The sequence below is a fragment of the Pengzhenrongella frigida genome (assembly GCF_004168625.1).
Classification (GTDB): Bacteria; Actinomycetota; Actinomycetes; order Actinomycetales; family Cellulomonadaceae; genus Pengzhenrongella; species Pengzhenrongella frigida.
Window position 1 is genome coordinate 1 of record NZ_SDWW01000010.1, and the last position, 57,671, is coordinate 57,671.

General features: G+C 69.4%; 45 protein-coding genes and 1 pseudogene (1 of these 46 running past the window's edge). 15 read left to right on the forward strand and 31 right to left on the reverse strand.

What is annotated here, in order from left to right:
- Positions 1–395: 395 nt before the first annotated feature.
- The 19 genes from EUA98_RS05695 to EUA98_RS05785 form a co-directional block, all read right to left on the reverse strand.
- A complete protein-coding gene (locus EUA98_RS05695) occupies positions 396–3,602 on the reverse strand; it encodes a LysM peptidoglycan-binding domain-containing protein (protein WP_130101716.1) in 3,207 nt (1,068 codons plus the stop codon).
- A complete protein-coding gene (locus EUA98_RS05700) occupies positions 3,599–4,048 on the reverse strand; it encodes a TadE/TadG family type IV pilus assembly protein (protein WP_130101717.1) in 450 nt (149 codons plus the stop codon). The genes EUA98_RS05695 and EUA98_RS05700 overlap by 4 nt, the downstream gene beginning before the upstream one ends.
- 5 nt (positions 4,049–4,053) lie before the next feature.
- Entirely contained in the window at positions 4,054–4,509 is a 456-nt protein-coding gene (locus EUA98_RS05705; protein WP_130101718.1) for a TadE/TadG family type IV pilus assembly protein, read from the reverse strand.
- Positions 4,506–4,850: a TadE family protein gene (locus EUA98_RS05710; protein WP_242511300.1), complete on the reverse strand. Its 345-nt coding sequence runs from the start codon at positions 4,848–4,850 to the stop codon at positions 4,506–4,508. Before EUA98_RS05710 ends, EUA98_RS05705 begins: the two co-directional genes overlap by 4 nt.
- A gap of 89 nt (positions 4,851–4,939) precedes the next feature.
- Positions 4,940–5,143: a hypothetical protein gene (locus tag EUA98_RS05715; RefSeq protein ID WP_130101719.1), complete on the reverse strand. Its 204-nt coding sequence runs from the start codon at positions 5,141–5,143 to the stop codon at positions 4,940–4,942.
- 35 nt (positions 5,144–5,178) lie between these two features.
- Positions 5,179–6,081 (reverse strand): hypothetical protein, encoded by a 903-nt coding sequence (locus EUA98_RS05720; protein ID WP_130101720.1) that lies wholly within the window; start codon positions 6,079–6,081, stop codon positions 5,179–5,181.
- Positions 6,078–6,947: a type II secretion system F family protein gene (locus tag EUA98_RS05725; RefSeq protein WP_130101721.1), complete on the reverse strand. Its 870-nt coding sequence runs from the start codon at positions 6,945–6,947 to the stop codon at positions 6,078–6,080. Before EUA98_RS05725 ends, EUA98_RS05720 begins: the two co-directional genes overlap by 4 nt.
- Complete coding sequence (locus EUA98_RS05730; protein ID WP_130101722.1) at positions 6,944–8,563, reverse strand: TadA family conjugal transfer-associated ATPase; 1,620 nt, start codon at positions 8,561–8,563, stop codon at positions 6,944–6,946. The genes EUA98_RS05725 and EUA98_RS05730 overlap by 4 nt, the downstream gene beginning before the upstream one ends.
- Positions 8,560–9,384, reverse strand: coding sequence for a P-loop NTPase family protein (locus EUA98_RS05735; RefSeq protein ID WP_130101723.1), 825 nt, complete (start codon positions 9,382–9,384; stop codon positions 8,560–8,562). Before EUA98_RS05735 ends, EUA98_RS05730 begins: the two co-directional genes overlap by 4 nt.
- Before the next feature lie 4 nt (positions 9,385–9,388).
- Positions 9,389–10,012 (reverse strand): SAF domain-containing protein, encoded by a 624-nt coding sequence (locus EUA98_RS05740; RefSeq protein WP_242511301.1) that lies wholly within the window; start codon positions 10,010–10,012, stop codon positions 9,389–9,391.
- Between the two features lie 115 nt (positions 10,013–10,127).
- Positions 10,128–11,009: a hypothetical protein gene (locus EUA98_RS05745; protein ID WP_130101725.1), complete on the reverse strand. Its 882-nt coding sequence runs from the start codon at positions 11,007–11,009 to the stop codon at positions 10,128–10,130.
- Positions 10,997–11,425, reverse strand: a complete 429-nt coding sequence (locus EUA98_RS05750) for a hypothetical protein (protein ID WP_130101726.1) — start codon at positions 11,423–11,425, stop codon at positions 10,997–10,999. Before EUA98_RS05750 ends, EUA98_RS05745 begins: the two co-directional genes overlap by 13 nt.
- Before the next feature lie 443 nt (positions 11,426–11,868).
- Complete coding sequence (locus EUA98_RS05755; RefSeq protein ID WP_130101727.1) at positions 11,869–12,291, reverse strand: helix-turn-helix domain-containing protein; 423 nt, start codon at positions 12,289–12,291, stop codon at positions 11,869–11,871.
- A 267-nt stretch (positions 12,292–12,558) separates the two neighbouring features.
- Positions 12,559–14,886 carry a DUF262 domain-containing protein gene (locus EUA98_RS05760; RefSeq protein ID WP_130101728.1) on the reverse strand — a complete coding sequence of 776 codons (2,328 nt, stop codon included), beginning with the start codon at positions 14,884–14,886 and terminating at the stop codon, positions 12,559–12,561.
- Positions 14,883–16,700, reverse strand: coding sequence for a DUF262 domain-containing protein (locus EUA98_RS05765; RefSeq protein ID WP_130101729.1), 1,818 nt, complete (start codon positions 16,698–16,700; stop codon positions 14,883–14,885). Before EUA98_RS05765 ends, EUA98_RS05760 begins: the two co-directional genes overlap by 4 nt.
- 591 nt (positions 16,701–17,291) lie before the next feature.
- Positions 17,292–18,785 carry an AAA family ATPase gene (locus EUA98_RS05770; RefSeq protein ID WP_130101730.1) on the reverse strand — a complete coding sequence of 498 codons (1,494 nt, stop codon included), beginning with the start codon at positions 18,783–18,785 and terminating at the stop codon, positions 17,292–17,294.
- 382 nt (positions 18,786–19,167) lie between these two features.
- Complete coding sequence (locus EUA98_RS05775; RefSeq protein WP_130101731.1) at positions 19,168–19,971, reverse strand: hypothetical protein; 804 nt, start codon at positions 19,969–19,971, stop codon at positions 19,168–19,170.
- Between the two features lie 212 nt (positions 19,972–20,183).
- Positions 20,184–21,095 (reverse strand): nucleotidyl transferase AbiEii/AbiGii toxin family protein, encoded by a 912-nt coding sequence (locus EUA98_RS05780; protein WP_130101732.1) that lies wholly within the window; start codon positions 21,093–21,095, stop codon positions 20,184–20,186.
- Positions 21,092–22,243: a type IV toxin-antitoxin system AbiEi family antitoxin domain-containing protein gene (locus EUA98_RS05785; RefSeq protein WP_165372725.1), complete on the reverse strand. Its 1,152-nt coding sequence runs from the start codon at positions 22,241–22,243 to the stop codon at positions 21,092–21,094. Before EUA98_RS05785 ends, EUA98_RS05780 begins: the two co-directional genes overlap by 4 nt.
- 212 nt (positions 22,244–22,455) lie before the next feature.
- Between EUA98_RS05785 and EUA98_RS05790 the strand changes: the two are divergent.
- Positions 22,456–22,851 (forward strand): annotated as a pseudogene (locus EUA98_RS05790) (ATP-binding protein); the annotation flags it as partial.
- 792 nt (positions 22,852–23,643) lie between these two features.
- On the opposite strand, the gene EUA98_RS05795 reads toward EUA98_RS05790, so the two are convergent.
- The 3 genes from EUA98_RS05795 to EUA98_RS05805 form a co-directional block, all read right to left on the reverse strand.
- Positions 23,644–24,210, reverse strand: coding sequence for a dihydrofolate reductase family protein (locus EUA98_RS05795; protein ID WP_130101734.1), 567 nt, complete (start codon positions 24,208–24,210; stop codon positions 23,644–23,646).
- 127 nt (positions 24,211–24,337) lie between these two features.
- Positions 24,338–24,760 (reverse strand): hypothetical protein, encoded by a 423-nt coding sequence (locus EUA98_RS05800; protein WP_130101735.1) that lies wholly within the window; start codon positions 24,758–24,760, stop codon positions 24,338–24,340.
- A gap of 492 nt (positions 24,761–25,252) precedes the next feature.
- Positions 25,253–27,184 carry an EAL domain-containing protein gene (locus EUA98_RS05805; protein WP_165372726.1) on the reverse strand — a complete coding sequence of 644 codons (1,932 nt, stop codon included), beginning with the start codon at positions 27,182–27,184 and terminating at the stop codon, positions 25,253–25,255.
- A 616-nt stretch (positions 27,185–27,800) separates the two neighbouring features.
- Here EUA98_RS05805 and EUA98_RS05810 point away from each other — a divergent pair.
- The 4 genes from EUA98_RS05810 (at position 27,801) to EUA98_RS05825 (ending at position 31,861) form a co-directional block, all read left to right on the forward strand.
- Positions 27,801–28,796 (forward strand): NADP-dependent oxidoreductase, encoded by a 996-nt coding sequence (locus tag EUA98_RS05810; RefSeq protein ID WP_130101737.1) that lies wholly within the window; start codon positions 27,801–27,803, stop codon positions 28,794–28,796.
- A gap of 45 nt (positions 28,797–28,841) precedes the next feature.
- Positions 28,842–29,705, forward strand: a complete 864-nt coding sequence (locus EUA98_RS05815; RefSeq protein WP_130101738.1) for an alpha/beta fold hydrolase — start codon at positions 28,842–28,844, stop codon at positions 29,703–29,705.
- A 113-nt stretch (positions 29,706–29,818) separates the two neighbouring features.
- Positions 29,819–30,421 (forward strand): TetR/AcrR family transcriptional regulator, encoded by a 603-nt coding sequence (locus tag EUA98_RS05820; RefSeq protein ID WP_130101739.1) that lies wholly within the window; start codon positions 29,819–29,821, stop codon positions 30,419–30,421.
- Positions 30,422–30,493: 72 nt separating this feature from the next.
- Complete coding sequence (locus EUA98_RS05825) at positions 30,494–31,861, forward strand: pyridine nucleotide-disulfide oxidoreductase (RefSeq protein WP_130101740.1); 1,368 nt, start codon at positions 30,494–30,496, stop codon at positions 31,859–31,861.
- 158 nt (positions 31,862–32,019) lie between these two features.
- On the opposite strand, the gene EUA98_RS05830 is transcribed toward EUA98_RS05825, so the two are convergent.
- Both EUA98_RS05830 and EUA98_RS05835 read right to left on the reverse strand, forming a co-directional pair.
- Positions 32,020–32,538 (reverse strand): pyridoxamine 5'-phosphate oxidase family protein, encoded by a 519-nt coding sequence (locus tag EUA98_RS05830; RefSeq protein WP_130101741.1) that lies wholly within the window; start codon positions 32,536–32,538, stop codon positions 32,020–32,022.
- Positions 32,539–32,617: 79 nt separating this feature from the next.
- Complete coding sequence (locus EUA98_RS05835) at positions 32,618–33,826, reverse strand: GGDEF domain-containing protein (RefSeq protein WP_130101742.1); 1,209 nt, start codon at positions 33,824–33,826, stop codon at positions 32,618–32,620.
- A gap of 304 nt (positions 33,827–34,130) precedes the next feature.
- Between EUA98_RS05835 and EUA98_RS05840 the strand changes: the two genes are divergently transcribed.
- Positions 34,131–34,916, forward strand: coding sequence for an alpha/beta fold hydrolase (locus EUA98_RS05840; protein ID WP_130101743.1), 786 nt, complete (start codon positions 34,131–34,133; stop codon positions 34,914–34,916).
- Here the strand turns inward: EUA98_RS05840 and EUA98_RS05845 are convergent.
- On the reverse strand, positions 34,906–35,607 hold the full coding sequence (locus tag EUA98_RS05845) for a maleylpyruvate isomerase family mycothiol-dependent enzyme (protein ID WP_130101744.1): 702 nt from the start codon (positions 35,605–35,607) through the stop codon (positions 34,906–34,908). The genes EUA98_RS05840 and EUA98_RS05845 overlap by 11 nt on opposite strands.
- Positions 35,608–35,681: 74 nt before the next feature.
- On the opposite strand from EUA98_RS05845, the gene EUA98_RS05850 reads away from it, so the two are divergent.
- A complete protein-coding gene (locus tag EUA98_RS05850; protein WP_130101745.1) occupies positions 35,682–36,137 on the forward strand; it encodes a hypothetical protein in 456 nt (151 codons plus the stop codon).
- 6 nt (positions 36,138–36,143) lie between these two features.
- Here EUA98_RS05850 and EUA98_RS20220 read toward each other — a convergent pair whose 3' ends face one another.
- Together EUA98_RS20220 and EUA98_RS05860 are read right to left on the reverse strand one after the other, a co-directional pair.
- A complete protein-coding gene (locus EUA98_RS20220) occupies positions 36,144–37,529 on the reverse strand; it encodes a GntP family permease (RefSeq protein ID WP_130101746.1) in 1,386 nt (461 codons plus the stop codon).
- Between the two features lie 627 nt (positions 37,530–38,156).
- Positions 38,157–38,642, reverse strand: coding sequence for a superinfection immunity protein (locus EUA98_RS05860; protein WP_130101781.1), 486 nt, complete (start codon positions 38,640–38,642; stop codon positions 38,157–38,159).
- Positions 38,643–38,790: 148 nt separating this feature from the next.
- Between EUA98_RS05860 and EUA98_RS05865 the strand changes: the two genes are divergently transcribed.
- The 7 genes from EUA98_RS05865 to EUA98_RS05895 all read left to right on the forward strand — a co-directional run bounded on the left by EUA98_RS05865 (position 38,791) and on the right by EUA98_RS05895 (position 51,474).
- Positions 38,791–39,708, forward strand: a complete 918-nt coding sequence (locus EUA98_RS05865) for an HNH endonuclease (protein WP_242511302.1) — start codon at positions 38,791–38,793, stop codon at positions 39,706–39,708.
- A 213-nt stretch (positions 39,709–39,921) separates the two neighbouring features.
- Entirely contained in the window at positions 39,922–40,347 is a 426-nt protein-coding gene (locus tag EUA98_RS05870) for an ester cyclase (RefSeq protein ID WP_130101747.1), read from the forward strand.
- A gap of 201 nt (positions 40,348–40,548) precedes the next feature.
- Positions 40,549–41,115 (forward strand): hypothetical protein, encoded by a 567-nt coding sequence (locus EUA98_RS05875; protein ID WP_130101748.1) that lies wholly within the window; start codon positions 40,549–40,551, stop codon positions 41,113–41,115.
- A gap of 172 nt (positions 41,116–41,287) precedes the next feature.
- Positions 41,288–49,018, forward strand: coding sequence for an Ig-like domain repeat protein (locus EUA98_RS05880; RefSeq protein ID WP_130101749.1), 7,731 nt, complete (start codon positions 41,288–41,290; stop codon positions 49,016–49,018).
- A gap of 100 nt (positions 49,019–49,118) precedes the next feature.
- Positions 49,119–50,261 (forward strand): FAD-binding protein, encoded by a 1,143-nt coding sequence (locus tag EUA98_RS20040; RefSeq protein ID WP_207218985.1) that lies wholly within the window; start codon positions 49,119–49,121, stop codon positions 50,259–50,261.
- Between the two features lie 11 nt (positions 50,262–50,272).
- Positions 50,273–51,055 carry a hypothetical protein gene (locus tag EUA98_RS05890; RefSeq protein WP_130101750.1) on the forward strand — a complete coding sequence of 261 codons (783 nt, stop codon included), beginning with the start codon at positions 50,273–50,275 and terminating at the stop codon, positions 51,053–51,055.
- 62 nt (positions 51,056–51,117) lie between these two features.
- Positions 51,118–51,474, forward strand: coding sequence for an ArsR/SmtB family transcription factor (locus EUA98_RS05895; protein ID WP_165372727.1), 357 nt, complete (start codon positions 51,118–51,120; stop codon positions 51,472–51,474).
- 20 nt (positions 51,475–51,494) lie between these two features.
- Here the strand turns inward: EUA98_RS05895 and EUA98_RS05900 are convergent, their stop codons facing one another.
- On the reverse strand, positions 51,495–52,727 hold the full coding sequence (locus EUA98_RS05900) for an ROK family transcriptional regulator (protein ID WP_165372728.1): 1,233 nt from the start codon (positions 52,725–52,727) through the stop codon (positions 51,495–51,497).
- A gap of 55 nt (positions 52,728–52,782) precedes the next feature.
- On the opposite strand from EUA98_RS05900, the gene EUA98_RS05905 reads away from it, so the two are divergent.
- Entirely contained in the window at positions 52,783–53,652 is an 870-nt protein-coding gene (locus EUA98_RS05905; protein ID WP_165372729.1) for a LacI family DNA-binding transcriptional regulator, read from the forward strand.
- Between the two features lie 11 nt (positions 53,653–53,663).
- Here the strand turns inward: EUA98_RS05905 and EUA98_RS05910 are convergent, their stop codons facing one another.
- The 3 genes in view from EUA98_RS05910 to EUA98_RS05920 are tightly spaced (each overlapping or abutting the next) and all read right to left on the reverse strand, a layout consistent with a single transcriptional unit that may run on beyond the window.
- A complete protein-coding gene (locus EUA98_RS05910) occupies positions 53,664–55,868 on the reverse strand; it encodes an alpha-galactosidase (RefSeq protein WP_350339482.1) in 2,205 nt (734 codons plus the stop codon).
- Entirely contained in the window at positions 55,865–56,842 is a 978-nt protein-coding gene (locus tag EUA98_RS05915) for an acetylxylan esterase (protein WP_130101754.1), read from the reverse strand. The genes EUA98_RS05910 and EUA98_RS05915 overlap by 4 nt, the downstream gene beginning before the upstream one ends.
- Positions 56,839–57,671: the 3' portion of a GH1 family beta-glucosidase gene (locus EUA98_RS05920; RefSeq protein WP_130101755.1), read on the reverse strand. Its footprint extends 631 nt past the window's final position; 833 of the gene's 1,464 nt are visible here — the last part of the coding sequence; its start codon lies beyond the right edge, outside the window; its stop codon occupies positions 56,839–56,841. The genes EUA98_RS05915 and EUA98_RS05920 overlap by 4 nt, the downstream gene beginning before the upstream one ends.

Below are 57,671 nucleotides of genomic sequence, written 5' to 3' on the forward strand. Positions count from 1 at the left end.
TCCATCATCGGAAGGCCTCGACCTCTACCCAGCGACCGACGCGCCCACCCCGGCTACACCCTCATCTGTGAAGAGCCCCATTACGAACAGACCACGGAGCTGATGCAAGGAGGGAATCCGTGAGGTGTTAGGGGCACGAATTGCAATCATCGCGTGCCGATCGATGTGCCAGAGATCCTCGCTGAGCATCGTCAGCACCGCGAGCCACATCGGCCAGCCGAGAATCGCCAAGGGCCAGCCAATGACGGTACCGAAGGGCTGGCGAGCCATCGCCCGAGCAATGACCAGAGCGAGAGCAGGTAGGTCGCGGCCGCGTGCTCGCACCAGCATCGCGCTCGGTTCATCGAGGCTCGGCTGCCGCAGACGAGCGCCATCGCGCCGTCGAGGGGAAGTTGTCACGATGCTCTGCTCCCCAGCCAGCCGACCCGGCCCCGCAGGATCTCCTCGGTGCGGCCGACGAGTTCGGGCGGCGCACCCTCGTCGTCGGTGCGGTTGGCGATCTCGTCGCGGATGATCCGGTTCGCCTCGGCGTGGCGTCCCTCGGCCGTGGCCACCGCGGCAAGGTCTAGCCGCGGGATCTCCTCGAAGGGTGCCGCCATTGCCGCTGTCTCGGCGGCCATGCGCGCCGCCACCACGTCGCCTGCGGCGAGGGCGTGCGTGACGACGAGGTGGGCAACGTCGACGACGGCGACCACCGCGTGCTCATCGATCCGGTCGCCGTCGACGAGCCAGGTCCACCCGCCGCCGGCTCGTCGTTGAGCCGGGGCGTCGAAGGGGCGGCCCTCGACGAGGCGAAGGGCGGTGCGCAGGTCGTCGATGCCGTCGGTCCCGCGCGCTTGCCCTCGGGCGCGCAGGCGGCGGAACAGGTCGAGGTCGACGATCAGGTCAACCACTTCGTACACCGGCGTTCCGCGGTGCAGCGCCCCCTGCGCGAGGCGGGCGTCGGGAACGTGCGGCTCACCCGTGCGGGGGTCGGTCCCAAGCCACTCGCGCACGAGCCGGACGTACTCGCGGACCTTGGCCCCGGTGAGCCCGAACGCTTCGGAGACCTCGCCCGGGGTGGCGCCGTGCGGATGCAGCGCGATGAACGTCAGGAGCTCGGTCATGTAGGGCTTGCGTTTGAGCAGAGGCTTGCCGCGAGTGGTGGCGCGCACCGGGCCGAGCAGGCGCAGCTTCGGCAGGCGGCTGGACTCGGCGAACCAGGCGGCGACATCCTCGTCGAGAAGGGGGTCGGCGTCCTCGACCTCGCGACGCACCGCCGCCGCAACCCGGGGGGCGAGGGCTTGCAGGTCCTCGGACGTCGTGGCCGCGCCATCCAAGTAGAGCTCGTCGGGTTCGCTCAGAACGGTGCTCCCCTGCTGCTCAGCCGGTCTGCCCTCGTCCGGGTCGCCCTCGAGCGCGGGTTCCCGCGGCAGGGTGTGCTCGTCCCGAAGCGCGCCGGCCTGGTCCACGAAGGACCGCCAGCCCTCGGTGGCTTGGTTATCGACGGGCACGGCGACGGCGTCAACGAGCTCGCTCTGCGCCAGCAGGGCCGCGCACCCCTGGGCCTCGTCGCTGGTCAGTCCGACGGCGACGAGGTCGAGGCCCGCACTGGCGAGGGTGATCCGCCCGTTGGCGGTGACGTCGAGCACGATGCCGGGTGCGTCCGGCCGAGTGCCGTTCAGGACGACGCAGGTACCGGTGCGCCCGGGATTGGCGTGGACGAGCTCGAGCAGCTCGTTCAGCGCAGGGTGGGTAGTCGAGGCGTCGAGCAGGAGCAATCGGGCGGTCCAGGCTTCGGCTCCCGCCTGGGTGGCCCGCGCGGTGACGACGTCGACGCCAACATCAGTCGCGTTGTCGAGGGTGCGCAAAGCCTCCGCCAGGGCCTCGTCGACCGGGTCGTCCCCGTCCGCGGGCCCCTCGTGGACCCGGACCCGATCGGGGTTGAGCCCGGCGAGCTCGGTGCCGACGCCGACGCAGTGGACCCTGGCGCCCGCCGACCACGGGTTGCACGCGACCTCGGCGACGAGGTAGCGCGCGAAGTCCAGTCCGTAGGTTGGGTCGCCCGTGATGGAAACGTCGAGGTCTTCGACGTTGAGCAGCCACACCCCCTCGTCGTCACCGATCCCGATGGTGACCAGCAACGGGTAGGGCGCCGGTTGATCGGTCACCTCGGGTCCGATGTCGTCCAGCGGCAGGGTGGCCGGAATGCGCCAGTGATACCCGTCGGAGCTGCCGAGCCACGGCGAGCGCAGCGAGGTCGACGTCCCCAGGTGCAGAACGACGTGGGTCGCCGTCAGCTCGACGGCCGCCAGGTCCGGCATGGTCGCGCCGTCCCGGGTGACCGATGCGGCCAACCGGCGAAGGACCGCGTCCATGTGCTTGACGGTCGGGGCCGTGACCGCGCCGACGGCGCTGATCGTCTTCTCGACCGACGCGAGGGCGACGTCCGGAGCGGGAAGGGTGTGCCCCGGCCGTCGTGCGCGGGACTGGGCCCGACGGCGACGAGCGCGCAGAAGGAAGAGCGCGCCCGCGAGCACCGCGCCGCCCCCGGTGAGTCCGGCGAGAAGCCACGGCGCGGCAGTGGAGGCCTCCTCGTCGTCCTGCTCCGGTGCGTCGACCTGCGCGGCTCCGGCCGGAATCGACTCGGGTGCCCGGTAGGTGTTCGTCGGCACCTCGCTGGGCTCGGGTATTGCGACGTCCGGTACCGGATCTGCCATGGGCTCGGTAGTTGCTGCGACGGGGGCCGGGGCGGCTGGCGCTGTGGTCGGTTCCACCGTTCCGGGGATGGTCAGCACCTGGCCGACGTCGATCACGTCCGGGTCGACGACCTGTCGCCCGTCGGGCTGGACGGTGTTCTTGCTGGCCTCGAAGATCTCCGGGTACCGCTCGGCGTCACCGAGCTCGCGGACGGCGATGCTCGAGAGACTGTCGCCTGATTGCACGGTGTAGGTGCGGGAGTTCGCCGGCGCTGCGGGCGCGACGAGCGCGGGCAGCCGCAGCACGGTGCCGACGTAGATCAGATCCGGATCGTCGGCCACGACCGGGTTGAGGTCGACGAGCTCCGACCACCGGTCTGCGTCACCGAGCTGGTCTCGGGCGATGGCCGACAGGCTGTCGCCGAGCCGGATCGTGTAGGTGGACCACTCGCCTGGCGAGGCGGGCCCGGTGCCGACCGGACGCGATTCGACCAAGACTGGCGCGTCGATGACGTCGTGCGCCATGGCCGCATGGGCCGGGGCAGCCTCAGCGACGCTGGTGCCGATCGAGGGGATAGCCACGAACAGCAGTGCCGCAGCGCTCACGAGCTGCAGCGCCGCGAGCTGCGGGACCTGCAGGCCCGGGATGTTTGGCGCGCGCACCCCTCGCAGGCGAGCGACCACCTCGAGCACGATGCTCACGCTCAGGACCAGCCAAGCCAACCAGGCGACGAGCGTGACGGCCTGAAGCACGAGGGCGCCGTCGTCGGGCGACCGCAGGGCGATCCAGACCAGCTCGAGAGTGGGCAGGCCGCTCGGGATCAGGTCGACGCCGACCCGAACGAGCACTGCCGGGACTGCGACTACGACGCCGATCAGCAGGACGCTGGCGAGGAGGCCGACCAGGCGAGCGCGCAGTCTCATCGGACCACTCCCTCCACAGCGCGAACGGTCTGCACCTCGGCGTGGCCGGTGACAGTCAGTTCCCGGATGCCGATGATCGACAGAAACTGGGTCTGGTAGCTCGTGGTGGTATCCACCACGACGCGAGTCCCGACGGCACTGACGGTGCCGGTGACGTCGGCCGTTCCCGCGAGGTAGTTCGAGGCCGCCGCGACCGCGCCGGCCGGGTCCACCACTGCCGCATCGCCGAGTACGGCGGCCGCACCCTGGAGTTGCTGACCGCCAGCGCGCGCCGCCTCGAACGCGACGACCTGGGCGTGCTGCTTCGCGAGCACCTGGCCCCCGAGGTCGACCGCAAGCCCGACCAGCAGGACCATCGTCAGCGCGGTCGTGATCATCCAGATCGTCGCTGAGCCCCGCTCGGGATCGTCCTGCGCGAGACGACGTCGCAGAAGGGTGATGGGCATGGTGGTCACCGTTCTCGGTAGGTGTCGAGGGCCGAGCGGACCGTGGAACTGACTGCGATCGTCCCGGGCAGACCGGGCAGGGTGTCGGCGAGGGACACCTCGCACGTCACTGTCACCCCGACTGAAGCCGGGGTTCCGACGGGTGTCGCAAAGCCGGCGACGTCAACGCTCACGTCGCTGGTGACGCAGTTCAGTCCTTGATCATCGAGCGCCGAGGTCGCCGCTGACCGGGCTGCAGCCAGCGACTCGTCCTGGGTGCGGGCGATGGAGGCCGCCCGTGCGGCTTGGGCGCCGGCAGCCTCCACCGACTGGTGGGCGACGGCGAGCCGCCCGCCGGCAACGATGAGTCCGAGGAACAGGGCGAGCGCCGGGGCAAGGATGACGACCTCGAGGACGGTCGACCCCTCGTCCGAGGCTCGGCCGCCGAGACGTCGTCGGGCGCGAGCGAGCAGGGCGCTCATCCAGTCACCCGCTCCACGGGTGCCGACGCACTCTGGACGATCCGCGGCGTCCAGCCCGGAACCACACTCATGGTCTCGCCCGAAACGGCCACCGAGGTGGTGGTCGCGTCTCTCGTCGTCCTGACCGTGACTCCCCGCAGCACGTCCCCACCCCCGGCGGAAGCGATGAACTGCTCCGCTGCGGCGTCGCCGGCTGCGGCCGACGAGAACTGCGCGGCAGCGGTACGCGCACCCTCCTGCGCGGCAGCGATCGCCACGGTCCGGGCGTGATAGATCAATGCGGCCTGCATGCCGGTGAACATCAGCAGGAACAGCACCGGCATCAGCACAACGATCTGCACGGTCGCCGAACCGCGGTCGTTCGGCGGGCGCGCAACAGCCGCGAGCGCCCGTTTGCGCCTCGCGTCGGCTCGACGGTGCTGCACGGGGCTCAGCTGATCCCCGGGATCTTGCTGTTCACGAACGCCAGGATCGCGGCGTAGACGAGTCCGGCGAGCACGAGCAGCCCGACGGACCAGAACACGATCTCCACCGTGCTGGCGCCCTCGTCGTCGGCGTGGGTCAGGGCGGTCCGGGCGCGGTCGCGCAGGGTCAGCCCGAAGGTGAGCAGGGTGGCGATCAGGTGATGGGGCATCGTTCTTCCTTCCTGGTGGCGGGCGGTGCGGTGAGCTACATGTCGAACAGACGCAGCAGCGAGGGAGCCATCAGCAGGGCGAGGAACACCAGGCCGAGGAGTGATCCGGGCACGTACATCTGCTCTTCGACGACGTTGGCTTCGGCGAGCTCGTCGGAGAGCAGGCTGCTGCGCACGGTGGCGCTGCGGGCGCGCAGGGATCGGTAGACCTCGGAGTTCTCGTCGCCGGCCAGCTGCATGATGTGGGCGACGTCGGCCAGCTCGGGAAGGCCGAGGGTGTCGGATAGCTCGATCAGTGCGTCCCAGGGCGGCTGGCCGTTGTACCGGGCACGGGCCAGCTCCTCGCGGATGCGGCTGAACACCCAGGAGTCGCCGATCGCGGCGGCATTGGCCAGCGCGATAGTCGCCCCGGCGCCGCTGTTGCGCTCCAGGGCGCACAGCTCGATGTAGGCGCTGAGCGCTCGGGCGCATTCGGCTCGCGCCCGCCTGGCCTCCTCGGCGATGTCTCGCGACGGGGCCATGAACATCAGCGCGCCCAGCAGCACGGTGCCGCCGACCGGGACGACGCCCGGTACGTGGATGCCCAGCAGGGCGAAGAACCCGGTGAGGAGGGAGGGTAGGGCCAGGCCGAGCAGTCCGTAGGCGACCTTGCGGCCGTAGAACTGCGCCGGGGTACGGCGAAGGACAGCGAGATCGCGGGTAGGGGCCGCACCGAGCAGCCGGGCCGGCAAGGTCCGTTCGGCCCAGATCCCCAGGCGTTCCTCGGCGTCCGGGGTCGCCGACGCCGAGGTGGTGGCCACGCGGCGCCGGGATGCTGGGGTCAACCGGGCGAGAACGTCGCCAAGGTCCGGTTGGGCCGGTACGAGCGCAAACAACGCCCCGGCCAGACCGGCACCGACGACGACGCCGAGCACGAGGGCCATCTGCAGGGCGGTCATCGGACGCCAGCCTTCGCGGCCGGACCGAGGAACCTGGGCAGCGGCTTCCCCTCGGTCATCTTTCGCATCCACAGGAGCCCGCCGGCGTAGGCGGTGAGCAGCACGACCAGCAGCACTTGCCCGACCGGAGTGCCGTACGGCGCCACGTAGTCGCCCGTGAACGCCAGCCAGACGAGAACACCGGCGGAGAAGGTCGTGACGAGCCGGGCGCTGCCGCGCGGCTTCGCGCGCCCCGCCTCCACCTTGCGGCGGGAGGTCACGTCCTCGGCGACCGACTCGGCCACGCCCTGCAGGGCGTTCGCCAGGCTCCGGTTCCGACGCTGCGCGGCGAGGATGAGGTTGGCGACGATGAGGTCGCCGGTGACGTCGTCCAGGTCGTCGGCGAAGGCTCGCAGCGCCTGCTCGGTGTCCCACCGCGCGCGGAGTCGAGCGACAAGCAGGGTGACCTCAGGCTTGATCGCGTCGGGTGTCGACCGCAGTGTCGCGGTCACGGCCTGCTCGAGGCCGACTCCCGAGCTCAGCACGCCCGCGAGGTTGCGGGTCCACTCCTCCATCGCCTCCAGCCGGCGAATCGTGGTGGCTGTGGGCGGGGCAGCCAGGAGGTAGGGCACGCCCAGCGCGGCGGCGGGGAGGATCACCACTGCGGCCACCCACCCGGTTAGCAGGGCGATCAGCAGTCCGCTGCCGACCGAGACGGTCAGCACCAGCCGGGTCCGACGGGACACGCCCGCCAATCGTCGTGCTAGAGCCGTCGGGCGGCGCGCCACCGGTTCGCGGGCTGGCTGGGGTCGCAGCGCGAGCACCGTCCCGACCAGGCCGGCGACGACGAGGGCGCCGAACAGTACCGACCACACCCAGACGTTCATGTGGGCCACCCCCGACCGTCTGCCTCGCCTTGGTAGAGGCCGAGGTCGAACCCGTCGACCGTGAGGTCCTTGCACCGCTCGCTCATCAGGCCGCTCGCTCGCGCGGGTCCGGTGCTGGAGGGACCGAACAGGTGCGTGAGGGCGTAGCCCTTCTCACGCTCACCGGCCTCGACGACGACGACTTCACTCACCCAGCGGCGCAGCTGCTGGGAGCCGTCCGGCATCGCGACGACCCGCCGATTGAGCTGCACGATCACCTCGAGGCACCCGGCGAGCTTCTCCAGGGCCAGTTCCCGGGTCACGTGCCCGCCAGCTTCCATCGCGCAGGTGACGAGCTTGCGGATGGCGACCTCGGCGCCGGCGGCGTGCGTGGTGGAGAGCGACCCGGTGCCGCTCTCCATCGCCTTGATCATCGTCCAGACCTCGCGGCCGCGGATCTCGCCGACGATCTGCCGGTCGAGGGCGAACCGGAAGCTGTCGTTGAGCGCCTCGTCGAGGTCGAACGCACCGGCGGCCCGACCGTCCGCGCCGATCTCGCCCATGCCGGGTCGGGCTTCCCAGTCCACGACGATGTCGTGGCGGCCCGTCTCTCGCAGGAACAGCTCGTACTCGGTCTCGAAGGTGCCCAAAACCTCATCGCGCGGGATCTCCGCGCACAGCGCGCGCATGAGGGTCGTCTTGCCGGCAGACATCGGACCGGCCACGACGATGCTCCACTTACCCCGCACGGCCGCGGCGAGGAAGTCCGCGCAGGCAGGGGTCATGCAACCGCGGTCCACCCAGGCCGCCAGCGTGTCGACCTTGTGCCGGTGGCGGCGGATGACGACGGTTGGGCTGCTGGTCACCCACGCCGTTGCCGCCAACCGCGCGCCGCCGTCGAGCTTGAGGTGCAGACGCGGGGTGCTCTCGGAGAACGGGCGCGGGTTCGACTCCGACCGGTTGGCGAGAAAGCGCAGGAAGTCGATGAGCTCGTCGTCGCTGTCGGCCACCGGATCGACCTGGATGCGGGAGCCGTCCACGAGCTGGAGCAGCACTCGGTCGTGGCCGAGGATGAAGATGTTCTCAGCCCGGTCGTCGTCGATCAGCGGCTGGAGCCGACCCAGGCGGAAGACGGCATCGAAGACCGCTTGCGCCATCTGCGTCTGCTCGGCGCTAGTCCAGGCGTCACCGGAGCCGGCGTTGACGACGTCGGCGGTGTGCTCTTTCAGCACGTCGTGGATGACCGCCCAGCCGTACCGCTCCTGCTCGTCGCGGTCCAGGTCGACCGCTCGGCGGGGCGTTGCCGGGGCGTCGTCGGCGGAGCCTTTGTGCCAGTCCCCGCCCAGTGCGGCGGTCAGGCGGCCCGCGACGACGGTGCGGAAGGCTCGCACAAGCTCCCAATCGACCGGTGTCTCGGCGCTGACGCCGCTCGCTGCGGTGGTTGTCGGCGGGTGGTGCATCGCCAATCGCCTGCGGCGGGCGTCCTCGAGCGCGGCGGGCCCGACAACCGCGGGCCGGATCGAGAAGTCACCGCGGACGCGACCGGGCCGGGCAGGCAGTGCCGCGAAGAGCGGAAGCGCGGCCGGGTCCGTCGGGTCGGTCGGCGGCAGTGGTTCGATGCTCGGCTCGCTGGTCATCGCGGTCCCCCTTCCGCGGCTTCCAGGCGGGCGGCGGTGGCGCGGAGCGTGCCGGTGATCGTGCTGCCTGCCGCGCGGATGCTGCGCAAGAGCGAGGAGTCCTCCCAGCCCGACCGACCCGCGAGCCGGTGCAGCGACCCGGGGCGCGGCGGTTGCGAGCCGTGCGACAGCACGGCAGCGTGCTCCGGGTCCCAGGCCACCGTGGCCACCACTGGGAGGGACAGGACCTGGGAGACCTCGCGAGCGCTGAACGGTGCACGCTCGCCGACGAGCAGCACGCCGAGCGAACCGCTGGCACCCGCCCGGTCGAACCTGTCACGGAGCGTCTCGGCCCACGACCTGGCCGCTGAGAGGGCGACGAGGTCGGTCCGAACGACCAGGAGCGCGAGATCGGCGGCCTCGATCAGCGGCTCCGGGCTGCCGAACAGCCCCAGTCGACCGGCATCGACCACGATGTCCTGCCCGGTGTCGTCGAGTGAGCGCAGCGCCACGGTGAGCGGCTCCCACAGGCCGACGAGGCTGCGCGCCTGGTCGTGCGACCGGGTGCCCGGGATAAACCGCAGGCCCGACCCCGGCAGCTCGAGAGTGATCTCGGGGAGGGTGTCGAGCAGGAGTCGGCCGTCCTGCTGCGCGAGGGCCAGTTCGATCATCGCCTCGGGCGGCTGAATCGACCCGCGCAGGTACCCGGCGGCGACAGCGGAACCCCCAGTGGGGTCTGCCTCGACGAGCAGGCATGGCCGGTGCCACGTCAGGGCCAACCCCAGCGCGGTGGTCGTCACGCCGGGCGACCCGCTCGCCGAGGTCAGGACGATGAGGCTCATCGGCTCACCGCTCCCGGGAGTCGAGGACGAGAACGACGTTCTCGGTCGCGGTCATCGCGGCCAGGGCCGTGGCGTCGGCGGTCGGCACCTGGACAGTGACGATCGTTTGCGCTCCCGCTCCCGTGGCGTCCGTGCCTGTTTGGGTACCGACGACGACCGCGCTGATCGAAGCGGGCGTGACATCGGTGGCGGTTCCGGTCGCCAGTTGCGGGGTCGCCACGACGCGGACCTGGTCTCCGGCCACCAGGGTGACGCCCGGCATCCGCGCCTGGGCCACGCCGATCCCGACCAGCGAGGCGCCCGCCGGCGGGACCGTGGTCTCGGTGACCGACTCGGTCGTCACCAGCGAACCCGCCGCGACGTCGAGGGCGGCCCGTTGCCCGACCAGGCTCGCCAGGTCCCCGCCGGGGAGGGTGTGCAGGGCGGGGTCGAGTTCGACGCGGACGGTCATCAGGTCCTCGCGCGCGATCACGGAGCCGCGCTCGATGGTCGAACGGGCCGCGACGACCTCCTGCGCCGTCGTCGTCGAGGCCAGCAACCAAACATTGCCCAGCGCGCCCAACGCGACGACCAGGACCATCGCGGCGAACAACCCCCAGCGCCGGCGGGCACGCGGCGGGGTGGGCACCTCGGTCGAGGGTGTCGAGCCGTTCAAGGGGCGAGTGGCAGCGGCTGTGCCACGCCCCGTCCGCGCCGGTGAGTTGACCGCGCTCGTCGTCATGTCTGAGGCCTTTCGTCGCGGCTCATTGGGTGAGCACCTGCGCTTCGCCGATCGTCACGTCCGTCGCCTGGGTCAGGTCGAGCGTGATCGTTCCGGCCTGGCCGATGCCCGACCAGGCCACGACCCAGTGCGACGTCGCTCGCACTATGTGGGTGCCCTGCCGGGTATAGGTGTGCCCACAGTCCGGCGACGACGACGCTCCATACGACGCCTGGTAGGGAGTCCCTGGTCCCGCGCACGTGACGACCTGTCCATCACCCATGTCCCAGGACACCCCGGCGACCTGCGCCGTGGCGGAGACGTCCCAGCCGCCCGCGGAAGCTGTGCGCGTGATGGGCCCGAAGGTCTTCGCGTCCGGAGCCGAGACCCACATCCAGTTCGGCATCCCCACCAGACCGACCGACCCGGCCCTCGCCTCGGGAACGATCCCGACTCTCACGGCCTGGAGCTGCATCGACGCGACAGCCTGCTGGGCGAGGGCCGCCGGGTCCGGCGGTGCGGCAGGCGCGGCGAGCGACCAGTACGGAATCAGGTAGCCGGCGACGAACATGCCGCCGAGCCCTGTCGGGACCTCGCAGTGGTAGATCGCGCCATCCGTATGCCCCGCCCAGACCGCCTCAGTCTGCGGTGGCTGCGGATCTGCAAGGCCGACGGGCAAGCAGTCCTGGCCGTCAATCTGGATGATCGGGATGGTCGGGGTGCCGCCCGAACCACCTCCCGGGCTTGAGCCCGATCCCCCGCTGTCACCGGGGGTGGCGGGAGTCCCCGCCCACACCATGCAGACGCCGAACAAGTTGTAAGACGTGCACGTCGCTCCGTCGGCCAACGCCATCGGCGCGCCCACCCCGACAAGCACCCCCGCGATGGCGACTGCCGCCAGCAGTCGGCGCGTCAGCCACTGCACGCCGAGTCCTCTGCCGGGACGACATAGCCGACTCGCCACTGCGCCTGGTTCGGGTACTCGTAGTTGTAGACGGAGACCTCGAGGGGGCTCGTCGCTGCCCGGTCGGGCGGCACGATCGACTGCCCGGCCTTGTCCACCACGTTGTAGCCGCTCACGTCAGCGCAGACAACGAGCACGACGGTCGGCACGACCGGCGGCGACGCCGCAGGGTCGCTCGCCAGGTCGACGCCCTGCATCTGTATCGAGGCGGGGGCGATCTCACCGACGACACGAGTCTCCATCGCCTGGGCGCTGGTCAGGGCGTTCTTGAGGTTGACCAGCTCGGTCCCGATCGCGACGGTGTCGAAGCAGGTGGGCTCGGTCGTGGGCGGATCCGACAGGCAGTCCGTCTGCGCCCGGAGGTAGGCGCGGACCACTTCCTCTGCCCTGAGCTCCGCGTCGCCTTCAGGCGAAGATGAGGGTGTGGGCGACGTTGCCGGGGGTGTTGACGGCGCGCCCGTCTCAACGGGGGACGGCGGAGTCGGGTCGCCGGTGCAACCTGCGGCGGACATGACGACGAGCGCGGCGAACACGACGCTCAGCGCCCGTCGATCGGGTCTTGTCATCTGCCCCCCTACGCTTCGTCGCCCTCAGGCGGCTGGTGAAGCCGGCGTGCTCACTGTCAACTCAAGTTGATCCTTAAACGCTAGTGCCTATGGTGCATATTGGCTACGTCGGCGTCCGACCGCTGTGGATGACCGAGCCGCCTGAACGACGGATGGCACTCGGACCAGCAAGCTTGCAGCCGTCCTCCCCCGCAGGACGGGACGCCAGTCATGCTAGGGAAAGCGACGCTTACTGGGGTGCAAACGACGCATTTCTACCGACGCAGTGCGTTCTTGACCTCAGCCGTGTCGACTCCGAGCGCCAGGGCGATGGAGTCGAGGGTCGCCGATGACGGCAGTCGTCGGCGCCCCTGCGCCTCCCAGCGTTTGAGCGAGGCGGCGGACAGATGAACCGCGTGCGCGAGCTCCTCAACACTGAGTCCTGCGGAAAACCGGAGCCACCGCAGGCCGGGTCCGCCGTCGGGCGCGACGAGCAGAGCGGCCACCGGCACGCCTAGGGCGCGCGCCACTGCGTGCAGAAGTTGCGGGCTCCGAGGCCGGGCCTCACCGCGCTCCCACATTGAGACGCGCTCCCCGCCCACGACCCCGACCTCATGCGCCAGCTCGTGCTGCGTCAGCCCAGCGCGTATCCGCGCCGCGCGGAGCGCAGCGCCGTCGATCCAGGGTGCGGTCTCCATGGCAGAACCAACCCTAGGGCCGTGGAACCGAAGGCTCCGTTCTGTAGCTCGGCGGCCGGCGGGCTGCGGGCTGGGCCCGATAGCGGCGAGCCGGTGCTCTCCGCTGGACTTCGCGGCCGGCAAACCGCCCTATTGCGTGACGCTCTCCGCCGATCAACTGCGAGACCGACGACGACGTACTGGTCGGGCTCTTTCACAAAGTCGACCCCCTGCGCGACACGCTCGTCACTGCGCAGGACTGCCACTCGCGATCGACGGAGCCGTTCTCTACAGTCCAGCCTCGAGTAGGGCGCGGACGAGTCGGACGCCGAACAGGATTCGGTCCTGGGAGTCTGGGCCGGTTTCATCGCCAGAGGCTTTCGCGACCCGGACCAAGAGCTTCGGTTCCTCGCCGTCGATCTCGACCGCACCCAAGGCGTACGCGGCGGCCTTGAACGCGCCCGCATGCTCGTCAGCACTAGGTGGCAGCAACTCGTACCCGGCGGGGACGCAACGAACGCCTACCCCGCTGTGCGCGAGCCGTAGCCACCGCGGGTCCCATTCGTAACCGGAGAAGGATGGTCGTTGAACCTCGTCCAGCTCGCCCATCTCGCGATAGATCGTGAGCAGGTAGGGATCGTGGTGGTAGGCGTTTCGGTACTTCTTGCCGCCGGGGAGGTTGGTGAGACTGAAGCCCATCCGTCGTCCGTGGGCGTAGTAGCGGCCGGAGGCACCGGCGCGCATGCCGCGGTACTTCACGGCGTAGTAGCGCCAGTCGTAACTGGCGGCCGCCTCACATTCATGTAGCCAGTCGGCCTGGATCTGCTCGAGCGTCGCGCGGAGAGGGCTCGGAGAACCGGCAACAGCGTCGAGGAACATTCCGAGCACGGTGGCGGTGTTGGCCGCATCCGTGCGCGTGCGTCCAACCAGCACTTCGCGCCACGAGTCGCTGTACTCGCGATCCCAGGTGCCGAACTGGAACGACTCGGAGTCTGTCAGTGTGCCGTTTCGTTGGCGCGGCCACTGGTACTCCCCGAAGGTCAGCAGGGCACCGGTGGTGTCCCACCACAGGCTCGGGTCGGCCATGAGCTTGTCGAAGGTGGCCCAACGAGACGCGAGCGTCTGCGCCTCCAGCGCGAATGCGGTGGTCGAGCCTTTCAGGAGAATGTGATCCTCCATCTTCTGCAGTGTTCGGGCGAGCTCGGGATGCTCGAGGACGAAGGCCCGCTTGTCGGATTCGTCGCTGATCTGGGCGACAGCGAAGGTGTTGCCAGGCTGAGGGAGAGTGCCGTGCGTGATCAGCGCGCGGGTGTCGGCCACAAGTCTCGGCATCCGCTCGGCGCGCATCTCGTACTGTGATCCCTCGATGAGGTTGCGGAGCGCCCGCAACCGGGCCGGGAACTCATCGGTCTCGCCAGCCAGGTTAAGGACGACTGCGTAGAGCAGCAGGGTCTGACCAAAGGTGAACGTGCGGTTGCCTCCGCCGCCGGCGTCTCCGTAGTTGCGGCAGGCAGCTTCGAACAGATTGGCGTTGGGATCACGGAAGAACAACGGAAGCCGATCGTCGGCCACGTCGGCTGACGACTTTTCGAAGAGGTCGGCGAACATCGCCGTGACGTCCAGGCCTTTCCACACGTTGAAGGCGCTGAGCAAGAACGCGAGGTGTCCACCTCTCCGCGGGTTCGTTTCGCCGAACACACGAGCCGCGCGCTGGAGCCGGGTCGATACCCCGGCACCCGATCCGAGTTGGTCGTCGCTCCACTCACACACTTCGGTGACGAAGTCGAAGTAGCGAAGGAACTCGTCGTCCACAAGGTCGTCGTCGCCGCGGAAACGCCACAAGAGGTCCGCCCACACGGTGTCTGCCTTGAGAGCGAACTCCGTCGATTCAACCGGCGACCACTCAATCACCTTCTCGAAGCGCGCCTTGAAGTTCTCGAAGTCCGTGAGGGGCTTTCCCCGGGAGTTCATCTTCACGTAGAGATCCTCGGCCGAGCCCATGTCGGGGAGCGGGAGAAGGTGGAAGGAGATCGCGGGGTTGTCTGCGTCAGTGAGCCGCTCCCATGCCTGGAGCGCGTCCACGTCGCCGAACTCGTCGTCGATCGCGTCGAGCATGACGAGCATCGAGTTGATAGTTGGGTCGTATCGCCAAACGAACAGGTACCACGGCTGGTCCTTGACCCACCCCGACAGGGTTCCGACATCCGCGCTCGGGAGGGAGACCGCCAGCCGATGGCAGAACCGGCGGGCGCTCGGACGCGTCTCGTAGGTGAAGTTGATCCACGCGGAGTCCTCTTTCAGGTTGCCGCTTCGCGAGGCCAAGTACCAGTGCAGAAGGAACAGCGTGGTCAGCCGCTGCTGGCCGTCGAGCGGCTGGAGCGTGCCGTCCTGCTTGAGCTCGCCGTAGACGAAGTCGAGGCTGACGGGCTGCGGGTGGCTCCCGGAGACCGCACCCCTAAGGACCCCGAGGAAGATGCGGCGGATCTCGTCGATCTTCTCGCCGCGGCGGCCTTGAGCGTAGTCGCGCTGGATGAGCGGGATCTCGATCCGAGTGATGACTTCTCCGTGAGCCCTCTCCGGGGAGAACATGCGACTGAAGGACTCGATGCGGCTCATGATGCGTCCGCCACTTTGGTCTCAGGCAGGAGGTATTGGGTGAGCTCGCGCTCGATGGCGGTCATATACGCCTGGCGGTCCTGTGGGCCCCAGAAGTGGAGCTGTTGTGCACGACGCTCGGTGTAGTACTTGAGGAAGACGTTGCGGGTGCAGATCGGGATGTACGACCCCTTGCGGTCGAGGCCGAGTACGAGTTGCCGCTTCGCCTCGAACACCCAGTTGTTAAGCGTGCTGTTGTCGTTCTTCTCCAATAGTGCGAGATTGCTGAGCGCATGCTCCTCCGGCGTGACATCGACGTCGGGAGACGAGTAGATCGCGCGTAGCTCCGTCTCAAGTTCCTGGAACTTCTCCAGCGTCAGTGCAGCGAGCGTCTCGTCGATCCGATCCGATAGATCCTCGACCTCCTTGGCCTCGAGGTTCGGCATGCCCGACAGGGCGTCCCTGTGCTGGCGCAGCCACTCTGTCCACTGCTCGACGGTGTTGAGACCTTCGGAGTTCTGGGCGTGGATGTGCTCAAGGGACCAACTCCGGGCGGCATACGTGTGGAAGGAGAACCGCTCGGTGGAGTTGGTCAGTTTCCGCACCGCCTCGACGTTCATAAGCAGGAGTGCTCGCCGGATCTTCGCGTCGTCCTCGCCGTACGCAAGGTCACGCAATGCCGAAAGCGTCAGGTTCAGACCAACACGACGGCCGCTGGCGATCGTCTTGTCGAGGCTCTCGACGAACTGCCTTCTCGTCGCCCCGACTGCGAGACCGAGCACGCTACCGAACGGGAGTCCACACGCGGTCAGGTAGCCGATCTTGTGGAACGGTTCGCGTTCCTCGAACCAGCCGGTGAGTAGTGAGTGAAGATCGACGACGTGATCCCAGAGATGGGCGGCACCCTGGCCCGCCTTCACGTCGTGGTCGCAGAGCAGGCACGCGAAGACGCCAGGCTGGACGATCGCTCTGCGCAAGGTTTCGAACGTGTGGAAGCTCGATCGGTCGCGTCCGCGCAGCGGCTTCCGCTCGCCGGTGTCCTTACCGTCGCGGGCCCGTAACCGATCAGACAGCTGGTCGGCGATCGTGTCGAGGAGCAGGCTGATGTGCGTCGCCTCGTCGTCGGACCTCGCCGTCAGGAACGCCCAAAGCTCCGGATTGCGCAGGTCGCGCTCGATCGCATCCCACTCCGCGGCGACGCTGAGAGCGCGGTCCGTTCCATCCACCTCTCGGCTGAGGGACAGCAGGAGTGCCTTCACGAGCTCGGCATCGGTCAACGGGATGCGGCCGACGTTCAGGCGCGTGAACAACTCGATGGAGTCGGTGGTCTCGGGTGCTTCGTACCAGATCACCTTCACGCGGCGCGAAAGCGCCGAGTAGATCTCGAACGCCGACGTCGAGGCGTCGTCCTGCCGATCGAGCCACGCGCCGATCGCCTGCCATGCAGTGAACATGTGGAAGAAATCGATGTTTTCGCCGGCCTTCTCCTTGGTGGGTTCCAGGAGAAATTCCGCGCTCAGCGGTCTCGTCTCGTACTCGATTGTGTACTTCACTTCTGCCATGGGGACGTAGGCCTTGAAGTAGCGGACGATGAGAGCCAGCGTCGTGAGTCGCTGTTGCCCGTCAATCAGCTCCCAACGGTTGTCCCCCAGGGGCTTCACAACGATGGGCTGCAAGTAGTAGGTGGACCCTTCACTGCCTCGGATGTCCTCAAGCAGCCGGGTGACTTCGATCTCGGTCCATCGATAGCCGCGCTGGTACCTGGGGACGAAGAACTTCCCCGAGATCTTCCCGACCTCCAGCCCGTCGAACGTTCCAGCGTCCTTGTCGGCCATACATGGTCCCCTCGATCGTCTTTGCAACCCCCATCATGCCGTGGGCACGACCCTGAGTGATTCGGGCGACTTGGCCTGGCGGGCACGACGTTGTGATCCTCTGAGGGGTACGAGGTCTCGTGGTACCCGGTCACTCTCGGGCAGCGCGATCGCCACATGCGGATAAGTCGGTTCCCGCACCGCCTGCCCCCGCGCGGCGGCGTCATCCTCCCCCGAGTGAGAACTGGGCCCCATCGGACGGGTTCACCATGCGCTGCCGCAACCCCAGTCGCTGTCGAGGGCCTACTACTGCGCGTCGATCAGCCAGCGGGCGTGGGCGACGGCGTCGCGGCTGACGGCGTAGGTGGCTATGCGGCTAGCCGGTCATGTTCGGTGGATGGACGCCGCTGCGATCGAGGAACACGGTCGAGGGTCCACCACAAGCTGCTCGCGCACCTGCCGGCGGCCGATGACGACGACGTACGCCCGTGCCCTGACCGCCGCGTGGGAACTGCAGCGCGACGCCTGACTCAGCGGCGCGTGGGCGCCAAAAGCGCCACGCACTCGACGTGGTGAATCATCTGGAACAAGCGGACGTCACTCCAGGAGAGCTCAGAAGCCCAACAGCTTGCCGAGCGCTGAGAAGATGGCGTCGAAGGTCTTTGCGATCGGGTTGCTGGGTCCGTCGGCGCTGGACTTCTGCCAGAAGAACGGATCGAGCCCAGTGAACTCGTCGTCGACAAGTGGTGTTCTGCCCCACAGGTACGGCCAGAACACCTCGGTCCGATTGACACCCACGGTCAGGCGAGAGTCGAAGCCCATCACCAGGTTCTGTTCCATTCTCGTGGACCTACCTCGAGGGCTCGTCGCCACGACATCGCCGCTGCCCTGGACGATCAGGCTGCCGCTGCCAGCGAACATGATGTAACGCACCTGCCACGTCGCGAAGGACTGAATGCCCCACCGCCAGCGCGTCTCCAACTCCGGCATGCCGATGACGCCCACAACGTGCTTCGGTTGCATAACCAAGCCCGGGTGGTCGACGAAATCGATACGCATCAGGTACGAGTTGGGGTCATCGGGCGTTGCCAGCGTCGCCGAGCTGCCGCCCTCATCTCCGGTGATCCGACTCAGTCCGTAGAGCCCAGCCGCGAAGCTGATGAACGGCGACGTCCAGTCGTAGAGAAGTCGGCTGCGAATCTTGCCTTGCACGGGACGTACGTGCTCCGACCGCGCGGACAACACCTCACCGGCGCCCAGCTGGATCGTCAACGTCCGCAGGGCAGCGGTGAAGCGAAGGTCGGCAGCCGCGTTCTCAGACCCAGCCGCCAGGTGGATCGGCTTGTGCGCCCGACTCACCAGAGGCATCAGCAGGAAGTAGCTGACGATGCGCAGGGCTCCGGGCAGGACGAGTGCGAGCAGCGCGATGGCAGCCAACCACTTCCACGACTGGGCCCATTGGTTGACGACCCATCCCACCCCGGATGCCTGGGCTTCCTCCAAGCTCTTCTCTTCGGCCTTCCTCTGGCCCAGTTCCGACTCTTTGTTGTCGATCTCTCGCTGGACGAAGGACTGGTCGCCGCCTTGGTTGAGTCGATCGAGCTTCTGCTGCTTGGTCAGGGCGGGGTCGCCAAGGACAGCGGCGTCCTCCCCAGCCTGGCCAACGTTTTGTTCGAGGGTGTGCAGCGCTTCGTCCGCCTTCTCGACCGCCATCTCAGCGGACTTGCACGCGTCGTTGCGGAACACCCATCCGATGAACTCCGGAACGGGGCCGCAGACCTTGTCACCCAGACGCTCGATCTCCGCCTTCTTCTCGGTGACATTGCGGCGCCCCTCCTCGATCTCAGCGTCGATCTTGCCCTCCAGCGACGCGATCGCTTGGCTCTGGCCTTCCGCGGCAGTGCTCCTCAGTTGCTCCAGGTCCTCCTCCAGAGTTGCTCGTTCCTCAGCCACCTGTTGCAGTCGATCCCGTTCTGCTACGGCTTCCCGCAGAGTTGGGACAAAAGATTGAATGAGCAGATAGCCGAGAAACAAGGACAGCAACAGCGCCCCAAACAGACCAAACTTCCTCAGCACGAAGCCGAGAACAGACGAAATCAGACGCATGCGCGCGATCCTAGTTCCCGTACCGTCCTGGTTCGGGCTGACGCCCGGAGTCCGCCATCGGGACAACCACTGCGACTACCTGCGACACCAACATGAGCTGCACCTCCCAACCGGTAGATGGGAGGTCGCCCCGTCGGCAACTCCCTCTACCCGCAGGTGTGCAGCAAAACGGCAGGAGTCGGTGTTGAGACCCCAACGACTTTTCGCCGCAGTGTGCGATCAAGCGCTCCCGGCAGCGCAAGCGGTGACAGCCGCGCCCTTGGCGGCGCTTGGGACAGTGGGCGGATAGCGGGCATCGAGTACTACTCGGCAACATCGGTGGCCAACTTGGTACTCGATGCCACTTCACAGGCGCTATGTCGCGACTGCGCCCTGATAGCCCCTATGGCACGTTATCGACGAGAACCGCTTCGATGATCTCTTCGTCTTCGGCCCGGTGCCCCGGCTTTGTTAGCTCCAAACTGGCGAGGTGTTTCTGCAGTCTCTTTGACATGGGCAAGAACGTTGCAAGGGTAAGGCCCCCCGAGAACACGGCCCCAAGAACAGGAATAACCTTGGCAACGCCGCCAGCAAAGATCTGCTTCGTCATGCGGACACCAAGCAAGACCGCGACTTTCTTAACCACTGGGTAGATGGCGCCCTTGGTGAGAGCCTGCTGCGGCAACTTCTTTAGTACCTGGCCAGCGATCATAGTCGAAACCTTAGCCACACCAGATTGGGCCAACTGAACCCCGAACATCACCCCCACGAAGAGAGTGAGAATGCCCGAGGTAGCGTCGTCTAGTTCTTCGCCGTCGTCGGCGAATAGGTCAGGCCAGCTGTAGATATAGGCGAGCTTCTGGGCGATGCGGAGTACGTGGCCGAAGTACTGAGCGAGGTCCGCTGGAATAGCTCCTACGATGGCAAACCCACCGGGTATTCCAGCAACAGCAGAAAGCGCAGTGGCCTTTGCCGTTTCGTACTTGATCGAATCGCTCGCTACCGCTCTAATCGCTCCGAATGGTATGCATGCGGCCGCTGGGCTTTCGGCGACCGCCATATCGATCTGTTCTTCGGAACAGTGCCGCTTGAGCGCTGATCGCAGATACGCTTCCCTGTTGATTCGTACACCGGGAAGTCTTGCTGCAGCATCCAAGACATCGGTGAACTTTGATCCAGGGTTTTCAATCTGCTTGTTGTCGGCCATGGGCGCAATCGTATCTTCGGCTTCCCTCAGCTGAGGATCAACGCGCAGTCGATCTCGAGGTAGTTCGCGGCGCAGTTGGAGACTCGGAATCGGTGGGTTCAACGTGCTTGCCCCGACAGACCAGCACGACTAGTCGGAGGGTATCCCCGATCTACGTCGAATGGGGTCTTCAGGCCCAATCTTCCGGACCGCAGTCCACGGAACAGGCTGGGTCAGCCTCGCCAGGCCCCGTTCGTAGCGGACCACTGCTGCCCGGCCGCGGAGCCATCTAGTGCGGGGCTGAGGAACGCGGTGACGAATGCGACCGCTGCCGCGAACGTCGTCAGTCCGTAACACGCCCGGACGGACCTCGCCACCGGTGGGTACAAGCGATCCCAATGGGTGGGTGGGGCGAAGACTGGCTCACCGGGCAAGGACCGGTGCGTCCATTCCGCGCGAATCGCAACGATCAGTTCGTGACCATTGACGTCTTGTGTTCGCGCGAAGACAACGAGATCCACGAGGTCGCGAACACGGCTTGACGGGAGGAGCCCCTCCGCCCCATACGTCGCTTGGGTTGCGCACAGTTTGTCCGCGACATGGTCCACGACCGGGTACAGGCGCATCTGAGTGGCTGCGAGTCCCCGCAGGTTAAGGACTGTCTCGGCTCGGAGCTCTGGTGCGGTCGTCATCATGGAACCGGTAACGAGGTCGACCCCGAACGAGTCCTTCTTCTGCGCGCCGCAGTACGCGTCGATGCTCACGCGAAATCCATCGACGGCCGGCTGACCGCCACCGAGGCTGCGCTCGACCTTTGTGATGACGAACCTGAAGTGGTCGTCGATCTTGACCTCGGTCGCGAGCCGGAGCGCCACGAGCGCCGCATCCAGACTGTTGAGTTGGTGGAGCAGGTCCACGTCCTTCGTCGTTCGTGCGTCGTGCACTCGGGCTAGGACAGCGGTGCCGCCCTTGAGAACCCACGGGCTGTTCGGGTCGTGGAATACGCGTGCGAGGAACCGGTCGAAGACGAAGCGGCGGAGCAGCGCATGGCTGGGGACTCCTGTCGCCTTGGCTTCGCTCTTTGCGTGGGCACTTGCGGCGGACCATAGGGCGACGCCGTCGCGGTACTCGCCTGTCCCAGTCACTTCGACTCCTCGGTCTTGTCCGTCGCCGGCGCCGCATCCCGCATTGCTTGGGACACGCGACGACCCTCGGCGGATGCCATCCAGTCTTGGTGCGCTCTCACTGAAGGTGACTGTGCTGCTTCGATCGCCGCCCGCGCCGCTGGTGTTCGGGATTGCGCGATACCGGCTTGCAGCGCTGGGGACCGCATGTTCGCGATCGCAGCCTGGATCTCCGGTTGTTGGATGCCAGCGGCAAACGTGCGCATAGCGGGGAGCATGTTTGTGCTCATCTGCTCGAACTGAGTCAGCCGGACGGCCTCGAGGAGTTTGTCCAGGCCAGTGATCCTGCCGAGATCGAGTTTTCCGATGTCAAGGATGTCGGCGCTGAAGTGGCTGAGTGCGAGCCGAGGCGCAAGGTCAAACTTCGGAATCATCGACGAGAGCATCTCGCTCACGGCCAAAAGCCCTCCGGCAGCCATCAGTTCTTGCCCGGCAGTGCTCTTGGCTAGGTCACGCGCGAGTGCAGTTGGGCTGAGGCCCACGAGGTCCAGGAGGTACACGACCAGCGAGTGCCCATCTTGTTGCCCATGTCGGCGTGCAAGCGGGTCGAGATGCTGAGCAAGCTCGGCCGGGTCGATGACACCGCGACGGACGCCCTGCCCGATTATCTGCGCGATGTGCTCGGGGTCGTGACCGTCCCGCAGCAGGTCCGCAACCGTCCGTTCCTCCGTAGTCGTCGGGAGCCCTTCGACAAGGGTGACGTCAGCCTCGGTAAGGTCGCCGCGGTGCAGCCGTATACCTCTGCGACTCTGCTTGCGGTGTGAGTAAGTGACTTCGGGTATGTCATCGAGCAGGTCACCGAGCTTGTGCAGGCCAGCGGCTGAGGTGTGCGACACGACGCCGGCAGAAATGGGGTTAGCGAGCCGCTCTTCGGCTGTCTGGGCAGGGTCGAGAGCGAGCCATGCAGAGCGGAGGTCGCGGTTCTCGTCATTCGATGACGTCGTGGCGTACACGCCCCGATCGACCCGTTCCAGAACGCCAGCCTCGGCGAGGCGGGTGAGTTGGAGACGCGTGACATCCTCGCGCACGGCTTGGGCAGTCGTGAGCAGTCCCCACTGGCCTGCGGCCAGTCGGGAGACTCGAGCTACCACCTCTGCGGTCGTTGGCACGCTACGAATGTATCATTTTTATGCAACTAACGTAGTGGTCATACCCAGAAGTTCGAACCCAGACTACTTCACTAGTAGCGTCTGACCGCTACAAACGCAGTTGATGCCGCGCCTTCGAGCCTACCGGCGCCACTAGCGGGACTTCAACATGAACGGCCGGCCCAGTGGTACCGGGCGAGGAAGCGGTGATGACTCCCGTCGAACCCGCATAACACGTCACGACCGCGGCGGACCTCGCTGCCCGCTGCCACCGCGCCGCCATCGAGGGCCACTGGGCCACGACCATGCGCTTCTACGCCGGCCCCACCTTGCTCGCAATCGACGAGCTGGGATATCTGGCCCTGCCGGCCGAGGCCGCCGCGGCGATCCTCCAGGTCGCCTCCCAGCGCTACCTCAAGACCTCGATCGTCCTGACCAGCAACCGGGGCGTCGGGTCGTGGGGAGAGATCCTCGGCGACACCACCGTCGCCGCCGCCATGCTCGACCGTTTGTTCCACCGGTCGGTCGTGCTGAACCTCGACGGCGACTCCTACCGGCTCCGCGCCCACCACGCCGCCAACGACACCCTGCGCAGAACCACCACCGGGACCCGCCAACCCCTAACCTGACACCGTCACCAGGTGGGGAATTTCGATGAGCACCCCTGGGGAATTTCGGTGAGCGCCATCAGAGCGGGAGTGCGTCCGAACAACGAGACGGCGGCCACCCAAAGAGGTGCAGCGGCGCTCCATTACGCTCCATTACGAAGTGCATCTGGATGTCATCTACTGTCCCCACCTGTCGTTCGCCAACGCTCTCGCCTGCAACGATGCAGCTCAGCCCCTGTCCAGAAACCCCTCATCGTCAGCTTCCCAAGCTGATAGCGCGGGTTCGATTCCCGTCACCCGCTCCAGACTGAAACTGCAGGTCAGAGCCCCCATTGACCTCGATCGGCCCCCAGCGGTAGCTCAACCCTGGGCATTCCCGTCCAAGTCACGGCCTCCCACCGGTGACCGCCTCATGGGGCGCGCGGATGTCAGCGGTCCTTGTCTGCGTGCTAGTCGCTCACCGGTGCGGACACTCCCTTCCGTCGCAGTCGCTCAAGCCAGTTGGCCACCGACGAAATCCTCGAGATATCACGAACAGTCAGCCAGGCTGCGATAGCCCCGGCAGCCACACTTCTCAGGCCGTACCCCACCACGTCCAGGGACTTGACCGGCTTGAAGAACTTCCCTGCTGGCCAGGCATGACGACCTGATCACGCACGCTCGTGCCGTGCTCTGCTCAGGACGCGTAGCTGTCGAGCAGTGCTGTGTCGTCGACGACCTGTGTGGCATTTTGCGGCGTTGGCGCCCACGACGGTCGCACCGCGGCGAACCAATCGCAGCCGTCCCCGACGAGCGCGATAGCCGCGTTGGGCGTCAGGAGGCGCTTCGTACCGCGTGGCGCACGTAGATCACACCGTTGTCGAACCGTCGATGGTCTACCAGCTCGAGGTCGAGTCGTAGGCGCCGAGGTAGCGCCGGCTTGCCGCCGCCCACGATCACGGGGCACAGGAGCAGCACGCACTCGTCGACAAGCCCGTGCCGGAACGCCTCCGCCCCGATGGTCGCGCCGCCGATGCTCAAGTCCGTGCTTGACATCTCCTTGAGCTGCCGTACCGCCTCCGGGTCGAAATGCCGCTCAATTCTTGTCCGCGCCGTCGACACCGCCTCGAGCGTCGTGGAGTAGACGACTTTGTCAGCATCGCGCCAGATCCCCGCGTACTCGCGGACGACGGCCGGTTCGGTCGCCAACCAGTCGTCGCTCTCCCAGACGCGCATCGTCTCGTACATGCGGCGGCCGTAGAGCGAGGTGCCGATGTGCCGCTCGTGCTCGTTCCAGAACGCGTGCACTTCGTCGTCCGGCACTGACCAGTCGAAGGAGCCGGCCTCGTCCTCGACGTAGCCGTCGAGCGAGGTGTTGGCTGCGTAGATCAGTTTTCCCATGAGTGCCTCCGGCAGGACGGGGACTACAGCGTGCAGCGTCACGGAGGCACCGGCAAGAGCAGCGACGACATTCCATTCGGAAGAGGCATCAGTTGCCGCGAGTCCTAGGCGCACATGTCGACGGCGGCTAGGACGTGCCTGGCAATGGGGTCGCAGCGCTTGCGGCGCGTCGAGCGCGCACATTTGCCAGGACCGCGAGCGCCAATGCGCACCCTAGGACGACAGCTACGGCGGTGGCCCCCAGGGTCAATGCCCCTTGAATCAGGGCTGTCTGGCACTCGGGAGCTCGGACTTCTCCGGTGCCGCCCGCGAATGCGGTGGCGGGCTCGCCGATGCACTGGGCGGGACCCCCGGCAAGCTCCACCGTGACCGGCGCCATCGTCGCCATCCAGCATGCGAACACACCCACCACCGCGGTGCCGGCAAACACAAACCTGATCGCTTCGGGTGTTCGTCCACGATCGATGCTGCCGACGCGGAACGCGGCAACAATCAGCATCACGAACCACAACGCGTACGCGATCGCGGACGCCTTCGCCGGACCGCTCATGGCCGCAAAACTCTTCCTGCTCGGGGCCGGTTCCCACCGCAGCCCGAACCTGCGCTTCGGAGGCGGGCACACCGCTCCGGCCACTCAGTCAGCATTCTGCGACCCTATGCGCGTGTGCCCAGTGCATTCGGCGCTTCCGGCCGTTTCGCCAAGCGAGCAGCGGCGGCGGGCTGCCGCCTACTGGCCGCGTTGGACTTGAACGCCCCTGGTCCGGCCGGACCCACCGATCGCCAGCCGCAGTCCGGCGATCAGAGGCGCCAAGCCCGCCCAGCCTGCCTATGGCGCCCAGGTCCGGGTCGCGTGTCGGCCTCAACGCACGCGCAGATCCTCCGCCCTGGCTGCAACAATGATCGACCGCCTCGTCCACCACGCCGGACTCATGGCCGCGCTGCCTGCTGACCTGCACAAAGAGGTCACAGACGACGATCAGCGAACCCCGCGCAGACGAGCCTGCCGAGGGGGTCATCACTTGTGCGAATCTGACTCTGCCGGCTAGTCGATCGGTGCCAGGCGCTCGGGTCTGCCCACGAGCCAGCCCTGTACGAGGGTGATCCCCAGCTCGCCGAGAGCGTCAGCTTCGGCCTGACGTTCGACGCCCTCAGCGATCACCTCGGACCCCAGCTCCAGGGCGAGGGCCGCCAGGCCGCCCACGACCACGCGCCGCGCTCTGTCGAGCTCCAGCCCCGCCACCAAGGTGCGGTCGAGCTTGACGAAGGCCGGCTCGAGACGCAGGACGTGGCTCAGTGACGAGTAGCCGGCTCCAGTGTCGTCGACCGCGAGGCGCACGTGCGGCAGGCGTGCGCTCACCGCCAGCAGTGCCGCGTAGTCGTCGACCTGCTCGTTCTCGGTGATCTCCACGACAATCGGCCGCTGGACTGCGGCGAGCATCTCCTGCGTGCTCGGCGTGAGAAACGTTCCGCACGAGAGGTTCACTGCGAGCGACGCCCCCGCAGGCACGCGGGCGACCGCGGATAGCGCCAACCGGAGCGCAAGCTGTTCGAGCTCGACGAGCAGCCCGACCCGCGCGGCCTCGGCGAAGCGGTCCGACGGACTCGTACCGTCCGCGAACCTGCTGAGCGCCTCGACCAGGACGACCCGTCCGGTGGAGAGATCGATGACCGGTTGTCCCACGATGTGCAGGGCGCTGCTTTGGATCACTTCGAGCAGGGGCGCGCGATCGGTCCAGGTCTTCCGAGCTCCGCCCACGATCGGGCGGAGGAGGGTGCTGAGCTGAGGGACGAGGTCGAGCAGGTCCTCGCTCCCGGCCGACTCAAGATCCTCCCCGACCCTGATCTCAAGCGCGGCGCGGGCTCCCGCCCCGAGCGTGAGCGGAAGCAGGAGGGTCGGCCCGAAGGGTCCCTCGTCGATCACCATCGTTCGTTCGTCCCCAAGCCACAGACGGTGCCGGGGAGGTGCGGCCGGATCGTCCGATCCCAACGCCGCTGTCACCCCGGTCTCGACCTCGACGGTGAGACCGACGCGGTGGTTGTGCACGCCGGGGATCTCGGCGAGCGCGCTGCCGAGTCGGTCGAGGAGTCCGTCCAGGTTTCCCTGGCTGTCCATGGAGGCAATCCGCCGAGCGAGCGTCGCCAAGTGCCGGGCCCGCTCTTCGTTGCGGCGAAGATTGCGACGGTTCTCCTCGAGCTCCGTGCGCTGCCGATCGAGGCTCTCGAGTAGATCGTCTCGGGAGGCTGAGATCAGGGTGTGCAGATGGAGCTCTGTCGCCTCGAAGCGGAGCAGAGTCGGCCGGTAGGCCGCGACGAACACCGCGAGCGGAACGGAGAACGCGACGGCCAGCAGGAACTTCGCCTCGACGCTTGCCGTGATGAAGGCGCCGAGCCCGTCCGGCGGCAGCAGGACGAGTGCGGGGAAGAGCACTCCGTCCAGGGTGACGATCCCGATGTAGGCGAGCAGGTAGACGGGCGCCATCGCGGCGCTCGGAAGCCGCCTCTTCGCCACCTCCAGGAGGCCGAGAAGGAGCAGCAGCTCCGCGACAATCAGGATTCCGCCCGACACGACGATCCGTAGCGACTGGTCGAAGATGCTTGAAGGCACGCCCAACGGGTCCGGGATCCCTGAGGAGGTCAGTGCCGTTTGACTGACCCGGAACATCAGGTACACGAGGGTGTCGACGCTGACCGTGAGCACGATGATGTTTCGCACGACCTGGAGGTCGCGGCCGACTATGACGGTGACCATGGTGGAGAACATGAATGCGCCGTACGCGACCTGGCCAGCAAGGAGCGCGACGTCACCCGAGAGCGGAAGCACGTAGACCGCACCGAGCAGCCCTCCGAGGGTCAGAACACTGGCGATGTGGCCGTAGAGGAGGACGAACTGGAATCGGGTGCGGCGCGCGGCGACGAGAAGCGGAATCCCGGCATAGAGCGCCACACTGATCAGGAAGAGAGCAAGTCCCGACATCATCAACCTTGGGTTTCGGCGGGTGTTCTGCAGGCGGCGCGTGCCGAGTCTGGCACGAAATCGGACCGTCAAAAGTCCCCACCCTTGCGATTGTTCTAGGCGCTGATGGGGTTTGCTGGGCGCACCTGCCGCATCGGCCTCGTTCCAGGCAAACTCCACTGCCGCGCCGTCGTGCCAATGACTGCAGCCGCGCCCGCGAGGGCCGTGTCACGGATCCCTGTGGTCATCGTCCCAAGCTGATAGCGCGGGTTCGATTCCCGTCACCCGCTCCACGTTTTCGCCAGGTCACCGGCCTGCAGCGAGGACATCGTGAACGAGACGGACTCGCCCGGATCAATCTCCGGCAACGCGATGTCGAACAAGGCCCCGTGATCGGCAGGACCGAGGTCGGTGAACAGCCCCCGCCCGCGGTGACCCCCGAGGTCCCGGCCCGGATGTCGAACGAGCTCGCTGATGGCTGGCCGAACCACCGCCGGGCGACAGGGCGTCGGCGAACTGCTCCGAGCGGGCCGCTCTTGACAAGGTTCCTGAGGCCGCTCATGATTGAGCGTGCTCGGCGTTAGGGAGCGGGGCGCATCAGAACAAGCCATCGGAACAACGCCAGAAGGAAGTCACCATGCGAGCGTTTGTTATCAGCAAGTACAAGGGGCCGCTGCACGAAGCGGACGTCCCCGAGCCGGTGGTCGGGGAGCGCGACGTGCTCGTTCAGGTGCAGGCGGCGGGGCTCAACGTGCTCGACGAGAAGATCCGGTCGGGGGCGTTCAAGTCGTTCCTGCGGTACGAGCTGCCGCAGGTCATGGGCAATGACGTCGCCGGGACGGTGATCGGCGTCGGCGCCGAGGTGCGCCGATTCACGCTCGGCGACCAGGTGTATGCGCGGCCCGACAAGGACCGGATCGGAACCTTCGCGGAGCGCATCGCGGTGGCCGAGGCGGACCTCGCGCTCAAGCCGGCGACGGTCACCCTGGAGGAGGCGGGCTCCCTGCCGCTGGTGGCCCTGACTGCGTGGCAGGCGCTGGTCGAGAAGGGCAAGGTGCAGGCCGGGCAGCGGGTCCTCATCCACGGCGGCGCGGGCGGAGTCGGCACGATCGCGATCCAGCTCGCCAAGCACCTCGGCGCGACCGTCGCCACGACGGTCAGCGCCGGCAACGTCGACTTCGTCCGGAAGCTCGGCGCCGACATCGTCATCGACTACCGAAATCAGGACTTCGAGCAGCTTCTGGACGGGTACGACCTGGTGCTGGACAGCCTCGGCGGCCAGAACCTGGCCAAGTCTCTGCGCGTGCTGCGCCCCGGCGGCAAGGCGATCGGCATCGCCGGGCCGCCTGACCCGACGTTCGCCAAAGAGGCCGGGATGAACCCGGTTCTGCGTCTCGCGATCGCAGCACTCAGCCGCAAGGTCCGCCAGCAGGCGAAGAAGCTCGGCGTGACGTACGAGTTCCTCTTTGTGCGCGCCAGCGGCGACCAGCTCCGACAGATCAGTGCCCTCGTCGACAGCGGCGTGCTGCGCCCGGTCGTCGGACGGATCTTCGACTTCGACCAGACCGTACCGGCCGTGCAGTCGCTGGAAAAGGGCGGCATCCGCGGCAAGGCCGTCATCACCCGGGCCTGACAGGCCTCTCGCACCATTCGCAGAACCAGAAAGCAGCAGAACGCCATGAGCGACAACGACACCTCGAACGAGCCCATCACGTCATACGCGCTGGCCCCGGCCCGCACTGTCACCGCCGGCGGGGTCACCTTCGCCTACCGGGAGCTGGGACCGAAGGGCGGTATCCCCGTGGTGTTCTTCGTGCACCTCGCCGCGACCTTGGACAACTGGGACCCCCGGATCGTGGACCCCATCGCGAGGCATCGTCACGTCATCACCTTCGACAACCGCGGCGTCGGTGCCTCCACCGGCCACGTTCCCGACAGCATCGAGGCCATGGCCGACGACGCCTACACGTTCATCAGGGCCCTCAGCTTCGACACGATCGACATCTTCGCCTTCTCCCTGGGCGGCATGGTCGCCCAGGACCTCGTGGTCAAGCACCCCGAACTCGTCCGCAAGCTCGTCCTGACCGGCACCGGACCGAGGGGCGGCAAGGACATCGACAAGGTCGCCGGCGCCACCTACTACGACATCCTTCGCGCGACGTTGACCCGGTCCGACCCCAAGGAGTTCCTCTTCTTCAACCGCAACGCCACCGGCAAGCCCGCTGCTCGCGCATTTGTGCAGCGCCTGCAGGAACGCACCGTCGACCGCGACGCGGACATCTCGGTGAAGGCCTTCCAGACGCAGCTGAAGGCGATCAAGAAGTACGGTCGCTCGGCCCCGGCCGACCTGTCGAAGCTCACCCAGCCCACACTCATCGCGAACGGCGACAACGACCGGATGGTGCCCTCGGTGCTCTCCGAGGACCTGCACCGCCGCATCAAGGGCTCAGAGCTCGTCATCTACCCCGATTCCGGGCACGGCGGCATCTTCCAGTTCCACCAGAAGTTCGCCCCCATCGCGGTCGAGTTCCTCGCCCGCTGACCGCTCCGACCGACCGAACGAACCCAGACTCCGCGACACCAAGGACGTCTGGCCGCCGTGGAACACTGAGCGTCGGCAGATTCGAGCCCACTCAGCAACGAAGGACGGCAGCCATGCCACTCGTCTCCCAGCCGGTCGGACGGCGCGAACGGAACAAGCAGGAGAAGCTCGACCGGATCACCGCTGCCGCCAGGGAGCTCTTCGCCGAGCGCGGCGTCGACGAGGTCACGACTCAGGAGATCGCCGACAAGGCCGATATCGGTGCGGGCACGCTGTTCCTCTACGCCAAGACCAAGGGCGAGCTGCTTCTGCTCGTGCAGAACTCGACCTACGCGGATGCGCTCGTCAAGGGCAGGTCGGCGGCCGCGGCCGCCACCGATGTGCTCGACGCTGTGATGGCGATCGTCCGCCCGGTCGTGGAGTGCAACCGCAAGCAGATCGACAACGGGCGGACCTACCTGCGCGAGATGGTCTTCGGTGACCCCTCCGAGCCCCACCACCGTGACGCCCTCGACCTGAGCGTGCAGACCGAGGAGGCGATCGCCGCCGTCCTGCTGCGCGACGAGCGCACCACCGCGCAGGACGCCGCGGCACGAGCGCACATCGTCTCCGCCATCATGTTCATCAGCATGGCCGCGACCATCAACGCCGCGAACCCGGTCGACGACGTCGTCCAGGAGATCCGGGACCAGGTGCGCGTCCTCCTGCCCGAATGACGCCACGACCGAGGCGCCGCTAGCCTCCCGGATTCCGTGGACGCGACGCCGCGGCAGTGGCACCGTGGAATCGTGACGCGCGCCATCGAAGCCGACTACCTCGTGGTCGGAGCCGGTGCCATGGGCATGGCCTTCACGGACGCCGTGGTCGACCACGCCGACGTGCGCGTGGCCCTGGTCGACCGTCGTCACAGCACCAGCGGACACTGGCTCGAGGCGTACCCCTTCGTCCGCCTGCACCAGGCCTCGGCCTTCTACGGCGTCGCGTCGGCCCTGCTCGGCGACGGTCAGCTGCAGCAGCATGGACCGGAGAAGGGTCTGCAGGAGCGGGCCTCCCAGTCGGAGATCTGTGCCTACTACGCCCGGATGCTCGACCGGATGGTGGAGTCGGGCAAGGTCGAGTTCTTTCCCAATTGCGAGTACGTCGGTGACCGCGCCTTCGTCTCGCTCATCTCGGGCGAGCGGTTCGAGGTGCGGGGGGCGTGCCGGATCGTCGATGCCCGCTACCTGGCGCCCAGCGTCCCGGCGGAGAAGCCGCCACCGTTCGACGTCGCCGAGGGCGCTCGGGTGCTGCCGGTCAACGAGCTCGCACGACTGGCGGAGGCGCCGAGCCAGTACGTCGTCGTCGGCTCGGGCAAGACCGCGACCGACGCCTGCATCTGGCTGCTCTCGCGTGACGTGGACCCCGACGCGATCTGCTGGGTGCGGCCCCGTGACCCGTGGATGATGAACCGGGCCGTGGTCCAGCCGGATCCCGCGATCATCCTCGGCATGGCCGCGGACATGATGAGCGCCGCGGAGCACGCGACCTCGATCGACGACCTGTTCCTGCGTCTTGAGGATGCCGGCGTCATGCTGCGCATCGACCGCACGGTGATGCCGACGATGGCCAAGGCGCCCACCCTCGCTGCGTGGGAGCTCGAGCAGCTGCGCACCATCGACAACGTCGTGCGGCGAGGGCACCTCGAGAGCGTCGAGCGGGGCAACCTCACCTTTGCCGGCGGCTCGGTCACGGTCGCCGACGACGCCCTCGTCGTCCACTGCGCGGCGGACGGCTTGAAGTACCCCCCGCTCGTCCCCGTCTGGCGGCCCGAGGCGATCACGCTGCAACCGATCAGAGCGGGCTTCCCCTGCTTCGGCGCGGCCCTGGTCGGGTACGTCGAGGCGACCCGCCAGGACGACGACGAGAAGAACCGGCTGTGCCCGCCCTCGCCGTACGGCAACTCGATGGTGGAGTGGGCCAGGATGATCGTGCTGGGCACCCGGGCCGCAATGTCGTTCTCGACCGAGCCCGACATCAAGGAGTGGTCCGACCAGGTGGCACTCAACCCGGCCCGGATACCGCCCGGACATGCCGGATCGGCTGCACTGGACGAGGCCCGTGAACGCCTGGCGACTCACACGCGTCCAGGTCTGGCCAGGCTCGCCGAACTGATGTGACGCTGGCGGCGAAGGACGTCGCGCTGGCGGAGGTCGACATCAGGCCGGAAGGCGTCGGCACGTCGGCCCGCCTGTACACGCACCTGCTCGGCTTCCACCTGGAGGGCGGTGTCGAGTACACCGAGGTCGTCCCCGGTCATCTGGGAGTTCCCGCGCTGCTATTCGGCGAAGGTGAACCGGGTCGCGTCGGAGGGGAAGCTGAACCACGCGAGCGCCCGCTTGGGGGTGAGCACCCGTAGCCCGCCGCCGTTCTGGTCCGACCAGCTGTCCGGGCCCGGGCGATAGCCGAGCTGGTGGTACTTCGAGTACGCCTGGGCGAGTCGGCCTCCGAGCCCGTCGGGGTCCGCGCGGGTCGGGTGCGACTCGCCCTCGACGATGACGGCCTCGGTGCCGTTCTCGAGGTTCAGCGAGCACGCCGGGTTCACGGCGAGGTTGCGGGCGTGAACGGTTTGCGGGGAGCCGTCGTACCAGAACCGGCCGTCGAGCCAGACGCCCCAGCGCGGCACGACGTGCGGCCGACCGTCGGACCGGACGGTCGCCAGCCAGTACGCGATCGCGGGCACGAGCCGGTTCTCGACGTCGGGCCAGGAGAGCATCCCCTCGGTCGTGGTCGGGAGCCCGTAGCCGGCGGGGAACACCGGGCGGTCCGCAAAGGGAGCGGTCGAAGACTCGGCCATGCCCCCACTGTAAACACGGGGACGTGACGGTGTCAGACGCCCCATGCCCCACCGCGACACAGCAGCGCGAGAACTCGATCTAGCCGCGGCGATCGACTCCCGTGCTGCGCGCGCTCTCCGTCAGGTGCTGGTCACGATGCCCCCGCTGCCGGTACAGCGCGTCGTCGGCCCGGCCGAGGAGGCGGGGCAGAGACTCGCCCGGCTCCAGCTCGGCGAGCCCCGCGGTGAACGACCCTTGCGTCTGTCCGCCGGCAAGCGCGTCCCTCACCTCGGCCAGACGTTCCGTGGCCTCGTCGTGGATCAGTCCAGCAAGGGCGCAGACGAACTCATCACCGCCGTACCGGAAGATCAAGTCATACGGACGCAGATTGTCCTGCAGGCTAGCCGCGACCTCGGCGAGCAACCGGTCGCCGGCCGCGTGCCCGTGCGTGTCGTTGACCGTCTTCAGGCCGTCCACGTCGATGAACGCAATGGTCAACGGCTGCTCGGTGCGCCTGGCTCGGGCGACCTCCCGGGCCAGCTCCATCATCCCGGGACCGCGCAGGTACACGCCGCTCAGCGCATCCACGCTGGCTGCGTCCCGGAGCGCCACAGCCTCCGCCCGGTCAGCGGCCGAGCCCTCCCGGTCCAGCCCCGAGAGCTGCCGGTCATCGGCGGAAGCGGCCCGCTCCACCGCCGACGCATCCCGGTCCAGCCCCGCAGCGGTCCGCCCCTCGGCGGACTTGTCCCGGCTCTCACGGGCGGCGTGCCGCTCGTCCGCCGCTTCAACCCGGTCCTCCTCCGAGTGACGACGGTCCGAGGCGGCGTCGCGCCGTGCGGCGCCCGCGATCCGGCGGGCCTCACCCGCGTCAGCTCCGCCAGCCCCACCGACCCCGCCATCCGCGGAGGTGGCGGCGTCCGCGTCGTCAGCGGCCCGATCGCGCCGTGCCGCCGCCCGATCCCGGCGGTAGGCGTCTTGGTCGCGCTCGTGCGCCACCCGATCGCGACGGTCGGCGCTGCGGTCCTGGAGATTCGCTGACCGGTCACGCCTGGTCGCATCCTGGTCGCGCGCCTCACTGAGCTCATCGCGGCGGTCGCCGCGGAGATCGCTTTCCAGGTTCGCTGCCGCGTCGCCCTCGCGAGCGGCGAGGGTGGCCTGGTCGCGCTCATCGGAGACCCGGTCCCGCACGTCGGCCAGCTCGTCACGCCGATCGGCTACCCGGTCGCGCAGTTCCGCCGCATCGTCACGGTCCTGCGCCGAGACGCCGCGCGGATCCAGGACGAGGTCGTGCGACCCGGAGACGGCCACCTCGCGCGCGTGCGGGGACGGGCCGGGGACGTGCAGGCCAGGATTCATCTCGTTGTCCCCGTGAGCTTCTTCGGTGTCCGCCAGCAGAGTGAAAGCGCCCTTTGTGCGTCGGCACCGTCGGCCATTGCCCAGAGAAGTAGTCGCACGTTACTCGACGAAACGGGCATTGGCGAAACGAGTTCGCGTCAGCGACCGGGCAATCTGGAATCAATGCGGACCGTCGGCAATCCGGCACTCGTTGCGGGCTGCCCGCACCCGCGACGTCGTGTTGTCGCGTGGGCCGTGCGCGGCTAACTTGCGATGGATGGAGATCCGAGTAGGGCCGGTGGCGGTCAACTACATGGAGCACGGGAGCGGTCGACCCGTGCTCGTGCTCCACGGCGCCGGCGTCGACCACCACGAGACTGAAGCGTGCTTCGAACCGATGTTTGACGGCGTCGCGGGACTGAAGCGGATCTATCTTGACCTTCCTGGAATGGGCCGGACAATCGCTCCCGAAACACTGCGCAGCGCCGACGACGTCCTCGACACGCTGCTCAGTTTCGCCAACGAGGTCACTGGCGGGAATGCGCACCTCCTCATCGGCCACTCGGCGGGCGCGTACTACGCGCAGGCGATGGCCGCGAGGCGCGCCACGCAGGTCGCGGGCCTGGCACTCGTCTGCCCGTTGCTGCCGGGCCTGCGCGACGTCCCCGAGCACCGCGTCATCGCCGGATCGGAGGAGATCGGCGACGACGACTTTCGGAGCTACTTCGTGATCCACACCCCGGAGATGCTCGAACGGTACGAACGCTATGTCGCCCCGGCCGCCGCGCTCGTCGACCAGGCAGCGCTCGAGCGGATCGGCGCCCGGTGGGCACTCACCCCCGATCACACGCCGCCGTACGCGGGTCCGACCCTGGTGGTCGCGGGGCGGCTCGACTCGACGGTCGGGTATGCAGCCGCGGCCGACCTCGTCGACCACTACCCGCACGCGTCGGTGGCGGTGGTGGACGACGCCGGCCACGCCCTGCCCCACGAGCAGCCGGACCTCCTGCGCGCCCTCCTTGCCGAGTGGCTGGCCCGCGTCGAGCGCTCGCTCAGGGTGTGAGCGGCTCGGACAGTGCCGCGCGCAGCAGGTCACCGTCTCCGGAGACCGCGACGCCTCGATCGTCCGGCGACACGCGGCCCCACAGGATCAGGGCGAGGACCGACGCGGGCGCGCGCAGCTGCGCGACGGCGGGGCCGTCGGCCACGGCGTCAAGCCGCCAGGTGCGGTCGACGTCGGCTGCGGCGAGCTCGATCGGCGCGGGCAGTTGCGACAGCCTGCCCATCCGCACCTGACGCGGTTGCATCACGGTCACGACCTCGTCGACGGTGTCCGCCCACACCTCGGGGCGCACCTCGAGCCCACGGCCACCAGCGGTTCGCAGGTCCCAGAGGTGCACGAGCGTCTCGTGCAGCTGCCGGCGCCGCCAGAACGATGCCGGGCCCCGGCCGTCCAGCGTCGACCCGACGGTGTCCGGGCCCAGCTCGATCAGCGTGGCCCGGAGCTCGCTGGCGCACTCGCGGTAGAGGTCCTCGAGCTCGAAGGGGCCCCGCCCGAGCGACGTCGCGTCGGTGCCGCGGGCCTGCGCCGCAGCCCAGTGGTGGATCTTCGCAAGGTGCACGACGAGGTCATACACCTGCCAGGTCCCGCACCAGGGCACGGGCGCAGCGGGATCGACCTCGCTGATCGTCGCCAGGAACGCGTCCTGGACCACTATCAACTCGGTCAGATGCTCGAGCTGGCTCGTCGACATGCGCAGATCATTCCGCACCCTGCTCATTTGCCCGGCCTCAACCGGAGCGGGCGCACGCCGCTACCGTGAGCGCCATGATCGAGGCCCGCAAGGCGAGCATCTGGAGGAACCGCTACGACATCGTCGTCGACGGATTGCGGCTCGCTACCTGGGATGCGTCCCTGTGGAAGCTGGGCGGCGAGCTCGAGCTCGACGGACGGCGCTACGAAGTGCGGGCCAACATGTGGGGCAGCACGTACGGGATGGCCGACCAGGACGGCACTCGGATCGCCTCGGCGGACCGCGTGGGCCGCAAGCACTGGCGGGTCGAGGCGGACGGGCGAACCTACGAGTTCCGCCGCGCGTCCATGTGGCGCCAAGAGGAGGAGCTGCTCGCCGACGGGCGGCGCATGGGCTCGGTCAAGCGGACGAGCATGTGGCGTGGCGACGCCGTCGCGGACCTCCCCGGCCTGCCGCTGTCGGTGCAGGTCTTCGTTCTCGCCGTCGTGCTCGCCACCTGGGACGCGGCCTCGGCTGCCGCGAGCACGTGAGCTCAGCTAGAGCAGGAAGCCGTAGACGATCGTCGCGACCACCGTCATGGTCCCGCCGACGAGCGCCTCGTACGGCACGAGCGCCAGGCGCTGTCGGATGGACATCTTCATCGCGTCGGCCGTCACGTGGAAGTAGTTGCCGTGCGGCAAGGAGTCGATCACGGTCGCACCCGTGTGGACCATGACGGCGGCGGCCAGCGGCGCGGTCCCCATCTCGAGGATCGGCGCGCTGAACGAGCTGGTGGCGAGAATGACCCCGGTCGAGGTAGACGCGACCGCGGCCCCCATGAGCACCCCGGAGATCGGCGCCAGGAGCGTTCCCGAGACCCCGCCGGCTTCGATCAGCGAGACGACCTGGTCCGACAGGTCCGAGGCGGAGATCAGTCCCGCGATCCCCCCCGCGCCCAGCAGGATGAGGGCGGTGGAAGTCATCCGGTTCAAGCCCGCGGTGGTGTAGCTGACGACGTGCCGGAACTGGCCCATCGCCGCCAGGCCGACCAGCCCCGCGAGCGGAAGGATGTACAGGGCATCCAGCTGGAGGTTCTGGAGGAGGTCGACACCGGAGATCTGGCCCAGCGGGTTCAGGACCAGCAGGACCACGGCGAGGGCGGGCCCCACGAGGGCCCGGCCGAGAGTCGGCCGGTTCGACGCAGTCGCGGTCGCGGTTGCCGTCGCGGTCTCGGTGGCCGCCAGAGTCGCGGTTGCGGCTCCGGAACCCCCGACGCCACGACCACCACCACCGGCGGCCACATCGAGGATCACGTCGACCGGCTCGACCGGAGAACCCCTGCGCTTCATCGCAGACGCGATGAGAACGGTGGCCGCGAGGCCGAAGAGGGCGGGCACGACTCCGGCAAGCATGACCCTGCTCAGATCGAGGTCGAACCCTTGCGCTGCCGCGATCGTGTTCGGGTTCGGCGAAATGATGTTGCCGGCCTTGGCGCCGCCGGACATCGCGAGCAACAACGCAGGCTTGGAGATTCCCGCTTCTCGGCCGACGTCCAGAGCGATCGGAGCGACGATGAGCACTGCGACCGGAATGAACACGCCCACCGCGGTGATGATCATGGCGGCCAGAGCCAGCGCGAGGATCGCCCTGCCTGCCCCCAGCTTGTTCACGATCGCCTGCGCGATCGTCTCCGCCGCGCCGGTTTCCATCATGGCCCCCGCCAAGACGCCGGCGGCCAGGACCCGGAGCACGGTGCCCATGACGCTCTGCGTCCCTGACACCAGCACGGTGATCGTCTCGGCGGGACTTGCCCCACCGACCAGTGCACCGACGATGGCACCCAGGAAGAGCGAGTAGACGGGGTGGACCTTGCGCAGGATCAGCACGATTGCCAGCGCGAGGCCAAGCACCGCCCCGATCCAATGAACGCCAATTGCTTCCATCGCCCGTCTATCTCCTTCCGGCTTAGCTATTTTTCGACTCAGAAATTCCGGGACAGCGCGGCTTCATCCCAAGCCAAGACGACAGACCTGCCTTGCGCAGATGCGCCCTCGAGATGGCTCGCGTTGATCGCGTGAGAGCCGGCTGACCCGCCGCGAGTGGTTCGGTCGGTCTTGGGTCGACGTCGGAGACCGTCCGGCGGCCACGCGAGAACGGTCAGGACACGATGGGTCCGGGTCGAGTGGCTGACCTCGGCAGCGTTCATCTCGTCGGGAGCGCGACGGTCGGGCCGACGGCACGAAGACCAGCCTGCAGCCGACCGGATCGTACGGGTCCGCGGTCCGAGGTTGCGCAGGAGGCGCTGCGCGAACGACCGAAAGGGACGTGCGGAAGCGTGCCCCGCGCCTTCACGGTCACGAGCCACCGGCAGTACGGGGCGCGGTAGCGCGACCGGACGATCGGTGCAGAGACGGTCCGCGCGGCCAGATCGACAACACCGCCTCAACCGGCGAAGCGTTCCCGCGGGAACGTGGGGCAGCGCGAGACCGTCACGGATGAGCAATTGTCCCCGCGAACGGTCCAATGGACGCGGTTTGCGCTTGTCGCTCGCATTCCGCGCGGCACGAACCTCAGGGCGCGCGATGGCCCGTCCACGCGATGCCATCCCAGTACTGCTGACCCGCTCCCGACGGGGACGGGTACCACCCTGCTGGTGGACCCGCGACCGGGGCCGGGTAGCCCTGTGGTGCTTGGGGGAACTGCTGCGCAACCAGCACGTTGACGACCGGTAGTTGCCCAACAATTGCGTGCGACTGGCACGCCATCACCAGTGCCACGATCCACCCGATCAGGCTCCAGCCGAGAAACAGGTCGACCAGGCCGATCGCCGCTTGGTTGGACCGGCCCCGTGTCGCGGCAATCGCCCACGGAAGCATGTACCCAAGCGTGAGGACTGCGCTTATCCACGCGACTGCGAGGACGGCGCCCGAGGCTGGGCGCTGGTCGGTCAAATACCCGTAGCCCGCTTGTGGCGCCTGCTGGACCGGCCAAGAAAGCGGTGCAGAAATAGCCGCCGGGACGGAGGGGCGCGCGTCGTGCGGGTCGATCTCGCTCATCCCCCGATCCTATGACGGTGCGCGCTCATTCCCACGCGCGATTCATCGAATCGAGATTGCGGACAAAACGGCGCAGGAGGAGTCATCGCAACAGCCGCAGCTCGGCGTCGCCTTGGCATAACCGGCATCACAGAGGAAGCTCAGACCCGTGACTGACAGCGTGGTCGAACAAGAGCTCGCCATTCGACTTGCCGCGCTCGCGTGGCTTGATGGCCAACGGGCCCACGGGGTCGAGTCGTGGACCCAGAAGCAGCTCGCGGAGTTTGAGTTCGCGGGCGTCCGCCTGCCGCTCATGGACGTGCAGCGAGGCATTCGCAAACCCGCCGGAATGGTGGCGGCGCTCTCGATCCGCACGGTATATCGGCGCGAGGGAGCGGCTCGGCCGTACGAGGACGGCATCGGCGTCGACCAGCTGCTTCGCTACAAGTGGCGGGGCGAAGACCCGGGCCACCCCGAGAATCGCGCCCTGCGCGCCGCGATGGAGCGCGGACTTCCGATGATCTGGTTCTACGGAATCGCCGAGGGCGTCTACGCCGCGATCTATCCCGTGTACCTCCTGGCGGAGGAGTCGGCCGACCAGCAGTTCGTCATGGCGCTGGGTGAGGACCAGCGGATGGTCGACGTCGGGCATGAGGCGGACCCGATCCTGCGGGCCTACGTGGAACGCACGACCCGGCAGCGCCTGCACCAACCTGCCTTCCGGGCCGGGGTCATGCGGGCCTACGCCACGCGCTGCGCCGTCTGCTCGTTCCGGCACGGCAATCTCCTGGACGCCGCGCACATCACCGCGGATGCGAATGCGGACGGCGACCCGGTCATGTCGAACGGCCTGGCGCTGTGCAAGATTCACCACGCGGCGTACGACGCGAACATCGTGGGAATCCGTCCGGATCTGATCATCGAGGTCCGGCCGGACGTGCTCGAGGAGGTGGACGGTCCCATGCTGCGGTACGGCATTCAGGCACACCATCACAAACCCCTGATGGTCGTTCCGACGGTGCGCCGCGACCGGCCCAGCCCCGACCGACTGGAACTGCGCTACGGGGAGTTTCTCGCGGCGCACTGACCCACGTCAGGCCCGCTCCGGCGCCACCCCGCGCACGTCCCCCACCACGAACCGCTCCACCGCGTCGTCGGCCCCCACCCACTGTTGCGGCGGGTGGTGAACCCGCGGTAGGTGCCCGCCCGCGTGCCGATCGCATCTCGACGCCACGGGCTCGCGCGGCCCTCCGATGCGGCGCAGGATTTCCTTCCTAGGCAACTCTCGCAAGGAGGAGACATGACCGACCACGGCGCTACGGCGCGAAGCCTCTACGACCAGCTGAACACCGGAGATCTCGATGGGTTCGGCGACCTCCTGGCAGACGACTTTGTCGAGTACGAGGTGACGCCGGGACTTGAACCCACGAAGGCGGGGGTCATGGAGTTCTTCCGGATGCAGCGAGCGGCGTTCCCCGACATGCGCATGGACGTCGAGGACGTCGTGGCCAGCGGGGCCAAGGTCGTGGTGCGAGCGCGGTACACCGGAACCCACCGGGGTGAGTTCATGGGCATGCCGGCGACCGGAAAGAGTGTCGACGTGCAGCTCATCGACATCTTCCGCGTCGGCGACGACGGTCTGGTGCACGAGCACTGGGGCGTGCTGGACGCCCTGGCGATGATGCAGCAGCTGGGTGCTGTGCCGGCGGGGCCTCCCGCCACGTGAGTTCGGGCTCCACCTCGCGCAGGGGTAGGTCGTCCTACGCCCCGGGGTGCGCGTCGACGCGGCAGACTCTGGCCTACCGCGTGCCGCAGCGACAGGAGAGTCATGGACCCGCAGTCGTTGCCCGCACCCCCCGGCCCCGTAGCTGAGCGGGGTCCCGAACCCCCGGCCAGCCGGGCAGGGGGCCGGTGGGCGCGGGCGGCCATGGCGGCGCTGTTCATCAACCTGCGCTGCCTGGCCCTCGTGACGGCCCTGGCCGTCGTGATCCTGATCGTCGCGACCGTGCTGGACAGCAGCGAGATCGCCGCCGCGGCCTATTTCCTCGCGATCGCGTGGGGCGTGCACCTGGCGGCCCTGATCGTCGTCGGCTACCCGCTGGGGGTCCTCACCTCGCGGCTGCTCGCCGCCCAGCCGTCGCGGCTCGCCGCGACGACCACCTTCGCGGTGGTCGGCGGCGTGAGCGCGACGCTCCTGACCGCTCCCCTCGGGGTCGGGGCGCCGCTGATCTGGTTCGCCCACGGAGCCGTCACGGCCGGCGCCGCGCGCGCCTGGGCGCACCGAACCCTCCAATCCGAGAACCCCCCCCCGACTAACGGCCCCCCACAGCCCGTCCCGAACGTCGAGGTAGTCCTTTCGTGCCGAGATCGTCAGTTTCGATGGACTACCTCGACGCAGATAGACGATCTCGGCAATCGTTTTGGAGCCTGGCGGGGCAAACGGGTGAATTCTCCTTTGATGTCTGACTCGGGTACGGAGAATAGCGGCGCATAACGGTTCAAGTCAGGCGGGACCAAGGTCCGGAGAATGCCGGGCCTCACTATGCTGCGAACTCGCCTTCCAGGGCCCGTGCGCACTGCACGATCGGCACCGGGATAGCGGCCGCTCGCCGCCCGCAGGACCGCCACCTCGGCCCACTTGGCCGCGCCCACCAGATCGGCGCACGATGACGACCACCCCTGATTCGGCACTCCCGCACGCCCTTGTGAACCTGCGTGCCAGCGGCCGGCCCGCGGTGCTGCTGCGCACGGTGGGCGCCGGGCTGCCCGCCGTGCTGGGCGCACCGGTGGTCGTCGCCGTCGGGCTGCTCCTGCTGTCCGCGACCGGCGACTACGCCACCGGGTCCAGCACGAGCGCGCTGGTGCGGTCGCTCGCCGCGGACGCGATCGTGATGCTGGCCAGCGCTGCGGCGCTCGTGCTCGGCGTGCTCACGGTTGCGGCCCTGCACGGCCAGGCGCACCGCGGGGAGCGCACCCGGGTGCGCACCGCGACGGGTCGAGCCCTCGCGGCGTTCCCGCGGCTTGCCGCCGCCCTCACGCTGCTCGCCGTCGGGCTCGCGGTGGCGCTGGTCGCGTGGGCGCCGTTGGTGGCGGTCGCGCTCGGCACGGCCGTGGTCCGCTGGATCCAGCATCGGCGGTCGGTGCCCGCCGAGCCGGTCGCGTCCGGCCTGCCCCCGACGGTCCGCCAGGCGCTGGTCTGGGCCGTGCCCTTCCTCCCGCTGGCCGCGGTCGTGGCTGTCATGGTCGCGTCCGTCGCAGCGAGCCTGTCCGCACCGGGATCCGTCGTCGGCCTGCTGCGCCTGGCGGTCGCGCGGGTCTGCACCGAGAAGCGCGCGCTGCTGCTGCTCGTCGCCTTCGTGGTCCCCGTCAGCGCGGGTCTGACCTGGCTGACCGTCACCGCGGCCACCGCCGTGCAGGGCGACACCACCGGCGTCGTGCTCGCCAGCGACTCGACCTCTTCCGCCGTCGCACTCGGCACCCTGGTGCTCGGCGCGGGGCTCGTGGTCCTGATGGGGGTCGTCGGCGCCGCCGTCGCCGTGCTCACCCCCGCCGACGCCACCACGCGGCCGACCGGCGGTCCGACGGCCTCGGCCTCGCCGGCCGCACCGAGCACCCCCGGCCCGCTGCGCCGGCGGAACGCCTCCCTGGCGCGCACGGCGATGGTCGTCATCGTCGCGCTCGGCGCCTCGCTCACCGCGACCTCCGCGAGCGCGACCGCCCCGCTCGCGATGGCTCCCGGCGACCTGCTCGTCCCCGAGGTGCTCCTCGTCGTCGAGGGCAGCGGTCCGGCGCCCACCCTCATCGCGAGCATCACGGTCGCGGACGGCGACGCCGGCGGCACGGTCCAGTTCATCGTCGACGACCAGGCGTACGGCGTTCCCGTCCCGGTCGTCCTCGACCCGGACTCGGGCACGCACCGCGGCAGCGTCACGCTCGACCCGCCGGTGATCCTCGCCGCCGGCAGCCACGCGCTCAGCGTCGGCTTCACCCCCAGCAGCGCACTGGTCGCGCCGGGGACGGCCGCTCCCGTCAGCTACTCCGTCGCGGGCGGGCCCTGGACCCCCCGGGTCACCGCGACCGTGGCCGACGTCGGCGGCGCGCCCCAGCTCCAGGCCACGGTGTCGGTGTTCGGTGCGAACACGCCGGGTGGCGGGGACGCGCGCGGGACCGTCCAGTTCTTCGTCGACGACGTCGCGTTCGGCACCCCGGTCGGCCTGGTCTCCGGCGGCGACGGCAACTCGTACACCCACGCCGAGCGGGCGCTGACCCCCGCCCTGGCCCCCGGCGTGTACCTCATCACCGCCGTGTTCAGCCCGAGCAGCACCGACACCCTCGCCGGCACCTCCACCCCGACGCGCTACGAGGTCTTCGCGGCGCCGACCCTGACCCCGACCCTGACCCTGGGTCTCCAGCCGGGGGTGACCAGCGCCCGGCCGCAGCTGACCGCGATGGTCCGCGTCACCGACGGCGACCCGGCCGGGACCGTCCAGTTCCTGGACGGCACCACCCCGATCGGCGGCGTGCTCGCCCTGCGGGAGCTCGTCGAGTCGCCCGGCACGTTCGTCGCGTGGCTCGACCCGACACCGCTCCTCGCTCCGGGGATCCACGACTTCACCTTCCGGTACACGCCCGGCAGCCCGCTGGTGGCGCCCGGGACGTCCGCCGCGGTGACGCACACCGTCAAGCTGCCGACCACGACCCGGATCAGCGCCCCCGTCGGCGCCCGGGTGGGCGAGCCCGCACGGATCGTCGTGACGGTCACCCCGGACCCGGCAAGCTCCACCGCCCTGGTACCCACCGGCCAGGTGCTGGTCGGCGCCGGAGCCACGTTCGTCTACCTGCCGCTCGTGGACGGCTCCGCGACCTGGGACGTCGCCGCTCTGCCCGCGCGCACCGTGCGCGCAAGCTTCGAGGGCTCGGCCGATTTCGACGTCAGCAGCGCGAGCGCCGACGTCGCACCGGACGTCCCGATCGTCGCGACCGCGATGACGGTGGTCCTGCCCGACGTCGCCGATGCCAACGTCGGCGCCGACCTGCGCGCGACCGTTGCGCTCACCGTGCCGGCCGAGCCGGGGACCGTCGTCACCGGCGGGGTCCAGGCGTTCTGGGGCGGGGTGCTGCTCACCGAGGGCCTCCTGCTGGACGGTGCCGTCGACCTGGCCATCCCGACTGCGGGCCTGCCCGTCGGCGCCGTCGACCTGCGCTTCGTCTACGTCCAGGCCCTGGGCTTCGGGCCCGCCGTGGTCGAGCAGACCGTCGACCTGGCCGCCGCCGGGACCGGCGTCGCGATCGTGGCCGTGCCCGACGCCGGGCCGGTCGGCTGGGGCGACCCCCATCACCTGACGGTCACGGTGACCGCCGCGCTGGACGGACCGCGCACCCTCGAGCTCCGCGAGCCGACCGCGTTCGGCCACCGCGTCCTGCGCACGGTCCCGCTGTTCGTCGTCGGCGGCTCGGCCGTGGTCCCGCTCGACCTGACCCGCGCGCTGCTGCCCGGCGACTGGACCCTGCACGCCGTCGTGCTCGCGGCCGGACGCAACGCCGAGGGCACGTCGGCGGACGTCACGGTGCGGGTCGACCAGGCCACCTCGTCCACCGCGCTGAGCCTCACGAACGCTGCCGGGTCCGCCCTGGGCACCGGTGCGGTCGGGGAGCCGATCACGCTCACCGCCGAGGTGCGCTCGCCGATCGCCGGGTCGCCCCCGGTCGGCTCCGTGCAGTTCCTGGCCGACGGCGTCCCCGTCGCGTCCGGCACGCTCGACGGCACGGGCAGGGCGAACGCCACGTTCACCCCCACCCAGCGCGGCACGGCCGTGCTCACCGCGCGGTACGCCGACAGCCCGTTCACCAACCGGTGGACGGCGTCGACCGGGACCCGGTCCATGGTCGTCACGGGCACTCCCGCGACCGCGCCGGTCGCCGCGTGGTCCGGGTCGTTCACGCCGGACGACACCCACCTGCGCCTGACCTACCGCCCCGCCCCCGGCGGCCCCGCCCCGACCGGCACGGTCGAGATCGTCACGGCCACCGGCACGGTCCTGACGACCGGCACCCTGGTCGCCGGCGTGTTCGAGCGGCCCGTCCCGATCACCGGGGGCAGCCCGGTGCTCACGGCGCGCTACCTCGGGGACGGCCGGTACGCGGGCCGGTCCGACACCCTGCCCGCCACCCTGGTGACGCCCTGGACGCCGTCGGTCACCTTGACCGGCTCGCGCCCCACCGTCGCCTTCGCGGAGGTGCTCGACCTGAACGTCGCGGTGGGCGACGTCCCGCTCGGCCTCGTGGAGTCGGTGACCGTGGTCGCCGTCGACCCGGCCGGGGTGCGGAGCGCCGCCGGGACGATCACCCTGACCTCGGACGGCACCGGCTACCTGGAGGTGTTCCCCTACCGCCCCGGGGTGCACACCTACGTCGTCGAGATCGCGTTCGTCGCCGGGGCGGACCTCGCCACGGCGACGTCCGCGCCCGTCGCGGTCACCGTGGGACCCGTGCCCGTCCCGCGCCTGACCCTCGAGGTCGCCCCGCGGACCTACCCGACCGGCGGGTTCCCGCTCGATCTGGTGGTGACCGCAGCGGACCTGCCCACCGGCGGTACCGGCCTGGCCGTCGGCGACACCGTCGTGCTGCACGCCGCCGACGGCACCGCGCTGGCCACGACCACGCTCACCGAGCAGAACGGCCAACTGCAGGGCCGCCTGCGCACGGCGGCCCTGGACGCCGGGACGTACGCGCTGACCGCGTCGGCCAGCTACGGGCCGTTCGGCCAGACCACCACGAGCCCGGAGCTGTCGGTCGTCGTCGTCCCCGCGGCCATGAGCCTGTCCGCCCACGCCGACCCCGTCGTGGTCGGCCGGAACGCCAGGGTCGACCTGTCCGTGTCGGTCGACACCCGGCTGCCGAGCCAGACGCTCCTGCTCCCGGTGACCGTCTCGTTCGAGGGCTCGGTCCAGACCGTCATGCTGACCCGCCGGGCCGGCGGCGACCCGTTCGCCGACCCCAACGGCGCCGTCTTCGTCGGTTCCACCATCGCGTACACCACCCACGCCGGTCAGCGCACGCTGCACATGAGCACCGCCGGTGACGGGCTGCAGATCGGCGCAGGGGCGAGGGACTTCGTCGTGACGGTGGACAAGAAGGCGACGACCGTCGACTTCGTCCCCCAGGGGCAGATGGCCGCGGCGACCCCGCTGACCGTCCGGGCCCGCGCGCTCTCTGGCGGCCCCGAAGCGCTGGCCCCCACCGGCAGCATCGAGATCAAGCTCGAGAGCACGGGCGGGTCGTGCCTCGCGCCGGTCGGCGGCGAATGCACGATCGACGCTGCCTTCGTCCTCGGCGGCCTCCAGCGGATCGTGGCCACCTATCTGGGCGACGACGAGAACCTGCGCTCCGAATGGGCGGCGGTCGTCGCCATCTCGAACCGGTCGTCCCGGCTGGTCGCCACCTACTCCCCGACCCCGGACAAGTGGGTCACCGGCGACCCGGTGACCGTCTCGTGGGCGACGACCACGACGGGACTGCCCGCGAAGGGCACCGTGGTGGCCTCCTTCGGCGGCCCGACGTGCAGCGGACCGGCCGTCGCCGGATCGTGCACCGTCACCCTGGCGCAGACCCCCGGCGGACCGGCCGGCTGGTTCGGCTACACCGTCGAGTTCTTCCCCACCGACGACGCCCCCCGGGCGCGGGTCGACGGCGGGGTCACCCCGGCTACGTGCATCGTGACGCCGGTCCCCCGCGGCACGGTCGAGGTCGTCACCGGCACCCCCTGCCGGCGCGGCACCGAACCCGGCGTGATGTACGGCGGCACGGTCCGGGTGACCACCGCGCCGCTCGCCACCGGCCACGTCGTGACGACCTGGACCATCGGCGGGAACCTGGTCAGCACCAGCCCCGACCGTTCGTACACGTTCCGGCCCTCGGGTGGCGGCGCGGTCGAGTACACCGACGCCTACGCGCCGGCGTGCTTCACCCTGAGCGTCGGCCCGACCAAGTACGAATCCACGATGCGCTGGGGCAAGGACGGCACCTGGGCCGTGCTGAGCGTGCTCACCCCACCGAACTGCCACGATCCGCGCACCCCCACCGCGGCCGACCGGGAGGCCCTGAAGTACGGGCAGCCCCAGTACGCCGCCGGCACGGTCGTCACCCTGCGCGCGGACTCCCTCGACAACGGCCCGCGCTCGGTAGCCACGCCCTGGCTCGCGCTCGACACCCTGCGCGGCGCCACCCCGGTCCCCGGCCAGCCTGGCCTCTCCACCGTGGTGATGGACGCCGACCGCAACGTCTACGCGACGTTCCGCGTCGACGACTGCGTGCGGCCCGCCCTGGACACGATCGTCGGCGGCACGCTGACGATCGAGAAGTCCGTCCGGCCGAGCAGCACGAAGTACCTGGAGCCCGCGAGCGGCGCCTGCACGGCGCACGACGGCTCGGCGGGCTTCGTCCGCGGCACGCAGCTGACCCTGAAGGCCGCCGGGACGGACGGCACCACGTTCTTGTACTTCACCCGGGCCGGCAAGAACGACGGCTATGTCCACCAGCTCGACGCCACCGGCGCCGAGACGATCGATCGCGCCGGCCGTCAGGACATCGTCGCCTTCGGCGCCGTCCCCACCAACCTTCCCCCGGCCACGTACACGAGCGCCGTCGAGGACCTCAACGGGCTCGGGGCCAAGTTCGGCGAGATCCGCTGCGTCGCGGTCCACACCGTGTCCTCCGCCCCGACCACCGCGTACGGCTCCGCCATCGACTTCAGCCACGGCCCGAGCTGCAGCAGCCAGCCGTCCACCTCCACCACGACGATTGCCGGCAGCTACACGATCCGCGACCGCACCGACTGGTACATCGCGTCCGGGGGCCTGGCGACGAGCACCAAGTACTCCCTCGTCAATTTCACGGGCTTGGGGCCGCGCGGTCAGGCGACCCCGGTGTGGAGCACGAGCGAGGGGCTGGTCGAGTACCCGGACCGCTGGGATCGCCGCGGCCTGGCCGGCACGCGCGGCCCGTACATCGACCTCGAGTCCGGCGCGGAGATCACGGTCTTCCTGAACTTCCGCCCGGACAGCTGCACCGCCCCGGTGGTCAACCTCCCCCAGGGCGGGTCGTACGGGTTCACCAGCGCGAGCCCCGACCCGTTCTGCATGGAGGGCCTCATGAGCAAGAACCAGCGCGCGACCCTGATCGGTGACTCATCGGTCAGCACGCCCCTGCTCATCCCGATCTTCTCCACGCCCAACCCCCGGGTGGCGGACCTGTCGAACGCCCGGGCGGCGTCCGACGGCCGTTCGTACGGCGTCCGCACGGTGGACATCAACACCTTCTGGGGCCACACCGGCGACGAGCTGACCTGGGATCTGGAGTACTGCGCGTCGCTGGACCTCACGGTCCGGGTCCGCGACGGTGCGGGCGACTACAGCGTGCTGTCCGACGACGAGGCGGCCGCCCTGGTGGCCGACGACGGCGGCTGTGCCCCCCTCTACGCACGCCCCGGGCGCACCGCGAACGTCAGCCTGAGCCCCGACGGGAGCTACGCCTACACGATCGTCAAGGGCACCTCCGCGCCGGTCCGCACCGTCGACTCGGTCGGGAACCTCGGCGGGACCGGGTCCCTGGACCTGCAGGTCACGTGCTACGGCGTCAGCACCGGCGAGCGGGTCTACGTCGTGACGGCCGGCAACTGCCCCGGGGACTCGAGCCGGTTCACCAAGGGAACGGTGGTCGAGGTCCAGGTGGCGCCGAACTCCGACGAGCGGATGGACGGCTGGTATGGCGGAGCGGTCGACGGCGAGTACGGCGACCGGGCGTGGGTCATCGTCGACCGGGACCGCTCGGTCAACGCGGACATCCACCACCCCAAATGGAACGAGGTCCTCGCCAACGGGTTCAGCTCCTTCACGCAGCGCGTGATCTCCGTCGGCGGCATGGTCATCACCGGCATGGTGATGGCCCAGTCGTACGTCGCCCAGGCGGCCGTGACCGCCATGAAGTACACGACCGCCGCCGTCCGTGCCCTCGGGTACGACGGGAAGGTCCTGGACGCGATCGACACCGCGGCCCGGGTGATCACCGCCGAGATGCAGGCCCTGCAGGTCGCGGCCGGCTGCCTGGCCGGGTGGGCGGAGGGCAAGCACGTCACGGCGCAGCTCGCCGACGCCCTGCCCACCACCACGGGCACCGATCCGGCAGACAAGGTCAAGGCGGCGCTGGAGGCCGCGCTCAAGAAGCGGGGCAACGCTGCCACTCCGGGTGGCGCGGCCGGGATCGCGCAGAACCTCGTCAACGCGTTCGGCTCGAACCTCGGCATGTACGGCCAGGACGCCCGCAAGAGCTGGGAGAACTTCGCCCCGCAGGTCGGCCAGTGCATCCAGGACGGGCTCAAGGGGTCGGCGGCCACGATCTGAGCGAGCGATCGAACCGATAGGCCCAAGGTCCCGCCGCGCCGTTCCCGTCTCGCCCTATCGTCGGCTCTGTCATAGCACTTCTGCTATAGGAGAGTGAGTCGTGGTCCACGACGTCGTCGTCGTCGGTGCCGGTAGTGCCGGCCTGAGTTGTGCACGAATGCTGCAAGACGGGGGCGCGGACGTCGTCGTCGTGTCCGACACGATCGGTGGTCGGCTCGCCTACGACGCCGAGGCCGGCGTGAACTTCGGCGCGTACTTCGTGATGGCCAACTACGAGAACGCGCGCAAGCTCGTGACTCGCCGCACCCGCATCAACCCGTTGTCCTGCCGGTTCCATGACGGCGCGGACGGCTCGTTCGCGACCGTGAGCGGGCACTCCGTGCGGCGTTCGCTGGGGCTCGGCGCCTTCGCGGTGGTGATGGCGCGGTTCATCCGCAAGTACTCGACGTTCAAGAAGAACTGCGAGTACATGTCCCAGCGCGAGGCGATGGAGCTGGACCCGTACATCGCCCGCCTCTTCGTCCAGCCCGCGTCGGAGTTCATCGCGGCGCACCACCTGACGGCGGTCGCGCAGGACTACGTCTCGAAGTTCTCCTACGCGTGCACCGGGGTGGACCTGGACTCCATCACCGCCCTGGACTTCTGCAACGTGGCCCAGGGCTTGCTGATCCCGATCCATCGCTTCTCGTTCGACGCGCAGGCCGAGCTGAACCGCCTGGGCGACCGATTCGTGCGGGACACCGTGGTCGCGCATTCCGAGAAGGACGGGCTCCACACCCTCCAGACGGCCGGGAAGCAGCAGCTCCAGGCGCGCAACGTCGTCTTCGCCACGCCCGCGACCGTGACTGCCGACCTGCTCGGCCTCGGCGATATCCGGGAGGCCTGCCAGCTGTACGTCGAGCACGTGCGCGGGCGGTTGCGTTCCGGCCTGGACACCGAGCAGATGAACCTGTTCCCGTTCACGTCACCGATCGTCTTCACCGCGACCCAGGACGACGGGACGGTGCTCGTCTACAGCCGCGTGCCCGAGGTCGACCGCGACGCCCTGTTCGTGGAGCACGAGCTGTTGGGGCGCAAGGACTGGGACAAGGCCATGTACGTCACGGGTCGCGCCTACGTCGAGCAGCAGTACGGCGACAGCACCTACGTGGCGGGTGACCACAACGGGCTGGGTCTGGAGCCCGCGGCCATCTCCGGCGTCTACGCCGCCCGTCAGATCCTCAAGAAGCTCGTCGTCCGTTGAGAGGCACCCCGATGCGTTCGCTGTTCTCGATCGTCCGATCCCACCCCAAGGTCGCCGTCGCGGCGACCGCACTCGGTCCGGTGGCGGTGTTCGTCTACTTCTGGGTCTACGGCCGCGGCGCATGGAGCCCGAAGGAGGCCCTCACCGAGACGCTCCCGGGTGACGACCTGCTGCTGCCCGATGACCGCTTCATGCGGCTGCAGGAGGAGGTCATCATCGACGCCCCGATCGAGACCGTGTGGCCGGTGGTGGCCCAGCTCGGTCAGCGCAAGGGCGGGTTCTACGCCCTGGCATGGCTGGAGCGGCTGTGCACCTTCCACATCTACAACACCTTCGACGCGGTCGACGAGTGGCAGGAGATCAACCCCGGCGACTTCCTCTTCTACCACCAGTCCGGCATCGGCTCGCAGATCGCGCAGGTCGAGCCGGGTCGGTACTTCACGTCCCTGTCCGACACCCGGCGCCCGCCGACCGCGCAGGGCGGGATGGCGCTCAAGCCGCCGTTCGGGCTGACCTCGTTCGCATGGACGTGGAACTTCGTGCTGCAGGAGCTGCCCGACGGACGGACCCGCTTCGTCAACCGGTGCGATGCCACCTGGGAGCCGTTCACCCAGCTGATGCCGAAGTGGCTCACCATCATCGTGCTCGGCAGCCCGTCGGTGTTCATGGTCCGCAGCATGCTCGAGAAGGTCAAGCAGGTCGCCGAAGGGCGTCAGCCGGCCTCCCGCCTGGACCTCGTGGTCCGCGCCCTGGGCGTCTGGTCGGACCAGGCCCGCCCGCGCCCGCTCGCCTGAGACCCCGCCCGCTCCGCTGACGATCGCACCCCGTGCCCGCCATGCTGAGGGATAATTCCAGCATGGCGGGCAAAGGGTTGGTCGAGCGGACCTGTGAGCTGCAGGCAGCCCTCGGATTCCCGGTGCGGATGAAGATGATCAAGGTGCTCGGGTCGCACTCGCAGGCACCGCTCTCCGTGACCGAGGTCGCCCGCACCCTCGGGATCAGCCAGCCGACGGCGACCAAGCACCTGGGGATCATGTACCGGGCCGGATTCGTGCGGCGCGAGCAGGTGGCGTCCCGGGTGCACTACACGCTCAACCTCGAGACCGTGGCCGAGTACCGACGGCTGATGGACCTGGCCTTCTCGCACGCCCTGAGCCCGTGCGTCAACTCGTTCGACTGCGACACGTGCCCGTTCTCTGAGACCTGCGTCTAGGACCACGGCAGGCCGGCTGCTCAGCGTCGGGCTGCGTGCCGCCGGGGTGCCTGGCCCTCCTGCAGGACGAGCGCCGCCGCGCCGAGCGCCGACGCATCGGCGACGTGCGCCGAGAGCGTCACCTCGACCCCGTGCCGCTCGGCCGCGTGGAACTCCGCGCGCAGGCGGCGCTCGATGACCGCCACGTAGAGCGAGCCCGCCGTGCTGAACGAGGGGCCCGCCAGCACGATCGAGTCGACATCCAGGATGTTGGCGAGCATGACCGCAGCGTCGGCGAGGTACTCCGCCGACTCCTCCACGAGCGCCGCGCACAGCGGATCCCCCTGCACGGCCGCGGTGGCGACCGCGCCGAAGTCGACAAAGGGGTCGTCGGCCGCGCTCAGCCGGACGATCGAGCGCCCACCGGCAGCCAGGGCCTCCCGGGCCCGGCGCGCGACCGCCCGCGGCGCGGCCTGGTCCTCCAGGGTCGGGCCCGGGTCGCGACCCTGCCGGTGCAGGTGCAGGTGCCCGAGCGGACCGGTGTTCGCGCTCGCGCCCCGGTAGATGGTGCCGTCCACGACGATGCCCGCCCCGATCCCCGCGCTCATGTAGAGCGTGCAGTGGGCGGCCGCCCGGGAGGTGCGTCCGCTCCAGTACTCCCCCACCGCCGCCGCCGTGGCGTCGTTGTCCATGATCACCGGGAGCCCGACCGCGGTCGAGAGCGCCGAGCGGACCGGGTACGCCTGCCACCGCTCGAGGGTCCGCGAGACCAGGATCACGCCCGCGTCGAGGTCGATCGTGCCGGGCACCGCCAGCCCGACGCCGACGACCCGGTCACGGTCGATCCCGGCGGCCCGCAGCAGCACGTCGATGTGGACCGCGATCGCGGCGACGACGTCGTCCGGCCTCTCGCGCCGGGCACCGCGGACCCGGGTCCGGGTGATCACCGCACCCCGGGCATCCGTGACCACGACGACGACCCAGTCGGCGCCGAGCTGCACCCCGACGCTGCAGCGGGCCAGCGGGTCGAGCGTGAGCATGACCCGCGGCTTGCCGCCCGTCCACTCGCGCAGCCCGGTCTCCTGGAGCAGCCCGTCGTCGAGGAGCGCCCGGACGGCGTGCGAGATGGCCGCCTGCGTCAGCCCCGTGAGATCGGCCAGCTCGACGCGGCTGATGGGTGCGCGGGTACGGACCAGATCGAGGACCAGGGTGCGGCTGCCCGAGGGCCGGCCGGCCGGGCGCCGGGTCGCCTCGGCACCCTCGATCTCACGCATGCGCGCAAGCATGGCACGTGCCCGCTGACCAGCGGAGAGTGCCATGCTTGCGCCCATGACAGCCGCCGCGGCGAGGACCCGCGGGCTCCGCGTGGGGCTCGCACTTCTCCCGGCCGACGACGACGGCACGCTCGAGCCGTTCTACGCCGACCTCCTCGCCGGACTGGAGGAGGAGCTCGATCGCCAGGGCGGCACGATCTTCGTCCAGATCGTGGCCGATCTCGCGGCCGCGCTCGTCGCGTTCCGCCGCTGGTCCGCCGAAGGACTCGTCGACGCCATCGTCGTCAGCGACCTGGTCGAGGACGATCCGCGCGAGGCCGTGTGCGCCGAGCTCGCTCTGCCCGCGGTGCTGCTGGGCGGCACATCGGCGCCGGGCCGGTGGGTCGTCGACTACGACAACCACGGGGCCATGCAGACCGGCGTGCAGTTCCTCACCGACCTCGGCCATCGGCGGCTGGGACGGGTGTCCGGTCCGCTGCGGTACCGGCACACGCGGGACCGTGGCACGGCGTTCGACGTGGCCGTGGCTGCGGCGGGCGCCGTCGGTGTGCAGCTCGAGGGCGACTACGGGGCCCTGAGCGGCGCCGCACGCACCCGCGAGCTGCTCGCCCGACCCGACCGGCCGACGGCGATCATCTACGACAACGACCTCATGGCGCTGGCGGGCCTGCACGAGGCCGCACTGCAGGGCATCGACGTGCCGCGGGACCTGTCCGTCCTCGCGTGGGACGACACCGCGAACAGCCGCACCTCGCACCCCCCGCTGTCGGTGGTCAGCCGGAACGTGCACGATCTCGGTGCGCTGACGGCCGACGTCCTGCTGCGTGCGCTGGCCGGCAACGTGCCCACGATCGAGCGCACCCCGGGCGCGCGGGTCGTCGCCCGCGCCTCCACGGCGCCCGCACCGCCCCCGTCAGTCCCCTGAGCGCACCGCCCTCAGGGCACCGCCGTCACGTGCAGCACGAGGGCCTGCGCCGGCCAGAGGGCGGGGATCTGCAGGCCGAGCGTGCCCAGCACCCGCCCAGGCAGGACGACCTCGCCGGCGCTGAGCCAGGGCGGCGTGACCCAGCCCCAGCGTGCGGCACCGATCTCGTGCCGCACGCGCACGCGGTAGCGCCGGTCCGGGTCGAGCCCGTGCAACCGCACCGGTTCGGGCCGGGCATCCTCCAGCGCGGCCACCGTGGCCACCGTCCACACCCCGGCGGACCCGTCCGCGGCGACGATCCCGCTCACCCGCAGCGCCGGGTCGCGCACGTCGGCGTGCACCACCGTCCCGGTGTGCAGCAGCGGCCGTAGCTCGCGATAGAGCGCGGCGAACCGGGTCAGCACCGCCACCTCGGCGTCGTCGCAGGTCAGCAGGTCCCACTCGAAGCCTGCCGAGCCCATCAGGCTGGTCGCCAGGCGGTACGACAGATCCACCGTGCGCCCGGAGCTGTGCGCGGTCGGCGGCCCGACGTGGGCGCCGACCAGCTCGGGCGGGAGCAGCAGGCCGGTCCAGCGCTGGATGTCCTGGCGTTCCACGGCGTCGTTGGAGTCACTGGCCCACACCCGGTCGGTGACCGCCAGGATCCCCAGGTCGCAGCGCGCGCCGCCGGACGAGCAGGACTCGATCTCGAGCCCGGGGTTCCGAGCCTTGAGCTCGGCGATCAGGCGAAGCACCGCCCGGTTCTGCGCGTCGACGGCCGGTCGGACGCCGTGCCGGGCGTCCACGAGGTCGCGGTTGTGGTCCCACTTGATGAAGTCGATGCCGATCTCGCGCACGAGATGATCGAGGCGCTCGAGCAGGTGGCCGAGCACGTCGGGTCGAGCGAGGTCCAGGACGTACTGGGAGCGCCAGGACAAGGACGGCGGGCTCGGGACCTGCGCCGGGTCGTGCACGAGCCAGTCGGGGTGGGCGCGCGCCAGGTCGGAGTCGAGGCAGATCATCTCGGGCTCGAACCACAGCCCGAACTCCATGCCGAGCGCGTGCACCCGGTCGGCCAACGGGCGCAGGCCGTCCGGCCACACGGCGCGGTCCACCTCCCAGTCCCCGAGCCCCCGGGTGTCGTCCCGGCGGCCCAGGAACCAGCCGTCGTCCAGGACGAACCGCTCGACGCCGATCGACGCCGCCCGCTCCGCCAGCCGCCCGACGGTGGCGGGGTCGTGGTCGAAGTAGACGGCCTCCCAGGTGTTGAGCACGAGCGGACGTGCGGTCCGGGGGTGCTGCGGGCGGGAGCGCAAGAACGTGTGGAAGCGCGCGCTGACCCCGTCGAGACCCGCGTCGGACCAGGCGAACCACGCCGTCGGCGTCGTCCAGCTCGCACCGGGGCCGACGACGACCTCGCCCGGGCGGAGCAGCTCCCCGGCCCCGAGAAGCGTCGGCTGGTCCGGCAGCCGGTCGGTGCGGTAGGTGGCGTCCGAGCTCCAGGCCAGGTGCACCGCCCACAGCTCACCCTCGCGGTCGCGCGGGTCGGCCGTCGACAGGGCCAGGAGCCAAGGCTGGTCGTGACCCGGCCGGCCGCGGCGGGTCTGACGCGCCACCGACCCGCGTGCCAACGGGCCCGTCGAGGGCGCCTTCTCGCGCGTCCACCGACCGGAGAAGGTGGTGGCCCGGTCGGCGCGGGTCGGCACCGGGAGCGCCGTCTCGAGCCAGTGCACCTCGACCGGGCCGGGCGCGTCCGCCGCCACGGCGAGCTCGTGCTCCAGGCCGAGCAGGCCGCCGGGCTCGAGGTGGAGCCGCAGCCGCAGCGTGAGTCCCGCACGGTGGTCGTGCACCTGGGCGTCGACGGCGTGGCCGAGCTCGCCGGTGCTCGTGCAGACCTCACCCCGGGTCCAGGCCGGCGTGAGCGGCACGCCGTCGCGCACGACGAGCAGGCCGGGACGCCCGGGCCAGCCGTCGGACTCCTGGGGCAGCAGCGACGGCCACCACGCGGCGTCGAGCGTTCCCGGCAGGGTCTGCCGCTGCTCTGCCTGCACCAGGCCCGCGATCGCCGCCGGGTCCAGGGGGCCGAGGTCGGCGCCCCAGTGGTGCACCAGCGGCGGCCCGTGGCGCGGATGCTCGATCACCACCGCGACGCCGTCCCGGCGCAGCACGGTCCAGTCGCTGGCGGCCGCGGTCCCGGGCTCGGCCACGGACATGGGCATGGGCTCGGTGCTGCTCACGGGCGCGCCGCCAGGAGGGTGCGCAGCCAGGCGAGCTGGCGCTCGAACTGGTACGCCTGACCACCCTCGTGGTTGTTGAACGGGTAGACGACGATCTGCTTGTCCCCCGCGTACGCGTGGAACGCCGCGTAGACCGTCGAGGCCGGGCAGACGGTGTCGAGCAGACCCACCGAGAACAACGCCGGGGCGCTGGCCCGGCGGGAGTGGTTGACCCCGTCCACGTAGGACAGGGTGCGGAACACCGCGTCCACGTGGTTCCGGTGCACGGCGAGGTAGCGGACGATCTCGCCGTACGGGTCGGTGTCGGACACCTCGACCCCGCGGCGGATGTGGGACAGGAACGGCACGTCGGCCATCACGCCCGCAAGCCCGTCGGCGAGCCCGGCGACCGCGAGCGCGATGCCGCCACCCTGGCTGCCACCGGTCACCACGACCCGCTCGGGGTCCACGCCGTCGAGCGCGCGGGCGGCGTCCACGGCGCGCACGGCGTCGGTGAACAGTCGGCGGTAGTAGTAGTCGCGGATGTCCAGCACGCCGCGGGTCATCACCCCGGGCAGCGAGGGACCGGCGCCGTGCGGGTCCGCGGTGTCGCCGCCGGAGCCCCAGGTCGAGCCCTGGCCGCGGGTGTCCATGAACAGGTAGGCGTAGCCCGCGACGGCGAAGCCGAGCCGCTCGTGCGGCAGGCCGCGCCCACCCCCGTAGCCGTTGTAGTCCACGACGACGGGCAGCCGGGTCGTGACGCCGGCCGGCCGCAGGTACCAGGCCTTGATCCGGTCCCCGCCGAACCCGGCGAACTCCACGTCGTACACCTCGACCAGGGCCAGGTCGCTGGCGACCGGCGTGACCATGAGGTCCAGCGGCACCGCACGCGCCTGCGCGAGGGTCGAGGCCCAGAGGTCATCGAAGTCGGCGGGCTCGGCGACGGTCGGGCGGTACCGCTCGAGCTCCTCCAGGGGCAGGTCGACCGTGCTCATCGCGTCGCCACCGCGGTGATGGGTGCAGCGGGCAGCACCTCGGTGGGGAGCACCGCGGGGAGCCGGCCGGACCGGATCAGCTCGCGGTACCACCGGCCGGAGTCCTTGACGGTGCGGACCTGCGTGTCGTGGTCCACCCGGACGATCCCGAACCGGCGCGTGTAGCCCCAGGCCCACTCGAAGTTGTCCATCAGCGACCAGAGCATGTACCCGCGCACGTCGGCCCCGGCGTCGATCGCGGCGCCGACGGCGTCCAGGTGGTCGTAGAGGTACGCGGTGCGATCGGCGTCGTGCACGACGCCGTCGGGCGCGACCCGGTCGTCGAACGCCGCGCCGTTCTCGGTGATCATGACCGGCAGGTCCGGGAACCGGCGGTGCAGGTCCAGCAGCAGGTCGGTCAGGCCGCGGGAGTCGATGTTCCAGCCCATCTCGGTGCGCGGGCCGGGCTGCTCGAGCCACTCCACGTCCTCGCACCCGAACGCGGTGGTCGGCACGAACGGGGCCCTCGGGTCGACGACGACCGGCTCACGCCGGGCCGCAACCCGCGAGGTGTTGTAGTAGTTCAGCCCGAGCACGTCCAGCGGGACGTGGATGTCGGCCAGGTCGCCGTCGTGGATGAACGACCAGTCGGTGAACCGGGCGGTGCTCGCGAACACCTCCTCGGGGTAGGCACCCTCGAGCACCGGCCCGAGGAACACCTCGTTGGCGATGACGTCGAGCTTGCGCTTCGCGGCGAGGTCCGCGGGGCTGGCGGAGGCCGCCTGGTGCACCTGCAGGTTGTAGGTGACCGAGATCGGTGCGACGTCCCCCAGCACGCCGCGCACCGCCC

What these genes read in the sequence shown, in the direction of transcription:
- EUA98_RS05805 (WP_165372726.1), bottom strand. Translation starts at nt 27,184, where the DNA reads ATGTCGGGACTTGCTCTCTTCCTGATCAGTGTGGCGCTCTATGCCGGG.
- EUA98_RS05760 (WP_130101728.1), bottom strand. Translation starts at nt 14,886, where the DNA reads ATGAGCCGCATCGAGTCCTTCAGTCGCATGTTCTCCCCGGAGAGGGCT.
- EUA98_RS05850 (WP_130101745.1), top strand. Translation starts at nt 35,682, where the DNA reads ATGATCGAGGCCCGCAAGGCGAGCATCTGGAGGAACCGCTACGACATC.
- EUA98_RS05755 (WP_130101727.1), bottom strand. Translation starts at nt 12,291, where the DNA reads ATGGAGACCGCACCCTGGATCGACGGCGCTGCGCTCCGCGCGGCGCGG.
- EUA98_RS05820 (WP_130101739.1), top strand. Translation starts at nt 29,819, where the DNA reads ATGCCACTCGTCTCCCAGCCGGTCGGACGGCGCGAACGGAACAAGCAG.
- EUA98_RS05765 (WP_130101729.1), bottom strand. Translation starts at nt 16,700, where the DNA reads ATGGCCGACAAGGACGCTGGAACGTTCGACGGGCTGGAGGTCGGGAAG.
- EUA98_RS05730 (WP_130101722.1), bottom strand. Translation starts at nt 8,563, where the DNA reads ATGACCAGCGAGCCGAGCATCGAACCACTGCCGCCGACCGACCCGACG.
- EUA98_RS05770 (WP_130101730.1), bottom strand. Translation starts at nt 18,785, where the DNA reads ATGCGTCTGATTTCGTCTGTTCTCGGCTTCGTGCTGAGGAAGTTTGGT.
- EUA98_RS05845 (WP_130101744.1), bottom strand. Translation starts at nt 35,607, where the DNA reads ATGTCGACGAGCCAGCTCGAGCATCTGACCGAGTTGATAGTGGTCCAG.
- EUA98_RS05905 (WP_165372729.1), top strand. Translation starts at nt 52,783, where the DNA reads ATGACAGCCGCCGCGGCGAGGACCCGCGGGCTCCGCGTGGGGCTCGCA.
- EUA98_RS05870 (WP_130101747.1), top strand. Translation starts at nt 39,922, where the DNA reads ATGACCGACCACGGCGCTACGGCGCGAAGCCTCTACGACCAGCTGAAC.
- EUA98_RS05725 (WP_130101721.1), bottom strand. Translation starts at nt 6,947, where the DNA reads ATGAACGTCTGGGTGTGGTCGGTACTGTTCGGCGCCCTCGTCGTCGCC.
- EUA98_RS05860 (WP_130101781.1), bottom strand. Translation starts at nt 38,642, where the DNA reads ATGAGCGAGATCGACCCGCACGACGCGCGCCCCTCCGTCCCGGCGGCT.
- EUA98_RS05815 (WP_130101738.1), top strand. Translation starts at nt 28,842, where the DNA reads ATGAGCGACAACGACACCTCGAACGAGCCCATCACGTCATACGCGCTG.
- EUA98_RS05715 (WP_130101719.1), bottom strand. Translation starts at nt 5,143, where the DNA reads ATGCCCCATCACCTGATCGCCACCCTGCTCACCTTCGGGCTGACCCTG.
- EUA98_RS05840 (WP_130101743.1), top strand. Translation starts at nt 34,131, where the DNA reads ATGGAGATCCGAGTAGGGCCGGTGGCGGTCAACTACATGGAGCACGGG.
- EUA98_RS05900 (WP_165372728.1), bottom strand. Translation starts at nt 52,727, where the DNA reads ATGCGTGAGATCGAGGGTGCCGAGGCGACCCGGCGCCCGGCCGGCCGG.
- EUA98_RS05720 (WP_130101720.1), bottom strand. Translation starts at nt 6,081, where the DNA reads ATGACCGCCCTGCAGATGGCCCTCGTGCTCGGCGTCGTCGTCGGTGCC.
- EUA98_RS05890 (WP_130101750.1), top strand. Translation starts at nt 50,273, where the DNA reads ATGCGTTCGCTGTTCTCGATCGTCCGATCCCACCCCAAGGTCGCCGTC.
- EUA98_RS05705 (WP_130101718.1), bottom strand. Translation starts at nt 4,509, where the DNA reads ATGAGCGCCCTGCTCGCTCGCGCCCGACGACGTCTCGGCGGCCGAGCC.
- EUA98_RS05695 (WP_130101716.1), bottom strand. Translation starts at nt 3,602, where the DNA reads ATGAGACTGCGCGCTCGCCTGGTCGGCCTCCTCGCCAGCGTCCTGCTG.
- EUA98_RS05830 (WP_130101741.1), bottom strand. Translation starts at nt 32,538, where the DNA reads ATGGCCGAGTCTTCGACCGCTCCCTTTGCGGACCGCCCGGTGTTCCCC.
- EUA98_RS05880 (WP_130101749.1), top strand. Translation starts at nt 41,288, where the DNA reads ATGACGACCACCCCTGATTCGGCACTCCCGCACGCCCTTGTGAACCTG.
- EUA98_RS05775 (WP_130101731.1), bottom strand. Translation starts at nt 19,971, where the DNA reads ATGGCCGACAACAAGCAGATTGAAAACCCTGGATCAAAGTTCACCGAT.
- EUA98_RS05735 (WP_130101723.1), bottom strand. Translation starts at nt 9,384, where the DNA reads ATGAGCCTCATCGTCCTGACCTCGGCGAGCGGGTCGCCCGGCGTGACG.
- EUA98_RS05895 (WP_165372727.1), top strand. Translation starts at nt 51,118, where the DNA reads ATGGCGGGCAAAGGGTTGGTCGAGCGGACCTGTGAGCTGCAGGCAGCC.
- EUA98_RS05810 (WP_130101737.1), top strand. Translation starts at nt 27,801, where the DNA reads ATGCGAGCGTTTGTTATCAGCAAGTACAAGGGGCCGCTGCACGAAGCG.
- EUA98_RS05800 (WP_130101735.1), bottom strand. Translation starts at nt 24,760, where the DNA reads ATGAGCGGTCCGGCGAAGGCGTCCGCGATCGCGTACGCGTTGTGGTTC.
- EUA98_RS05700 (WP_130101717.1), bottom strand. Translation starts at nt 4,048, where the DNA reads ATGCCCATCACCCTTCTGCGACGTCGTCTCGCGCAGGACGATCCCGAG.
- EUA98_RS05875 (WP_130101748.1), top strand. Translation starts at nt 40,549, where the DNA reads ATGGCGGCGCTGTTCATCAACCTGCGCTGCCTGGCCCTCGTGACGGCC.
- EUA98_RS05915 (WP_130101754.1), bottom strand. Translation starts at nt 56,842, where the DNA reads ATGAGCACGGTCGACCTGCCCCTGGAGGAGCTCGAGCGGTACCGCCCG.
- EUA98_RS20220 (WP_130101746.1), bottom strand. Translation starts at nt 37,529, where the DNA reads ATGGAAGCAATTGGCGTTCATTGGATCGGGGCGGTGCTTGGCCTCGCG.
- EUA98_RS05795 (WP_130101734.1), bottom strand. Translation starts at nt 24,210, where the DNA reads ATGGGAAAACTGATCTACGCAGCCAACACCTCGCTCGACGGCTACGTC.